The following is a 57,671-nucleotide window of genomic DNA, read 5'->3' as shown; positions in this document are numbered from 1 at the left end:
GGAAAGATTTTATAAATAAAAATCCGGGAAAAGTTAAATAAATAAGCAAACACAATGATATACAAAGATCTAGAAAATATAGAATACGGGCATGCATGGAAATACCAGCAAGAGTTATTCGCAGAAGCTCTATCCCTTAAGGAGAAAGGGGAACAGCCCGAAAACTACCTCTTGTTTTGCGAGCACCCACATGTTATAACAATTGGCAAACATGGTAAACATGAAAACCTTCTGTTTCAGGAAAATTTTCTAAAAGAAAAAGGAGTATCACTTTTCCAAATAGATCGTGGAGGAGATATTACATATCACGGTCCGGGACAACTTGTAGGTTATCCTATCTTCGATTTGGAATCATACGACATCGGACTGAGGCAATATATCTTTAACCTAGAAGAAATTATAATTCGTTTTTTGGCGTCTTACAATATCAAAGCCGAAAGACTCGAAGGTGCAGCAGGTGTATGGATAGATACAACAGTCCCTGCTCGCACACGAAAGATTGCGGCGATAGGTGTGCGTAGTAGCCGCTTTGTGACAATGCACGGATTTGCATTCAACATAAATACAGATTTATCTTATTTCTCACTTATCAATCCTTGTGGCTTTGTTGACAAAGGCGTAACATCGCTTGAAAAAGAGCTTGGGCATAAGGTAGATATGGAAGAAGTAAAAAGCAGAATGAAAATATTATTTGAAGAGGTATTCATCCCCAAATAAGCACAATAATTATGGAGAGTTTGCAAAACAAGATAGTATTTGTCACAGGCGGAGCCAATGGTATTGGCAGAAGCATAGTAAAAGCTTTTTGCGAAGAAGGAGCAGATGTTACTTTTTGCGATATGGATGAAGAGGCAGGAAAGCGACTAAGCGAAGAGATGAAAAGCTATAAATGCTCATTCGCCCAACTTGATGTTTCCGATGCAAGAGCTTTGAGTGACCTTATTCATACTATTATCTCCCAGAAAGGAAATATAGATATCATTATCAATAATGTAGGAGTTAGCAATTTCGGATCGATACTCGATGTGTCAGTAGAAGACTTCGACAAAGTTCTGAACATCAACCTACGTCCTATATTCATATTAGCCAAATCATTAGCAAAACACCGCTCACTAAATAAAGAATTAAACACCTACGGGCGAATAATCAACATGGCATCTACCCGCTACCTGATGAGCGAACCGAATTCCGAAGCCTATGCGGCATCTAAAGGAGCAATCGTATCGCTTACTCACGCTTTAGCTATTTCCCTTAGTGAATATAATATAACGGTGAACTGTATCAGTCCGGGCTGGATAGACACAGGGCATTATGGCGATTTACGTCCCGAAGACCATAAGCAGCACCCTTCGGGCAGAGTGGGCAAACCCGAAGATATAGCTCGCACTTGCCTGTTCCTTTGCGATCCGGCGAATGATTTTATTAATGGACAAAATATTGTAGTTGACGGAGGTATGACAAAAAAGATGATATATATAGAATAAAATATATTACTTTTATCTGTCTTAAAATCAGTTACTATGAAACGCCTATATTTTATTTATCTTTTGCTATTCGTCCTTTCTGGTCACGCCATAGCATGTACCACTGCTATTATATCAGGTAAAGGAACTATCGACGGACGCCCCTTGCTCTACAAACACAGGGATACAAGTGCCTTACAGAATAAACTAATGGCTTTTAGCGATGGTAAGTATAATTACATTGGTATTGTAAACAGTACAGATAAGACAGGCAAAGAAGTATGGGGAGGCTACAACTCTACAGGCTTTGCCATAATGAATTCAGCATCGTACAACCTGAATGAGAAGGAAGTAGGACCTGAGGAACGTGAAGGGATTATCATAAAAATGGCTCTGCAACAATGTGCAACGCTCGCCGATTTCGAAAAAATGCTGGAAACATTACCGAAGCCTCTTTATGTAAATGCAAACTTCGGGGTGATCGACGCACAAGGAGGAGCTGCCTATTACGAAACAGGCGATTATACCTTCAAGAAATACGATGCAAATGATCCTTCCATAGCTCCTATGGGATATATTATACGCACCAATTATTCTTTTTCGGGAGATAGAGCCAGAGATAAGGGTTTGAGCCGCTATCAGGCTGCCGAACCGTTATTTTACAATGCTGCTTTATCAGGCTCACTTTCTTACCGCTTCTTGTTACAGGATGTTTCACGTCATCTCACACACGGACTGACCGGGACAAACTTATATGACATAATGCCTCAAGACACTTCAAAGACTGTTTTTGCAGCATTCAGAGACTATATACCCCGCTACTCTACCTCTTCGGTTATCGTTGTGCAAGGCGTAAAAAAAGCTGAACCCGCTTCGCTTACCACTATGTGGACGATATTAGGTTCACCACTTACCACAGTGGTTGTACCCGTATGGCTCAACAAAGACAATTGGTACCCATCCACAATGCTTGCTGATGAAACAGGAAATGCAAAGCTATGCGATTGGTCTCTGAAACTAAAGAAACAACTCTTCCCCATAGACAGAGGAGAAGGCAATGACTATATCAATCTAGCAGCACTCATTACCGCTGATGGCAACGGCATTCTGCAAAAGATAAAACCTATAGAAAATCAGATATTAAACAAATCCGATTCTCTATTAAACCATTGGCGAAAGGATGGCTATAATCCGGCTGAACTAAAAGAGTTTTGCAAGTGGGTAGATAATCTTATTCAGCAATATTACTCTTTTTCTCCTTCGTTTTCTTCCTCTTTCTGATGTAAAGATATAATCCTGTCAACGGCAGGCTCATACCAAATAGAGTAGAAAGAAATACCAATAATCTACCCGCTGTACCGCCTATGGCTCCGATATGAATATCATAATTCATACGGCGTAGCTTGTCCGCAAAATCTTTGTTTTCATATTTACCCTGATACGGATGATCAACCTCAACCTGCTTAAAGCTATATTTATCAAACGAGTACCTATCTACATTGTAATACAGTTTCTTGTCGGGGAATACGGTTATCATAATGGCTGAAGCCTTATCTTCTACATTGGGTAAATATATCGAAAAAGCCTGAGCAGTGGGAGCTTTTTGCGACAGATCCGAAAACAATGAATCAATTCCCAGATAAATATCTTTAGCCGGAGTATCAACATGCAACGTATCGGATTGTGCCATTCTCCATTCAGGCATCACCCTGCCACCCGAAGTAACCTTATATACACCCTGCGACCACCATTCCAGTGCCCACACCATACCCGTAAGGCTTATGATAAGAAGTATAAAAGCGGCATAAAAACCAAGAATATTGTGCAAATCGTACACTTTCTTATACATTTTGGTTTTCTTCTTCCATCTGAACCAGAGACTGTATTTAAGGGCTTTTTTACTTTTCGGAATCCAAAGGATAAGTCCTGTGATTATTACAATCACAAAAACCAATGTAGAATACCCTACAATGGGTTGCCCTATACTATAAGGAAGCCAAAGTGAAAAGTGTCCCATCCCAATGAAATCCCAAAAGTCGTAACCCGAAGAACCTTCAGCTCCTTTTACCGATATCACTTTACCAGTATAAGGATCCATTTGCAGCGAATAATTATAACCTTGTCCACGAAAAGTTGCTTTAATTGGCGCATCTTCCGAATACTCTATATAATCAGGCGTTTTATCTTTAAACTCTTTCTTGGCAACTTCTATTACCGATGAGGGCGAAACAACTGTCGTATGTTTGCCTTGCGATACTTCGGGCAGTTTCTCCTGATCTACCCATCCATTCAGCTTTAATGCCCAAATAGCTCCCGTCAGGCATACAATAAAAAAAATAAGCCCGGAGATAAGCCCCAGGTAAAGATGCAGTTGATAAGCTATCTTTTTGAATGTCATGAGAGTTTTTTTTAATTAGAAAATTTAAAGAGGATATCCCAAAAGTAATTTTGATTATTAAAATATTACTTTTGGGACAACCTCATTATTTCTTAGAATCTATAATTCAATGCAAGAGATATGGTACGCAATTTCTGCGGTGTAACTGTACTCCATCCTCCGTAATATTTTTTATTGGCGAGGTTATCCCCTTTCAAACTGATGGTATAGTTATCTCCATTATAAGAGATCAATGCATTGAAAATAGTATAACTTGGCAAAGTGAAACTACCGGTTGAGTGTCTGTTGAGTGTTTTATATTCTGATGCGTAGTTAGCACCTGCGCCTACTCCCCACCCTTTCAATGAACCTGTAGTCAATTTGTAGCTTACCCATGCATTAAACAAGTTTGCCGGACCTGACTCTTCCGATCTTAAACCGATATAATCACCATCGGCAGCATCCTTTGTTATCTTATTGTAATTGTGGCTATAACCCGCAATCATATTCAATCCTACAACAGGATTGGCAATAAGGCTAACCTCTACCCCTCTGCTCTTTACCACTCCGCCTTGAATTACATTCAACACATTCGCCGGATCAGCCATCGTCTTGTTAGAAACTTTGATATCATAGTAGCTCACAGTCAACGAAACTCTATCGCCATACAAGTTGCTTTTCACACCCACTTCCCACTGATTCGCTTTCTCAGGTTTCAAGATCTTCATAGAAGTATTACCCGAACCATCGTGCTGCGTTACAGGTTCAAGATTTTGAAAGCCATTCATATAATTAGCAAACAAAGAAAGATGTTGCAAAATTGGCTGGTAAACAAGACCTAATTTTTGAGAGAAAGTCACCTGATTTTTCACCTCTTTAGCATTCCACGAAGTTGATGCTGAATAGTTATCCAAGCGAAGTCCTACTAATGCAGACAGTTGAGGAATAAAGTTGACAACATCAGACAAATAGGTACTCCAAATCTTAACGGTAGAATTGGATACACTTCCCGGATCAGCAGATAAGAGAGCATCCACTCCTGTAGCGGTAAGCACGCCTGTATCTGTCTGATTGGCAAGCGACACAACTCCGTTTGCAACCCAAGCATAACCATTATCCTGATATTCTTTCTGTAAATAATCTACACCGAAAACAACTCTGTTACGCATGTTACCAAATTTATGATCTCCTGTAAAGTTTTGCTGAACATTTATAGCATCGGTAGAAGAATTTAATCTGGAGATGTAGCGTGTAAAATCGCTACCATTTACATTGTCCCATAAATATTGATAATATCCGTCAGATTTTGTATTGCTGGCGGCCACAATAGTCTGCGAGTTCCAGTTCTCATTGATTTTATACAAAGCCTGAGCTTGCATACCGTAGGTCGGATTATTGACAGCAAGGCGATTACTTGTATATGACTTTTTATAGTTCTTTTCAAACAAATCAATATTTGAGAAGGTAACGGGAGCAGAGCGGTATAAGAAAATCATAGGAGCAGTTGTTCTCTCCAACGATTTATATTCCGTATTAATAAAGAAAGTTAAGCGATCTGAAGCCTTAAACTTAAAGCTAGGAGCTATAAAAAATGATTTTGAATAACCATTATCTTGAAATGTATTTTCATAATGGTAAGCTCCATTGATTCTCATACTGGCTTTGTCGCTCAACGGGGTATTTACATCCGCTGTTACTCTATTTAGCCCATAACTACCTGTAATGTAACCAAACTCTCCGCCAAAAGTATCGTACGGTTTCTTGGTAACAACATTGATCAGACCACCATAATAAATAAGGTTTCCACCGTAAAGTGTTCCCGAAGGACCTTTTACCACTTCTATATTTTCTACATTCGCAGGATCCAAAGCTCCGTTGCTGATGTTAGCCACACCATTCACAATGGTAGGTTGCAAAGAAAATCCACGCATGGTGTAATATTCCGCACCATCGCCTGCACGTCCGGTACTTTCCCACAGACGGGTTATACCTGTTGCATTTTTCAATGCTGTATTGAGGCTTGTAACGACTTGTTCTTTAATAACCGTCTTGTTGATTGTATTATATACCTGTGGATTTTCTAAGTCGGCAAGTGGTAGTTTAGCAACCGATGCACTTATTTTTTCAGCAAATGGGTTTTTCTTGGTTGCTATAATTTCTATCTCTTGCAGATTTTCGGTCGTTTCGTTCAAGAAAACATCCTGAACCTGTAGGTCTTTGCCTGACTCTAAAGCGACTTCTACTTTAGACAATTGCAGTCCCACAGATGAGAACAAGAGCGTGTAACGTCCGGCATGAACGCCTGATATCTTATAGAATCCTTGAGAATTCGACATATCGCTCCTATGTAATTCTTCTATCGTTATACTAACGTTAGAAGCTGGTTTTCCATCAGAAGTAAATACCCGACCACTTATAACAGCCGATTTTTGCTGTGCTGACAATGATATGACAATGCCCATAAGCAAAAACATTATACCGAACAGGCGTAAAGAAATACGTTGTTGTTGCATTTGTAAGTAATTTTATGATAATAATTTTGTATGTTAATCAGCTTAACACACGTATGTTTCAGATATACGTAAACAAAGTCTATTTCTACTATCAAAAGATTATAGATATTTTAGTTATCCTTTGGGATGAGCCCGGCATTTTTTGTCTCCTTAATTTGCTTACTCGTTTATATAAAAATAAACAGTGCTTTTTCGGCACAAAAATATAAATCAGTACAAAAAGCTACAATCACCATAAATAATGATTTTGAATAGAAAAAACACCTACATTCAGGTATATAAAGATTAATTATAATTACAGGGGAAAGGATAACATTGAAAGAGTAAACTTCTTTCACACAAATAAACTGAGACAATGTATTTAAGTAAAGTAAAGCAAAAAACAATAGAAGGTCGAATAATCTAACTTCTATTGGGAGGAACAAATCACTAAATTCCCTATCTTTACCATGTTGCTATATCTTATAATATGACAAACTCGTCTTGTATAAAAACAATAAGATTTTATCTTTATCAGAGTAGGCACAGAGGATAAAAAGGTAACAGATAAGACAGCGATAAAACTGTCACTTTTGTCACCTTTTGCTCATAAGATACTGAAAATGAATATCAATTATTTTTGTAACCTTGTTACTTTTTTTACTATATAATTAGAATATGACTTTATACGATGTTGCTATTATTGGAGGAGGGCCCGCAGGTTATACCGCAGCCGAGAGAGCTTCTGCCAACGGATTAAAAACTGTATTATTCGAAAGGAATGCATTGGGTGGCGTATGCCTCAATGAAGGTTGCATCCCAACCAAAACCCTTCTATACTCGGCAAAGACCCTAGACAATGTAAAAAACTCTGCAAAGTATGGAGTCGGCGTAGAAGGAAGCCCAACTTTCGATCTGCCTAAAATAATTGCCCGCAAACAAAAAACAGTGCGCAAGCTGGTAGCCGGCATCAAACAGAAAATGGCTGCTCATGATGTAACAGTAATTATAGGCGAAGCAACCATAGAAGGTGAAGACAGAGAGCGTAATATCGTCATATCATGCAACGGTGAAACGATTACCGCAGCAAAGGTATTATTATCAACAGGCTCTGAAACAATTATTCCTCCTATCAAGGGACTCAGCGAATCAGGGTACTGGACATCGAAAGAGGCGTTGGACAATAAGGAAGTACCGGAATCTTTAGCCGTTATCGGAGGGGGAGTTATCGGTGTCGAATTTGCTTCATTCTTTAATAGTCTGGGAGTAAAAGTGACAGTGATAGAAATGTTACCCGAAATACTCGGCACAATGGACAAAGAACTATCAGCCATGCTTCGTGCAGAATATACGAAGAAAGGTATCGACTTTCACCTGAACACCAAGGTCGTTGAAATAAAAGACGGTCAGATTATTATCGAAAAAGACAGGGAACAATCAACAATCGAAACCTCTCAGATATTACTGAGCACAGGACGACGCCCTGTTACAGCAAACCTGAATCTGGATAAGCTAAATATCGAGTTGTTCAGAAATGGCGTGAAGGTGAATGAGAATATGCAGACATCTCACCCCAATATATATGCATGCGGAGATATTACAGGATATTCACTACTCGCACATACTGCGGTACGTGAAGGAGAGGTAGCCATCAATCATATACTGGGTAAGACCGACAGCATGAGCTACAAGGCAATACCGGGAGTGGTATACACCAACCCTGAGATTGCAGGAGTAGGACAAACAGAAGAAGAGCTTACGGCTAAAGGTATAAAACACACTGCTCACAAACTCCCAATGGCATATTCGGGACGTTTTGTAGCTGAGAATGAACTGGGAAATGGTGTTTGCAAACTGATCATCGACGAAGATTCGAAAATCATAGGTTGCCACATGTTAGGTAATCCCGCCTCGGAACTGGTGGTTATAGCGGGCATTGCCATCGAAAAAGGATTTACTGTAGAAGAATTTCAGAAAATTGTATTCCCTCATCCTACAGTAGGAGAGATTATACATGAATCGCTGTTCTTATAGTCTTACGGGAAGGTCTTAGCTTTGGCGGGGATCAACGCCCCACATCAGTTTACTTCTCAATGTTTTGTAGAAGGTATTATCTTTCCGTTTTAATACCTGAAGAGTAAAGTCTGCCTTCTTTACAGTCAGCTTCGTCCCTGCCTGAAATACATTAGACCTTCCGTCCAATGAGATGAGAAAACTATTGTTACGGCTTTCTACATCAAAGGTGATGATACTATCATCTGTTATAACCAAAGGTCTATCGCCCAAGCTATGAGGGGCTATGGCAGCAATAACGAAGTTGTGAGCATCGGGCGCTATTATCGGCCCTCCCACACTGAGCGAGTATGCCGTAGAGCCTGTAGGTGTAGCCATAACGAGTCCGTCAGCCTCATACGAAGTCAGGTATTCGTCGTTGATATATGCATGCACGGTGATCATCGAAGCCGTATCTTGCTTCATAATAGCCACTTCGTTGAGAGCATAGTTGAAGCCATGATATATTTTATGTTCGGTAGTCAGATGCAGTTGGCTACGATGTTCGATACGGTAGTTACCCGAAAATACATCTTCGAAGGTAACTTCCAGATCTTCTTCACCTACATCTGCCAGAAAGCCTAATCGTCCGGCATTTATACCGAGTATCGGAATATTCTTTTTGCCTATTACCGATGCCGTACGCAAGAATGTTCCGTCTCCTCCGATTGTAACCACGAGGTCAACATCGAACTCATCGTTCTTTATAATACCTGCGACATTATATTGCAAGTGATGACAATCTCTTAGGTAGTAATAGAATTTCTCCTGAAGATAGATTTCTACGTTGTTATCGTTTAAGATTCCAAATAACTTTTCGACCTGTTCTTTCTTCTGATGTTTGCTACCGAATATGGCTATTTTCATCGCATTTACTTTTAACGGAACCTATTTATATACAAACAAATGATTTTCTAAGCTGTTAATAAAACGGAACTGATACGCGCATTCTCATCAAATCATATTACATTTGTAGTTTGATATCGTTCCACAAAGGTGCTAAAAAAGTTTTATCTATTAACATCTATCTCTGGCAATTTGTGAAGAACGGCGGTTTTTAATGGTTTGACATGACAAAGTTAAGTGTAAATATTAATAAGATTGCAACACTACGCAATGCTCGAGGAGGTAATGTTCCGGATGTTGTACAAGTTGCTCTCGATTGCGAAAAATTTGGTGCAGAAGGTATAACAGTTCATCCCCGTCCCGACGAAAGACATATTCGATTCAAAGACGTGTATGACTTAAAGGCGAAGATCAGAACTGAATTTAATATCGAAGGTTATCCTTCACAAAAGTTTATAGACCTTGTTACAACGATACGTCCCACACAAGTAACACTTGTTCCGGACAAGCCCGATGCGATTACATCCAATGCAGGTTGGAACACTGTTGAACATCAACAATTCCTATCCGATTTGGTTGATACATTCAGGGCTGTAGGTGTACGCACATCTATCTTTGTTGGCACAGAACTCGAAATAATAGAAGCAGCAGCAAAAACGGGAACAGACAGGATTGAGCTATATACAGAGCCTTATGCCTCCAATTATGTCAAAAACAAAGAGGCTGCCATAGAGCCTTTTGTAGCTGCGTCCAAATTAGCGAAGAAACTTGGACTAGGATTAAATGCAGGTCATGACCTCAGTCTCGAAAATTTGAATTATCTATATGAAAATATACCCACAATAGATGAAGTCTCTATTGGGCATGCCCTTATCAGCGACGCATTGTATTTGGGTCTTGAAAATACAATAAAGGCATACAAGGATTGCCTGAAACCAAAAACTGAAGTAGACTAAAAAATGGAAGCTCAGAAGGATAAAATAATAGGTCTAGGTGCAACAATCGGATTTCACTTGCTAATTATCTTAGCTCTTATTTTTTATACCCTCGATTTGACACCAATGGCAAGGACTGCCGAAGATTTGGGAGGAGTTCCTGTTATGTTTGGCAACGTACCCGATGCATTTGGAGACGATGAGCCCTTTGGTAGAGGCAATGGAGACGTTGGTGCTGAAGAAGCCACTTCACCCAATGTGGTTGAAGATCCTATCCCGATGGTAGAAAATACTGCAACCAAAACAAAACCGGCAGTATCGAACACAAAGGAAGCTCCCGTTACTCAAAATCTGGAAGAAACAGTAGCTATAAAAGAAGCTAAGAAAAAAGCGGAAGAAAAGAAACAGCAAGAAGCAGACGAAAGGCGGAAGAAAGCTGAAGCTGACCGTGTAGCACAACAAGAAGCGGCTAAGAAAGGACAGATCAACAACCAAATGGCGGGACTGTTTGGCAATGGAACAGGCAGCGGCAGCAGAGGTAATACTGAAGGAACAGGCACACAAGGTGTACCAACAGGAAATGCCAGTTATGGTAAAACGTCAGGAGTTGGCGGCTGGGGATCATTCGATCTTGGAGGGCGCAGCCTTGGTAGTGGCGGACTAATCAAACCGAACTATTCGGTAGATGATTACGGCACTGTTGTTGTCGATATATTGGTAAATGCTAAAGGTGATGTAGTAGAAGCCACAATCGGAAAAGGCACAAATACGCCAAACACAAATCTACGGAACGAAGCTCTAAGAGCGGCAAAAAGAACAAAGTTCAATACAGTGTCATCTGTCACCAATCAAAAAGGAACAATCACATATAAGTTTAATTTAAATTAAATGGATATGAAAACTATATTTTTATTTCTGACCACAGGATTTGAAGAGATTGAAGCTCTTGGAACAGTCGATGTTCTTCGCCGTGGAGGTTTGGATGTGAAAACAGTTTCGTTGACTGATAGCAAACAAGTGGTTGCCAGTCATCAAATACCTGTAATAGCCGACCTGATGTTCGACGAGGTTGACTTCTCTAAAGCAGAAATGCTTGTTTTGCCGGGAGGTACAACAAAATTCAACGAACACGAGGGCTTGAAAAAAGAACTACTCGCTTTTGCCAACAAAGGTGAAAAGGTTGCTGCAATATGCGCTTCACCGATGGTATTAGGAGGCTTAGGTCTTTTGGAAGGGAAGAGCGCAACAGCCTATCCCGGATATGAACAATACCTGAAAGGAGCTACATTGCAAACAGAAAAAGCTGTTGTAATAGATGGAAATATAACTACCGGAAGAGGTCCCGGACTGACTATCGATTTTGCACTAAGCCTTGTTGAACAATTGGCAGGGAAGACAAAGAGAGATGAAGTCGCAGCCGGCTTGTTGGTTCAGTGAAAAATTTAATGGGAAATGATGAGGTGCGAATCTCATCATTTCTCGTATTACCATAAAAATTAAGTAACACAACATTAAAATGGAATTCTTACACGAAGTTTGGAACTTCTTTCTTAACCTGTTAAGAGATACAGGCGGAACATTAGACATGCTGGTAACTGAATATGGCTTATGGGTATATGCCATTTTGTTTTTGATCATTTTCTGCGAAACAGGTTTGGTTGTAACACCATTTTTACCGGGTGACTCTTTATTATTTTTAGCGGGAGCTATCGCTGTACGCCCCGACAATCCACTACATATCTATTACCTTGTCGGTATACTGATTGTAGCAGCTGTTATAGGAGATGCAGTAAATTATTCGATAGGTCGTCTCTTCGGAGAAAAGCTCTTCAGCAATCCCAAGTCGAAGATATTCAAGCAAGAATATCTCGAAAAAACAAACAAGTTTTACGAAAAACATGGAGGCAAAACTATCATCCTTGCCCGCTTTGTGCCTATTGTTCGCACCTTCGCTCCTTTTGTTGCAGGTATGGGCAAAATGAGCTATAAACATTTCTTCTCCTACAATGTTATAGGAGGTATAGCATGGGTGGTTATCTTTTGTGCTTTAGGTGCTATTATAGGAAGTAACGAATGGGTAGAAAAAAATCTCGACAAGGTAGTCATTATTATTGTTGTCGTATCTATTCTTCCGGGTGTTTACGAAGTAGCTAAGGCTAAGTGGGAATCAAAAAAGGAAGCGAAAGCTAAAGCCAAAATAGGAAATTAAGAAAGATAATTAAATTTATCTTTATATATAAATAAAACCACCTTACTGATCAACTCTTATCAGTAAGATGGTTTTTTAATTTAAATATATCTATAATATGATTATAAAAGCAAACTTGCCCGACTCCGGAAAAAAGAAACGATTGGTTATTATCGGAGGAGGCTTTGCCGGACTCGAACTTGCGAAAAGAGCGGATAAGAATCAATATCAGGTAGTACTGATAGACAAGAACAATTACTATCAGTTTCAACCTCTATTCTATCAGGTAGCTATCGGTGGATTAGAGCCAAGTTCGATATCTTATCCATATAGAAAGAACTTTCAGAAAAATAAAGACTTTCATTTCAGAATGTGTGAGGCTTTAAGTGTGAATACATCTGATAAGAAAATTGAAACAAATATCGGCATCATTACATACGATCTTTTAGTTATCGCCACAGGATGTGATACAAATTATTTCGGGAATACAGATCTAATAGAAAATACATTCTCTCTAAAATCTGTATCCGAATCACTCTTGATGAGAAACAGGATACTACTAAGCTTCGAAGAATCTTTGATCACAACAGACGAAGAAAAACGAAAAGAACTGTTGACGTTTGTTATCGTCGGAGGAGGTGCGACAGGAGTAGAATTAGCCGGAGCATTGGCCGATATGAGAAGAACTGTTTTGCCGAGAGACTATCCGGAGATAGACTTTACTAAAATGGAAATCCACTTGGTAAATGCAGGCTCTCGCCTACTGGCAGGCATGTCGGAACAAGCATCCGAAACAGCATTAAAAACATTACTAGACAGAGGTGTTATCGTATATCAGGAGAAATCGGTAAAATCGGTAGAAAGCCCTTATGTGAATATTGCAGACGGCACTCAAATACGTTCACGTAATGTATTTTGGGTGGCAGGGGTTAAGCCAAATAGCTTAGCAGGTCTTGACGAAACGGCATACAACCGAGGACGTTTGGTTGTAAACGAATACAATCAGGTAAATGGCTATAAAGATATTTTCTCAATTGGCGATACCTCTTTACAAACAACCGAAAGTTATCCGGTCGGTCATCCTCAGGTAGCCCAAGTAGCCTTACAGATGGCAAAGCAACTAGCCAAAAATATCAATAAGGGAGAATCGGACAATTGGGATAAATTTGTATATGTAGACAAAGGCTCATTGGCTACCATTGGACGTAATGCTGCTGTTGCCGACCTAGGTAAACTCCGCTTTGGAGGCTGGGTTGCCTGGTGGTTGTGGTTGCTGGTACATATCCTTTCTATTGTGGGAATGAGAAATAAGGTTTCTGTATTCATCGACTGGGTATGGAGTTACCTGAATTATGATGTTTCGCTACGTCTGCTAATTCGTCCTAAGTTCAATGAAATGTATAAGGATAAGAGAACTAAACAAAGCAACGAATAAATCCAAACTTACAGCAGTAAGATATATTCCAAGAAAATGAACTATCTTTGCATCAAATTGCAGTAGGTCGGTTTGCCGCTGGCTGCCGCAAGGCAGAAAGAGGAAAGTCCGGGCAACACAGAGCATCGTATTTCTTAATGGGAAGCTGTTCGTGAGGGCAGAGTTAAGGTAACAGAGAACAACCGCCCCTATCAGGGGTAAGGGTGAAAAGGTGAGGTAAGAGCTCACCGGTCTGTATAGCAATATACAGAGCCGTACCACTTGCGAGTTGTAAGACCATGTATACCGGCGCATGTAGGGCTGCTCGTCCGATGCCGGGGGGTAGGTCGCTAGAGCCTGTTGGTGACATCAGGCGTAGATAAATGGCAAGCACTCTTCTTGAAGAGTACAGAACCCGGCTTATAGACTTACTGTATTTTTATTTTATTCTAAGTAACGGGTGATTCTTGTTGGACTTTTGCTTTGTTATATCTTGGGAAAACATTTTAAGGAAAGTATTAGCAATAATAAAAAACAATCCTGCCAAAATAGATATGACAGGATTGCTTCACTAAACTTATCTTAAATTACTTATATCTCAACCATTTAAACATTTCGGCGAAGGTCACTTTCTTACCATACATCAGAATACCGACACGATAGACCTTTGCAGCCAACTTAACCATTAATATGGCGGTTACATACAGCACAACAACCGACAAGACCAACTCCCATATAGATATTTCGAACGGAGCACGTACCATCATCACGACAGGCGCGGTAAATGGTATGATCGAACACCAAAAGGCCATCGCGCCTTCAGGATTCTGAGATGCTGCAATACCTGTATAAAAGGCTAATAATAATATAATAGTCAATGGCATCATCAACTGCTGAGCCTCTTGCGAATCGTTAGCAGCAGACCCAAACATGGCATACAAAGAGGAGAAAAGAAGATACCCTCCCACAAAATATAATATAAGGCAGATCCCGACCTGCAGCCAGTTGACGCCCAATATACCATTAACAGCAGAAGTAATCTCCGAGTTATTCTGTGTCATTGCACTTATTGCCTGTTGAGCCTCCATTGTAGCAGTGGTATCTACACTTGTCCCGAGGAATATTTGCATAGCAACAAGTGCGCCGCCTCCTATAACAAGCCAGATAACCAATTGTAGCAAACCAACTAATCCAACTCCGACTATTTTACCCATCATAAGATCTAAAGGTCTAACGGATGAAATAATCACCTCAATGATACGGTTTGTTTTCTCTTCCACAACACTTTGCACGACCATTTGCCCATACATCATGATAAAGAAGAACATACACAATGTAAGTCCCATCCCTACAAAAGATGCCGCCTGACCAAGTGTCTCGGTCTTCTGTCCGGCTTCGTCGAGACGGATAGTGGAAACATTAATATGATCTTTCGATTTCAATATTTGTTGCAGATCTGTAACAAGTTGTGGTTCGATATTACTCCTTTGGGTAAAATCATCTATCTTTTTATTTCTAACAGCATCCGTAAGTATGTTGTTGATATAAACAGTCAACTCACGAGGAGGCTGCTGCTTTTCGGAATAGAAAGTTGCTGCATTCGGATTTACACTCAGGTCTTCCGATATCTCTAATATGGCTGTCCGCTTATCGCTCGGCTTACTATCGCTATCCGATAATTTCACAAACTCATAGTTCTTAGATGACTGAAACAAACTAAAATAAGAACCTGTATGATCGATTACATACACTTTGTTTATATCATCATTGCTACTTAACATCATAAGCAATGCAGGGATAGTAGACACTCCCAAGAATAAGAATGGAGTTAGCAACGTTGTCAAGATAAACGCTTTGGTTTTTACCCTCGAGGTAAATTCCCTATGTATAATTAGCTTTAATCCTCTCATTGTTTTGTCTCTGATACGATTTGTATAAAAATATCATTCATCGAAGGCAATACTTCTTCAAAAGTCACCACTTCATAGCGTTTGGCTATCTCTTGTATCAACTCTGAGTTGGAAGCCTCATCATTACGCTGAATAAGTAGCTCCGTAATATTACTGTCCGTTGATTGCGATAATATCGAAAAGTGAGAAGATTCCAGATCAAAAGTTTCCCCTACGACCTGAAGTTTGAAAATATGCTTTCTGTATCTTGCGCGTATTTCTTTCACATTTCCATTCAATACAACCCTAGATTTATTTATCAGAGATATTTCGTCACACAATTCCTCTACCGATTCCATATTATGAGTCGAAAGAATTATTGTTTTGCCTTTTGCTTTCAGATCTAACAGCTCTTTCTTTAACAATTCTGTATTCACAGGATCAAATCCGCTGAAAGGCTCATCAAGGATATACAAATCGGGTTCATGTATGACGGTAGCAATAAATTGTATCTTTTGCTGCATACCTTTCGACAGCTCCTCCACTTTTTTTCCTTGCCAGGATAGTATATCAAACTTCTTTAGCCAATATTGAGTTTTTTGTACTGCGTCTTCTTTCGAGAGGCCTCTCAATTGTGCCAGAAAAATAATATGCTCTCCAACTTTCATTTTCTTGTACAAGCCTCTTTCTTCGGGCAAATAACCGATATTAAAAACATCATCGGCTACCGACACCCTTCCATTTATAAAGACTTGTCCTTCATCGGGAGCAGTTATTCTGTTTATTATGCGGATTAGCGAAGATTTGCCTGCACCATTAGGCCCCAGCAATCCATAGATGCAACCTTTTGGCACTTGTACGCTTACGCCATCGAGAGCTCTATGACTACCATATTGTTTCACCACATCGTGGGCTTCGAGATAATACATATTCTATAGTATGTTTTATATTCTTTTTATATTAGTCGCACCAAAAACATAAAAGTCACAGAGCTCCGAAAATATTATAGTCTTATTTCTTATCGCCCACTAATACTCCAGAGATACACCAATAACTCAGAGCACTACCTTCGGGATCTCCCACAGGTATAGCCACCTTCAGTTGGTGTTCACCTGCCTTCACATCCCCAATGTGTATAAACACAGGGTAACTCACTGTACCCGGACACCAACCCGAACGACTCAGGTCGGATGACGATAAGCCATTTGCGAAATTACCCGAAGCCGGATTCAACTCTCTATAGCTGCCGCAATCTTCGCGCCAAGGGGTATAAGCGATCAGGCGAGAGCCATCCATAAATATCTCGTTAAGCTTCGGATTAAATTCGTCTCCTCCACCCCAGCCGCCATGGCCTGTAGATATATAGCGGATATAAGCATCTTTGAGGTCTACATCTGTTTTGAAGTTCACAGTCAGAGAATCGTTGCGGAATAATCCGTCAGGATAAGCTTGTCCTGCCATCTCCATTATATTTGTAGTTGTAAACAGAGGATATACTTCTTTCTCTGCCCGCTTATCATTCGGATAATACTTAATCTTTAAAGAAACATTGTGTCCGTTTTTCGCATAGTTTCCGATCCATGCACCTACCCACACTTCATTTTTCAGATACTTGGCATAGTCTGTAATTTCTTGTTTAAACACCACAGAGTCTGGCCAGTTATATTCAGCTACCTCAATATGGTTATATCCTTTTACTCCGAATGAAGTATAAAAACGCATCAACTCGAGAGGTGGCAAATAATCTTCTGTAGCAACCATTCCCTCATACGATTTTCCATGTTTATCAGTATACTGAGGTAATGCCTCTCTTCCTTTTAGCAGTCCATCCATAAATGATTGCTTCTTATCGGTAGGAACGATAAAGACGCTACCCGTACGGTCATAAGCGTCCCCTTCAGAGTGTTGGGCTAGCTCTGCAAAAATAGAATAGCTACTATTATCGGCAGGAAGTTTTACTTTTTTCAGAACAATAGAACCATTGGCAAATTGCATTATTTCTGTATCGTTCAACTGCTCCGGCTTAGGAATATCCCTAAAGTATATACTCTGATTATTAAACACGTCGGCTACAATAACCTGGCTTTGCTGTATACGGTAATTATAGGCAGGAGCTGTTAGTTTATCCCCTTTAAGTACAGGTTTTACATTCACAATCTCTTTTAGCAAATCAATCTTTGTTGCTTTTTCTTCATACTGTCCGTTTCTTACCACCTTTAGCACAACTCCATCAGGCAAACCAACACCAGGTTGCATAGATCCTTTGACTCCTAATTGAGTTGTATACCATATTTCTATCGTATTAGAATTAATAACAGTTTTCGCCTTTTTGCAGAGGTAACCCGCAATAGTTTCTGTTTCGGGCAAAAATTCCAGTTTATCATTTAATGTAAATGATCGGGTTGTATAAAACTCATTCCCATTTGCCAACTTTGCGGTTTTCGTTTCTTCATTTGTTGCATAATCAAGATAGGTGTATTGTACCGGAGTACCCTCTTGCACCTCGGCATATTTACGACTTATTTGCACATCTGTTCCGCATATCTCTACGATGGTATTTGATCCTTCGTAGGCTTTACCATTCATACTTGTCTGGTAGGTGATACGTACTGTTTTAAAATCTTTCTTAGGTTGAGCATTCATTACAAATGCGAGAAGTAATAATTGGAATAAAAATAGGTTCCTTTTCATAAAATATATTTTAGATAAAAGAGTTTTTAGGTCAACGGACAAAGATAAAGATAATCATGGATTGATTAAAAAACATTCAAATATTTAACGACCATTCTTTAGACATTCCCTTAAAAAGCACAAAACAAATAAACAATTCCATTTTTCTTCGTATTTTTGCCAGCCAAAGATGCTTTGAGACTAAATCATCGAAGCTTAATTACATACTAAAATATATTTCTATGAACAACGAGAAAGGACTGGACTTTAAATCCACGATTTCAACCGAAGACAAAAAACTGTTCATCGAAACCTACGGCTGTCAAATGAATGTAGCAGACAGCGAGGTTGTTGCATCCGTAATGCAAATGGATGGTTATATCATGACAGATAAGCTGGAAGAAGCTGATGCTGTTTTTGTAAATACATGCTCGATACGTGACAACGCCGAGCAAAGAGTTATTCAACGTCTCGACTACTTCAACGCCCTCAAGAGAAAGAAGAAGCCAAATATGATTATTGGTGTTCTGGGTTGTATGGCCGAACGAGTAAAAGAAGAGCTACACGACAAGCATCATGTAGATGTTGTAGTAGGCCCCGATGCCTACCTCGACCTGCCTAATCTGGTAGGAGCTGCCGAAAATGGCAACAAAGCAATCAATGTTCAACTATCCAAAACCGAAACGTATAAAGATGTGATCCCTCTACGTATTGGAGGAAACCACATTTCGGGCTTTATATCCATCATGCGAGGATGCGATAAGGTATGTTCGTATTGTATAGTGCCTTATACAAGAGGTCGTGAACGAAGCCGTTCGCCACAGAGTATCCTTAACGAATTGGAAAATCTGCGAGACAAAGGATTTAAGGAAGCTACATTATTGGGACAGAATGTCAACTCATACCGCTTTACAAACGAAGACGGCAGCATTGTAGATTTCCCCGCACTATTGGAAATGACAGCGAAAGCTGCACCCAAAATGCGTATCCGATTTACGACTTCTTATCCAACAGATATGACCGATGAAACACTGGAGGTAATCGCAAAATACGATAACCTGTGTAAGTTTATCCATCTACCTGTGCAATCGGGCAGTAGCAAGATGCTAAACGTGATGAAAAGAAAATATGATAGAGAGTGGTATCTGAACCGTATCGAAGCGATTAAACGCATCATACCGGGATGCGGCATATCTACTGATATCATGTGCGGTTTTCACTCCGAAACGGAAGAAGATCAGCAAGAGACACTATCGCTGATGCGTGAAGTATGTTTCGACTCGGCATTTATGTTCAAGTATTCGGAACGTCCGGGAACATACGCTTCAAAAAAATTAGAAGACGATATACCTGAAGATGTTAAAATAAAACGTTTACAGGAAATTATAGATTTGCAAAACGAATGCTCTCTTGAAAGCAACAAGCGAGATGTAGGCAAAGTATTTGAAGTACTTGTTGAAGGATTCTCTAAACGGTCGAGGGAACAGCTTTTTGGACGAACATCCCAAAACAAAGTTGTTATTTTTGACAAAGGAAACCATCGTATAGGAGACTTTGTGACCGTAAAAGTAACAGGGAATACTTCGGCTACACTATTTGGCGAAGCGATATAAGAATCGGGCTAATAGTTATTTTTACTGAAAAATATTTTCGATATTTCAAAAAATAGCTATATTAGCTGTCCTTTTAGGGAAAGCAAGAAGATTATTAGCGGTTTAGCCCGTATATTTAGTGATCAATCCAATTTATAATAAAGTGTTGAATTGATGAAATTTATTGATACTCTCACACGTTATTATATTAATGTAGAATTAATTTATAAAATAAATAATTATGAATAAAACAGGTTCGAACTTATTGTTCTTGGCTATAGGTGCTGCGCTAGGTGCAGCTGTTGGCTATGTTGCTGCTTCTGACAAAAAGGAAGAATGGCTGAAAGATATAAACAGCCTGGTAGACAAAGTAAAAGGAAATGTAAGAAACGCAGCCGGCAGAGGCAAACATAAACTGGAAGAATTAAGAGACGATGTTGAATAACTCCGAAGAAGAAAAAAGCTTAGGAATCTTAATTGAAGAAATTAAATTAGATTTATTAAGCTATATCAACAGACGTATCCGTTTGTTTAAACTGGATAGTTTTGAGAAGATAGGTTTATCTGCCTCCGGTCTGGGATATGGCTTAATAATAATAGCTATTGTAGCTGTTATTTTATTCTTCGGGCTTATTGGTATGGCTTTTTTTCTTGGAGAATTATTCAACAGCTTGGCTGTAGGCTTTGGAATCATGACTCTGTTTTCATTGTTTGTTTTATTGCTTGTAGTTCTTTTTCGAAAAAAGATACAACAATCGATATTACAGAATACTATAAGATTTATGCGTAAAATAGATACAAATGATGAAGAGTAGATTGACACCATTAGAAGAACTGCGTCAAGAAAAAGAATTAGTAAGGCTTGAATGCAAGGAAGGTGAAGAACGTCTATCCGAACATTGGGCGTATCTTTCAGACAATGCAGGTTCATTGATTTTTCAAAGTACTATAAACTCTGTACTAAGCGTATTTGGATTCGGGGGATCATCCAAAAGTAAAAAGCGACAAGAAGAAACCTCAACATCAAGCAGTCTGCTTAGCGGATTAACCGCTTATTACCCCGTAATATGGGAAATTGTGCAGCCAATAATATGGCGGTTTGTAATAAAGAAACTAAAATCGATCTTCTCGGGAAAGAAAAAAAAGGAGAAGGATAAAGATAACGACTAAAATAAAACAGAAACAAGAAAGGAAATTCACCTTTCTTGTTTTTGTTTTTAGACTATTATTGGATATCAAATTATTTATTTACTTTTGATAATCAGTTAATTTAACCTTCGCACTATGGAAAGACGTAAATTCTTTAAGTCATTAGTTATTGGTGGTCTGGGTGCAACAGTTTCTCCTATCCTTAAAGCTGCTCCAACTCTCACCTCAACAGATATAAAGCCTGAGACAAATATAAAGGATGCGTTATCTATCTCTAGAACCGAATCTTCTATGCCGGGGAAATATCCGGGTAAAGTAGTCAGAGTCAATCATAGTTTGGCTGTTACTGATGGTAAACCTTCGGTGGAAACCGTTTTTGAGATGCTTAAAGAATCGATACTGAAACTTACAGGAGAAAGCGATCTCAACAAGGCTTGGCTACAATTTGTCGGCAAAGATGACGTAATAGGACTAAAGGTTAATCCTGTAGCCGGAAAACTATTGACGACTTCGCATGCCGTTACACAAGCCGTAATAAAACAATTGGAAGATGCAGGCATATCCCGTAGCAATATGGTAATATGGGACAGGCGCGAAATGCAACTGCATGAAACAGGCTATACAGAAGAAAATTATCCCGGCATAACCATCACCGGTACTGAGTGTGAAGATGCTTCGGGCAGCTACTATAATAGCGAAGGTAAACTATACAGCGAAGAGCGTATCGATAAAGATCATTATTTCTACGCTGATGTAGAAGGTGAGTATGACGCTTATACAATGCCTTTCATGGTAAATGGAGGAAAATATTCTTATTTTACGAAGATCTGTTCTCAAAAGGTAACAAAAATCATCAATCTGCCTGTATTGAAAAATGCAGGATCATCAGTTACACTTTGTCTGAAAAATCTTGCGTTCGGTTCTATTTCAAATACCGCAAGGCTCCACAAGGATTTGTGGCACGAAACTTCTGCGTATGTATGTGCCTTCCCGCCACTACGGGACAAAGTTGTTTTGAATATTGTGGACGGGTTGATAGGTTGTTTCGAAGGAGGACCTGCAGCGAATCCTCAATTTATATGCAATTATAATACTATTCTGGTGGGAACCGACCCTGTCGCCGTTGACCGTATAGGACATGACATTGTGATAGCAAAAAGGATAGAGGAAGGCATCCAATCGGAAGACAAACCGGCTGCTCTCAAATTCATGCATCTGGCAGAAGAACTAAAGCTCGGGGTGGCAAACAGAAATAAAATAGACCTAACAGAAGTAAATCTAGCTTAGATGAAATACTTTTTCTTAACGCTTTTATCATTACTCCCACTTTTTGCAGTAGGGCAGTCGTTGTCGGATATCACGATTGAAAAGGAACGTACTTTTGTAGGGACAGGTCTCTATGGTTTTATGAATGGAGGTTCAGACTTATACCTCGAATATGGATTCGAAAAACTAACAACAAGAGATATAAAATACAAGGATGAGAAATATACAATAGATATTTATGAAATGTCGTCTCTCGAAAATGCTTTTGGTATATATTCCTTACATACATTCAAATGTATGAGAGCTGACACCCTCCGTTTTTTTAATTGCCTATCCGCATACCAATATCAGGCAGCAATCGGGAATAAATATGTTTCAATCGTTTTTCAGTCGGGCTCGAACAAAGCTAAAAGGAATGCCGATGAACTCTTGTATTTGTACGTAGATACGCTGAATATGAAAAGAATAGCTTTACCGTTAGAAATGACTAAAGAGATTCCTTATTCATCGTCTATAAAATACTTAAAAGGAAATCTGTCTATATCAAATGCCCAACCATCACTTCTGAAATGGATAGAAGGCATATCTTTCTCCGATATATGGCTCGCCTCGAAAAGCAATACTGTACTCATTTATCCAACTGATAATAAAAATATGGCGAAGCTAATAGAAAGAATCCCAAAAGAAAATATACTCAAAATAGAAGATCAGTACGTTTACTTAAAATGTCCGAAGAAAGAGGATAGTAATGACACGGGGGTATTCGGTTTTTAAAATCACAAAAACCTCAAAACTTTATCTATATAGAAAGGGTTTATAATCTGGATACAGAGAAAGTGACAGATAAAAACAGGGTAAAAAGTGTTACTTTTGTTACTTTTTCATCAAAACCTGTTCTATGACAACGACAGTTATAAATGAGATAAGACATAAAATGAATATATATGGCAGAGAAGGGAAGCCATTCTTCTTTGCTATTAACTTTGAACAAACAGAAGGTTTATTTATCGATAATCCTTTGCAACAAACTGATGTTTTATTTCAGTTCTGCGGAAAAGGGAATGCTCCTGAACAAGAGGTTATAAAAAAAGTATCTTCATTCAATTACATCCCTATCCCCTATTCCGAGTACAAAAAGAAATTTGATATTGTACATAAAGGATTAAAAGAAGGATATTCTTATTTGACCAACCTGACAATAAAAACACCTGTTTCTTTTAATCTTACTCTTGAAGATATTTTCTTTCAGAGTAATGCTTGTTACAAAGTTTTATATCCAAATAAGTTTGTATGTTTTTCGCCCGAACGTTTCGTCAAAATAGAGGGAAAGACTATTTCAACCAATCCCATGAAAGGAACTATAGATGCAAACATCCCCGATGCCGAACAGATTATACTAAATGACTATAAAGAGACAGCAGAGCATAATACAATAGTAGACCTTCTGCGTAACGACCTCAGCATTATAGCTGATAATGTAAGGGTAAACAGATTCAGATATATCGATCGTATCAGAACAAATAAAAACGATATATTACAGGTCAGCTCAGAGATAACAGGCACGCTACGCGAAGAAAATTATCTTAATTATGGAGATATTATCTTTGGTATGCTTCCTGCCGGGTCTATTTCGGGTGCACCCAAAGATGCTACAAGAAAAATTATACAAGATGCAGAAAAAGAACCCCGAGGCTATTATACAGGAGTATGCGGATATTATGATGGAAACGAATTGGATTCGGCTGTTATAATACGTTATATAGAAAATGACGACAACCAATATTATTTTCGAAGCGGAGGAGGTATCACAGCCTATAGCGATTGTGAGGAGGAGTATAAAGAAGTTTTAGAAAAAATTTATCTACCAATAGTATGAAGCCATCATTCTCTGAAGTAATAAAAATTTGTAATGGTAGAATTTTCAATCTTCCTGCACATATAGAAAGAATGAACTTTACGTTACAATCTTTTTTCGGTTCTACTATTCCATTTAGTTTGAAGGATGAAGATATTCCTTTAGAATTCCGTGAAGGATTGGTAAAATGCCGTATTGTATACTCTCTTGAGAATCTGGAAATAGAATATTCTCATTATAAATTCAGAGAAATAAACAGTTTGAAAATCATTCATGATAACTCAATCTATTACTCTTTCAAGTATGCGGAAAGAACAGCATTTGAGAAATTGATGGCACAGAAAGAAAATTGTGATGATATACTCGTTGTCAAAAATGGATTTGTAACCGACACGTCATTCACGAATGTAGTATTCGAAAGTGATAAAGGCTTATTTACCCCTTCTACATACCTGCTACCGGGCACAAAAAGACAAACCCTTCTAAAAGAAAGAGTTATTAAAGAAAAGGTAATTCGGATCGAGGATATTGAAGACTATAGAAAACTGTACTTAATAAACGCAATGATGGGTATTGAAGATAATATCAGCATACCCATATCAAGTTTAAAGATAGATAGCCTGTAAATTACTTCAGAGTCAAATCTGCATCAATAACAGTTTGAACCGTATTCTTTGTTGAGTCGGTACTTATAGCCGTAATATTACCTTTACAGTTTGTAAAATAGACACAATTTCCTCTGTCATAGAAACGATAAACTTTACAACCATCATGTTCGAACAGATATGAGACCTCATACGTCTTATTATTCTGAGAAGGGGCTTCTATTAACGGACGACCAGAATAACAAGATTGAAAACTAAACGCAAGTATCAAACCAAATAGACCGAGTAATGCTTTCATAATATTTCTATATTAAGTTAATCTTCTTTCTTCGGATACTTCTTTCCTGCAAATATATCATATTTACGGAACTCACATTGTAAAGAGCCATTTACCAGTTGGATTTTCTTAGAAGGCTTCAATCCTATTTTGTCAAAACACTCTTTTTTATAGCTGAGTATCCATGCCGAATAGCCCATAAATACATGCTTCAACCGTTCGCCTATATTTTCATACAAGCCGAACAAATCTTCGGGCTTTATTCTTTCACCATAAGGAGGATTCGTAACCAAAATAGCATTCTCGGATGGAGCCTCTGTATAGTTCTCAAAAGGCATCACTTTCAGGTCAATACTTTTATCTAATCCGGCATTCTTTACATTCTTCGCAGCAATAGCAATAGCCTCGGATGAGATATCCGAACCATATATTTTATACTTAAATTCCCGCTCTCCGGAATCATCGTTATATATCGTTTCAAACAAGTCTGCATTAAAGTTTTTCCACTTCTCAAAAGCAAAATTCTGACGATATATTCCCGGTGGCACATTCATGGCTATCATCGCAGCCTCTATCAGCAAAGTACCCGAACCACACATCGGATCTATAAAGTCAGACCCTCCGCGCCAGCCTGTTTTAAGTATCATTCCCGCAGCCAGCACCTCGTTCAAAGGAGCTTCTGTTTGAGCAACACGGTAACCTCTTTTGTGTAAAGACTCTCCCGAACTATCGAACGAAAGGGTACACTTATCATGAGCTATATGAAAGTTAATTAACAAGTCCGGGTTTTCTACATTTACCGAAGGACGCTTTTCCGTCCTCTGCATAAAATAGTCGGCAATAGCATCCTTTACGCGATATGCGACAAACTTAGAGTGTGTAAAGTAGTCCGAAAAGGTTATGGCGTCTATAGCAAAAGTACTATCCTCTGTAAGATGTTCAAACCAGTTCATGGCTTTCACCTTCTTGTATATATCATCAGTCGTCTTTGCTTTAAACTCATAGACAGGACGAAGTATACGGAGAGCAGTACGGCACTGTATGTTAGCCTTATACATTAAAGCAAGGTCACCTTCGAAGGAAACCATACGCTTGCCTATCTCAAGATTGTTTGCACCTAAGCCTATTAATTCTTCGGCCAACACATCTTCTAGTCCCGCCATTGTTTTGGCGATCATTTTAAACTCTCTTTTTATCATCCTTTATAATTTCAACTTCTTAGATTTTCCTTTCGACTCGTTATGGAAAGCATCTACAGCCGTTACAACATATTTATATTCTTTAGCTCCTCCTTCATAGGGGAGTACTATACTTTTCTGCCTTGTGATAGAAACAATATTCTGAGCATTCTCCAGGTTTTCCTTTTCTCCTTTTGCAAAACGATAAACAACATAATATTGAGCTGTCTCCGGATCATATTTATCAGACTTTGCATCCCATTGCAATGTATGAGTAGTTGCAGTAAACGACTCTTTCAAGTTACTCACCTTTTTGGGCTGCTTCTTGTACATATGCGTATATGCAGGGATAAGAGCCGGATATTTGTGATAATTAGATTGCAAACGGCTAGCTATTCCCTTATAGTTGTCCAATAGTTCATAAGCAGGCCAGAAACAATTTCCATGCACTGTGGTAAAACTGCGAGACAAAAGCATTTTCTCTGCCAACTGATTGTCTCCCGAAGGCTGAGTTGTAGCATCCATTGTTCTCTTTATATCCTGACCAATATAGAGAGGTTGTCCGAGATTATTATTCGCCCACCATTCTATCAATGTTTTATAGTCTGCAGCAGTATGTCCTATCTCCCAATATATTTGAGGCATATTATAATCTATCCACCCATTTTTCACCCATAGCTTAACGTCAGCATACAAGTCGTCATAGTTTTGTAATCCACTCGTATTACTTCCCGAGCCATCAGGTGTACTTCTCTTATTCCTATATATTCCAAAAGGGCTGATACCAAATCTCACCCATGGCTTTGTAGTCTGTATGGTATGCCTCACATCTTGTATCAACAGATTGACATTGTTGCGACGCCAGTCTGCTCGCTGATTCTGAGAGAAGCCTTGCTGCCTACCGTATGTGTTGAAACTGTTATCATCAGGGAAAGATTGCCCTGCAACAGGATAAGGGTAGAAATAATCGTCCATGTGAATAGCATCTACCTCATAGCGCATGACTATATCCTTAACTACATCACAAATAAATTGTCGGTTGGCAGGAATACCCGGATCAAAATATATCTTATTGTCATATTTCACAAAACGTTCTGGATATTTATGATAAATATGATTTTTGGAAAACACATCGCTAGTTCCCGACGATACCCGGTAAGGATTCAACCAAGCGTGCAATTCCATATTTCGCTTATGACACTCATCTACAAGAAAGGCCAAAGGATCGAAGCCTCCATCGGGAGCTTTCCCTTGTATCCCTGTAAGGAAAGCACTCCAAGGTTCAAGATCTGATTTGTAAAAAGCATCGGCATAAGGACGAGCCTGAAATATAACAGCGTTGATGCCATCCGCCTGCATTTGGTCTAATATATTTGTAAAGTATGCCTTCATCTGAGATGAATTCATAGTCTTATATCTCGATTGCCAAGCAGTACTCAACCATGCGCCCCTAAACTCCCTTTTGGGATGGGATATATCGGAGAATTTCACACGTTGTTTCTGAGAACCGCAAGATGATAATAAAATTATAGTAATTGTTAGTATAGAAAAAAGAAGGGCTTTGTTCTTGTACATTGTAACATTATTTAATTATGCATCTACAAAAATAGGAATAATAACTAGAATAAATACTTTACTTTTGTCTATATCAAACGAAATTACAGTGAAATATCTATTATTTTATGTGCTTCTTTTTATTTCATCCTGTTCTATTGCCAAAGAGCCGTTGAGAATCGGAGTAATTACAGATACCCACTATCTGTCGGAACAATTGATGGAAAAAGGACAAGCCTTAAATGATTATATAGCTTCCAGTGGCAAGAATATCAAGGATGTGCCACAAGTTCTGGATCAAGTGCTAAATGAGTATCTTAACAGTGATATACAAGTACTACTTATTTGCGGCGACATCACCAAAGACGGAGAAAAATTAAGCCATCTTGACTTCCTGAAAAAGCTAAAACCGCTACAAGAAGAGGGAATCAAAATATATGTTATTCCCGGCAACCATGATATTAACATGCCAAATGCTTCGGAATATAAGGGAGACAAAAAGTTACCTGTAGCAAATATTTCTCCCGATGACTTTGCGTCGATCTACAAAGATTGTGGCTATAGCAATGCGCTGAAAAGAGATGATAATTCATTAAGTTATGTCGCTTCTCTCGATGATCAAACATGGCTTCTCGCCATAGACGCAGCCAGATATAAAGAGTATACAACTAACAGCATAACAGCCGGAAAAACCTCTCCCGATACAGAAAGATGGATACTCGAGATTTTAAGAGAAGCCAAACAAAAGAATAAACAAGTAATAGGCATGATGCACTGGGGCTTTGCGGAGCATATCATGTATCAGTCTTCATTCTTTAAAGACTACCTTGTAGACGATTATCAAAGATTAGCAAACCTGTTTGCAGACAATGGTGTAAAAGCTATCTTTACCGGGCACTTTCATTCGAATGACATCACAGCCTTTACCTCCGACAAAGGCAATGTGATATATGATATAGAAACCGGTACTTTATCAGCCTATCCATTCTCTTATCGTTTTGTGGAACTGGATGCTAACGGTATGAAAATAAGAACTGAAAATGTGACATCAATACCCGGCAACCCCAATCTGGCGGAAGAGGATAAACAGCGAATGCTTAAACTATCCACCACCCTTGCTAAAAGTAAGATCAACAAACTAGGATATAATCTTTCGGAAGAAACATCGAGTCTCTTTGCCGATATAATAGGACAGATATTTATCAAACATGCTTATGGAGACGAAAAGGTTGACAAATCCTTAAAAGAGTATCTTGAAAAACTATCTGAAGCAACGGATATCCCAATCAATATGAATGAAATAGAGTTGGATTTCCCACCAGAAGATAATAACCTATATATTAAGTTTTAGAAATGTTAGAACTATCATTATATCCCGACCTAGTAGAAGCAGGATGTGACGAAGCCGGAAGAGGCTGTCTGGCGGGAGCTGTATTTGCAGCGGCTGTTATATTACCCAAAGGTTTTATCTGCGAAAAGCTGAACGACTCAAAACAACTGACCGAAAAAGAAAGGTATGCATTACGTCCACTTATCGAAGAGCAGGCTCTGGCTTGGGCTATAGGCATTGTGGATCAAAAGGAGATAGATGAGATCAACATACTGAATGCTTCGTTTCTTGCTATGCAACGAGCTGTAGCAAACCTAAAGACTCGTCCACAACATTTATTAATTGACGGTAATCGCTTCCGCAAATACGAAGACATACCACACACGTGTGTTGTAAAAGGAGATGGCAAACTATTGCCTATTGCTGCGGCATCGGTATTAGCTAAAACATACAGGGACGACTACATGCTCAATTTACACAGAGAGTATCCGCTATATGATTGGGATCACAACAAAGGATATCCGACAAAAAAGCATCGTGAGGCAATAGACAAACATGGTGTCACACCTTATCACAGGCTAACATTCAATTTAATAGACAAGCAGTTGAAGTTAGACTTCTGATTATTAAGGCTTAGATATCTTAATGCCTACTTTCTCTATACCGCTCAAGGTCTGATCTCGCATACCGTGCTCTATCTTGATACGGTAGTTTCGCTTTTCCTTAAAGGTAATTTCTCCGAAAGGGAGAGAAGATTGATACAATGTACCAAATCCTGATCCCTGCCATTTACCAAGTTTATCAGCCAGCAGAAATTCTTTAGATGTATCAACGAATAGAGAGTCTGTATCGATATTTGACTGAACAAAAAACCAGATATTCTGATAAGGATAACTCACGCTATTGGTAACCTCTATTGTAAGATCATAAGGTCTATTCAGTTCGAAAAGCGTAGAATCTATATCAAACACAAGCGTATCGTTTTGTGCCCATGCCTCATCCTTCAGTTCATGAAAATGATAGTATATCTCCTGCTTGTCACAGGAGATATTTATAAGGGTTAGCAACATAACACATAACGCAAAAAAAACTTTATGCTTCAGGCTTCTTCTGTTCCGAATTTCCATTGCGGTTTGATCTGTTTCTGTTATGTCTGTTTTTATTTTTATTCCGATTCGGGTTCGGATTCGAATTTTGATTCGGATTGGGATTACCCTGAGAATTGGCTTCAGCTTGTTGTTGCGGCCTGTTATTATTTCCTCCCTGAACTTTATTTATTTGAGGCTTACTATTCGGCTGATTATTGGCCGGCTGCACATTTCCCGGTTTAGGATTTTCCCCTTTATTGTTTTTTACAAACTTCTTTTTCTTATTATTACGGTTATTGCCATTTCCATTATCATCAAAACGATTGATATTTTCTTGCAATATATCATGTGAGGTCGGTTTCTCGGTTTGCTCTTGAGATTCCATAGCTAAATGCAGAGGTCTGTCTCCTCTCTTATTCATCCTTATCACATCAAAAACCCTGTCTTTAGGTAAAGAGATAAGGTTCGCCGCAAAATTCTTATCTGTGGAATAGGTCATTGTCCCCGAAAGTATGTCGGTCTTGAAATGATAATAAGACGAATCTTTTGTCTCAAGGATTACTTCGCGTGATGGCAATTTTCGTTGAGCCTCCACGTAAGTGTCTACCTCAAAATTGAGACAACATTTGAGTTTACCACATTGCCCCGCCAATTTCTGAGGATTTAGCGGAATATCTTGTAATCGAGCGGCAGATGTAGACACCGAGATAAAGTTAGACATCGAACTAGAACAACAAAGTTCTCGCCCACAAGGGCCAATGCCACCCACTCTACCGGCTTCCTGACGTGCTCCGATCTGCTTCATTTCTATTTTCACGCGAAACTCGGAAGCATATACTTTTATCAACTGACGAAAGTCCACACGCTCGTCTGCTATATAATAAAAAATAGCCTTGTTCCCATCTCCTTGATATTCGACATCACTGATCTTCATCGCAAGATTAAGTTCTTCGGCTATCTCTCTCGAACGAAGCATCGTTTTATGTTCTTTCGATTTAGCGTCTTCCCATTTCTCAATATCGTTTTGTTTAGCTATACGATAAATGCGCTTAGTCTCTCCACGATAGTTATTCTTTAGCATTTGAAGTTTCACCAGTTTGCCTGTAAGCGTTACTTCTCCAATATCGTGTCCCGGTGTGGCTTCTACAGCAACGATATCTCCTCTGAATAGTTCTATATTATTACTGTTGAGATAATAGCCTTTACGTGTATTTTTAAATTGAACCTCAACCATCTGCGATTCGCCCGGTATCTCCGGAAGATCTTCAAGCCAATTGTAAACTTCCAATTTATTAGTACCGCTGCAACATCCGCCTTTTTTAGACTGACAACCGCCTCCCGATTGGCAACCACAGCCGCCTCCCGACTGACAGCCGCAACCTCCACCGGATTGACAACCACACGTTTTAGTTACCGCCTGCTTCTGCGATTCGCTAGTAGCGACTGTAACAAGTGCCTTTCGGTTTGCCCTGGCACAAGTACACCCTATCGGTGTTTTGCAAGTGCCCTGACAGTCCATGGCAGGATTAAATGTATTTTGATTTGAATCCATTGTTATTCATTTTAATTAATTAAGACAAAGCCCCTTTTCTAGCTTTGTGGGTTTATATTTATTGTTTAATCAGCATTGTTATTTTCAGACAAAGATCGAAAAACACCATCTTGGCGTTTACATTTTGTTCTATATGTCTTTCAGCCAGAGCCAGTTCATCCATAAAACCTACAATATTACGTTCATTGATAAACGGCGCAAAGCGTATTCCGAAATTAGCCTCATCCTGAGCTAAATAGGTAATTTCGGGCTGATGCAAGTTACTTACAAAATATTCGCGAACCATGCGCTGACTATATATCAGGAAGCTTTTTTGATTCTCGCGTCCTATTGCTGCCAATTCATTACCGATAGTCTTTATTTCCTTTATGTTACGAGCATAAGAAGCTCTCATCATCTGCACAAACAGATTGAAAAAAAACTTATGTTCTTCGTTCAGGCTGATCGTTTCCACAGCCTTCAGGTAACTACCTTTCGATAAATGTGCAACAGTAGTTGCATCATCAGGCAAAATATTATATTCAGATTCGAGAGCCTGCACAATATCACTTTCGGCTACGCCATGCACATTGATACGCTGACAACGAGACTGAATAGTTGTTATAATATTATCCGGCGTATCGGATACAAGCAGAAATATAGTATTATCTGTCGGTTCTTCTATAATCTTCAGCAACTTATTTGCACAAGACTCATGCATTTTTTCGGGAAGCCAGATAATCATTATCTTATATTTAGCTTCATATATACGAAGGCTCAGCTTACGCAGAATCTCCTCGCTTTCCTTCGCATAAATAAGCCCTTGAGAGTTTTCGGCATCGATATGATCTAACCACTGGGTAAGGTTAAAATAATAGTTGTGTTGCTTTACAAATTCTCTCCAATCGGCTATATAATCATCACAAACCTCTTTTTTCTTCGCTGCTTTCTTTACGATAGGGAAAACAAAGTGAAGATCGGGATGAGTCAAATGAGCATATTTGACACAAGATGCACATTTTCCGCACGAATCGTTATCCCTCGGATTTTCACAGTTAAGATATTGGGCGTAAGCCAATGCTAAAGGGAATTTACCGACTCCCTCTGGCCCGCAAAAAAGCTGAGCATGGGGTATAAGCCCCTTCCTTGCCGATGTAACAAGCCTCTCTTTTACTTCACTCTGCCCTACAATATCTTTAAAAAACATTCTTTTTCAGTTATCTGTCACACATCAAAAGTAACAAACCTTTAGAAACATAAAAAATTAATATTCAAATATTTATTTTCAAAAGGTGACAAAAGTGACAGAATAAACGCCTATTTTGTTGTTACTTTATTGTTACCTTTTTTATAAGAACTCTCTTATATAGAGATAAATTCTAGTAAATCTCTTTAGCAATACGTCTTACACTCTCCGTTGCAAGCAAAGAATAAAAGTGTATACTAGGAACCCCATATTCAATAAGCTCCTTAGACTGCTTAATACCCCATTCTATTCCAACTTCTTTTGCGTCGTCATCGGTCTTACACTTTCTTAGTTCAACTGCTAACTCCTCGGGTATGCTCGAACGGAATATTCTTGGTAATACTTCCAACTGGCTCATCAAAACAATAGGTTTTACACCCGGTATGATAGGCTGCGTAATTCCTGCTTCTCTACACTTTTCTACGAATGAGAAATATTTCTGATTGTCAAAAAACATTTGAGTTACAAAATATTCTGCACCATTGTCTGCTTTTTGCTTCATATAGAAAATATCGGACTCCGCACTAACAGCATCTTCATGAACCTCCGGGTAGCATGCCATCCCGTAAGAAAAAGGAGTTGCATTTTTTTCGAATAAACTTCCATCTGCCGCAATACCTTCATTGAAGTTATTCACCTGTAGCTGAAGGTCTGTTGCATATTCATTCCGGTTTGGATATATCTGCTCAGGTGCAAGTCGTTTTGTATCACCTCTAAGCAACAGCAAATTTTGAACATGCAAAAAGTTGAGATCGATAAGCGCATATTCGGTTTCCTCCTGAGAGAACCCTTTGCATATCATGTGCGGAACAGCCGTCACATTGTATTTGTGCTGAATAGAAGCTGCAATAGCCACAGAACCGGGACGCTTGCGTATATTCACCCTTTTTACTGTTCCATCGGGCATTTGCTGATCGAGGTACTCGCTATGGTGAGTTGTTATATTTATATACTGAGGATCAAACTCAATTAGCTTATCTATTATATTATATACTTTCTCTACATTGTTCCCCTTCAATGGAGGAAGAATTTCGAAAGAGAAAGCAGTTTTATCACTTTTATTGATTAATTCTGTAATAGTCATATTTTTTACTTGAAAAAGATTCTGATTATATCATTTCCATTTGCCACCACAAGCAAGAGCAATAAGAAAATCATACCTACCATTTGGGCTCTTTCCATAAACTTTTCGTTCGGTTGCCGTCTTGTAATGACTTCGTACAACAAGAACATGATATGGCCGCCATCCAGAGCAGGAATAGGCAATATATTCATAAATGCAAGAACGATAGATAGAAACGCAGTCATCGACCAGAAAGCATGCCAGTCCCAAGCAGGTGGGAAAAGGTTACCAATTCCGGCAAAGCCACTCAGATTTTGTACCCCTTTAGAAGAAAACACAAAACGCATCTGAGCAACGTAGCCTTTCAGCGTTTCCACACCAAGAACCGCACCTGATGGTATGGCTTTCAAGAAACTAAACTTATCTGTTTTAACTTCGTATATAGGACTTACACCACCTATCCCTATTTTATTTTCATCGTTTACCAAGACTTTCACTGTTGCGGTTAGTGAGTCTCGCATATAAGTGATTGCTATATGTTTTCCTTTATTTTCTTTTTTAGAGATTTCTCCAGAAAGCTGCATCCAAGATGTCACATTATTTCCGTTTACAGAAAGAATACTATCTCCTTTTTGTAAACCGGCCGCTTTAGCAGCATCAGACACTGTATCCAGACGTGTTGATGTCCAATAATAATATGGCGGTTGCAGGTCTTCAGCACCAATAACATTTTCTGCAAATTTTTCGGGCATGGTCAAAGTCACCTGTTTGCCTTCGCGTTCTACAACAACCTGCTTCGCATCAAGGAACTGCATAAAGGTATTCATGTTCAACACGCCACTGCGGTTGTTCATATCCTTACCATCTATGCTAAGAATGATATCACGTTCTTGATATCCACCCAATTCTTTTGCCGTCTGAGAAAATGTCATACCATTTTTCACCGACTTTACAGGGATGTAAGAGTCTCCCCACGAAAATAGGATTATTCCATATATGATTATTGCTAATATAAAGTTAAACAGCACTCCGCCAACCATCACCAATAGTCTCTGCCATGCCGGTTTGGAACGAAATTCCCAAGGCTGTGCAGGCTGCGCCATCTGTTCCTTGTCCATAGACTCATCTATCATTCCCGATATCTTCACATAGCCACCTAGGGGCAACCAACCGATACCATACTCTGTATCACTGTTTTTGGGTTTAAATTTAAACAGCGAGAACCATGGATTGAAGAAAAGATAGAACTTTTCGACTCTTATTTTGAAAAGGCGGGCAAAAAGAAAGTGCCCGAACTCGTGTATAACAACAAGTATAGATAAACTTAATATTAGTTGTAACGCCTTAATTAAAATAGTTTCCATTAAAAATTATTATAGTGTTATTTGATAAACTCTTTTGCTATATAGCGAGCCTCTGTGTCTGTTTGCACATAGTCGTCATACGTTGGTGTATCTACAAAGCATACCTTCTGCATTGTTTTTTCTATCACGTCGCTCATTTCCAAAAAGCCGACTTTGTCGTGTAAAAACGCCTCAACAGCGATCTCATTCGCAGCATTCATTATACATGCCATATTTCCTTTGAGCCTTGCCGCCTCAAAAGCAAAAGCCAGATTACGGAATCTGTCTGTGTCGGGTTTTTCGAAAGTCATTGTTTGCAGCTTAAAGAAATCAAGTCTTTCAAAATTCGATTTTAACCGTTTGGGATAAGCAAGTGCATATTGTATCGGAAGATGCATATCCGGCAAGCCCAGCTGAGCGATAATAGAAGCATCTTCGAATTGCACCATAGAATGGATGATTGATTGGGGATGTACCACCACTTCAATCTGGTCGGGTTCGACACCGAATAACCATTTGGCTTCTATCATCTCCAAGCCTTTGTTCATCAACGAGGCTGAATCGATAGTTACCTTTGCACCCATATCCCAGTTGGGATGCTTTAGGGCTTCTTTTTTAGTAACGCTTTGCAGCTGCTCTTTCGAATGTTTACGAAATGGCCCACCCGAAGCAGTTAATAATATTTTTTCTATTTGAGAATTCTCCCCATTCAGGCACTGAAATATCGCAGAATGCTCCGAATCGACAGGGAGAATAGGCACTTTATTTTCGATAGCCAGATTTGTTATTAATTCTCCGGCTACAACAAGAGTCTCTTTATTGGCAAGCGCAATCGCCTTTTTTGCTTTGATTGCATTTATCGTAGGTTTCAAGCCCGAATAGCCCACCATAGCAGTCAAAACCATATTGATAGGTTCGCTCTCTACCACTTGTGCAATAGCATCACATCCACACCAAACCTTTAGAGGAAGATCAGATAAAGCATCTTTTACATACGCATACTTTTCCTCATTGGCAATCACTACTACCTCGGGCATAAACTCCCGAGCCTGCGCAATTAGTAAATCTGCATTATTATTGGCTGTAAGTGCATATATCTCAAACTCGTCTTTGTGTTCCCTGATCACATCAAGAGCCTGTGTTCCTATAGAGCCGGTAGAGCCAAGTATTGCAATATTTCGTTTCATGTATATTCTATTTCTTTCTGGGCTTTTATTAAAAAGCTATATAATCTTCAGGGTTTACAGGGTTTCCTTTATACCAAAGCTCAAAGCCGAGAACTAAATCAGCATTGTCTTTAGCCTTGCCATCACCGATAACGGCAATCGCTTCTCCGGTACGAACTTTATCCCCTACTTTTTTTAGAAGTAACGTATTGTTCTTATAAATTGAAACAAACCCATTTTTATGTTGAATTTGCATAGTATATCCTGTTGTAAAATCATAACCCGAGAAAACGACTGTACCTTCAAGTACTGCCAAAACAGTTTCCTGAGATGCTACTTTCAGATTAATACCATATCGGTCGTTTGACGGATTGAATTTACTAATTACCAATCCTTTCAATGGCTTAAAGAAAACAACTCCTTCCATAGGACCCGAAGCAGTAGGAGAGATAACGGATAAATTATACCGTTCCTTATCCTCATAGCGATCTACAAAGACTTTCTCTTTCTCTGTCCTTTTCAACAACGGATCATTTTCCGAAACGGATATCGTATCGGTTATTTTCACAGAATCAACATCCAGAACGCCGGTAAAAACATTCTTCAGATTATTGATATATGCCTCCTGATAGTTGAGTTGTTGCTGTAGCGAATCAACCCTGATAGCAGCTCTCAGAGCCTTTTCTCTGACTTCAGCATCGAGATATCCGGGCAGATAATATCGTATAGGTGTAGCGATAATGAGAAACGAGGTAATAGTAACGAGAGATATAGCAAATAACAAAAACAACACACCTCCTGAAAACATGGATGCCTTTATGCTCCATACTTCCTCAAGTGTATTTTCGTTCATTACAGAAAGACGGTACTTGAAATGTAACCGCTTCCATATATCATGTTTGTTCTTTTTCTTCTTAACCATTCATTTTTTTGATCACGCTACTACTGATGGTGTACCTATACACTTTGTACACAAGACACACTATAGACCAAGCTACAAATTTAAGAAAAAAAGCGATATACCTTTACCTGAAGCCACACAAGATTAGGTCAAATTGTCCTTTTTTTAAATATTTAATTCAAAATGATTACAATCTTATTTTTTTTAGCTATTTTTGCAGCCTGCATTTTAGTGAAATAACGTGATTTTATTACATGCAGCTATAATAATTACATTTGTTATAAGTTTAATATGAGTCTATTAACTGATAAGTTGTATCGGTATGACGCAGCACGAAATACACGAGCTGCAGGTATTTACCCTTATTTTAGAGAAATCCAAAGCGACCAGGATACAGAAGTTGTTATCAACGGAAAAAAAGTATTGATGTTCGGGTCAAATGCCTATCTGGGGCTTACTAATCATCCAAAAGTAAAAGAAGCAGCAATCAATGCTACTAAAAAATATGGAACGGGCATGGCCGGTTCCCGTTTTTTGAATGGAACATTAGATATCCACGTAGAACTAGAAAAAAAGCTGGCTAAATTTGTTGGAAAAGAAGATGCTATCGTTTACTCCACAGGATTTAACGTAAACCAAGGTGTTATTTCATGTATCACCGGACGTGAAGATTATATCTTATGGGATGAATTGGATCACGCTTCTATCATAGAAGGAGCACGAGTATCTTATTCTACCAAACTCAAGTTCCGTCACAACGATATGGATTCTTTGGAAAAGCAACTTCAAAGATGTGAACCGGATAAGGTTAAACTAATCGTTATTGATGGTGTGTTCAGTATGGAAGGGGATGTGGCACATCTTCCTGAAATAATTGAATTAGCAAAAAAATACAATGCAAGTGTAATGGTTGACGAAGCACACAGTCTAGGTGTGTTAGGAAGCGATTATAGTGGAAAAGGACTTGTCGATCAATGTGGACTTGTCGATGATGTCGAGCTCATTATGGGAACTTTCAGTAAATCACTAGCTTCCATTGGCGGCTTCATTGCAGGTAACGAAATAATACTTGATTATCTACGTCACAATTCCCGTCCATATATCTTTACCGCGAGTGCTACTCCTGCTGCAACAGCTGCAGCCAGCGCAGCATTGGATATCATAATATCTGAACCGGAAAGAATAAAAGCATTGTGGGATATTACGCATTATGCATTAGATGGCTTCCGTGAGCGCGGATTTGAAATAGGGCACACATCTACACCTATTATACCTCTATTTATCAGAGATAATGAGAAAACATTCCTGATTACAAAACTTCTTTTCGAAGAAGGAATATTTGTAAATCCTGTAGTATCTCCGGCTGTTGCGCCAAGCGATACTTTGATTCGTTTCTCTCTTATGGCTACACACACAAAAGAACAAGTAGACATTGCTTTTGAGAAAATAGAATCAATATTCAAAAAAATGGGAGTATTATTACATGCAAAAGCCTAAAAAAGGGTAGAGCAAAAGAATATACTTCAAATATAAAATAAGAGAACCCTCTGTCCGTTAAAAGATAGAGGGTTTTTCATTTCTTCGAATATACTTATGAGAAAGTCTATCTTTTTAATAACCTTATTGGTTTTTACGACCTCAATATTTGCACAAACCTATACAGTTTCGGGAGGGTTAGAAACACCTTACGCTTATAAAAAAGAATCAGGTCAAAGCCTTACCGGCACAGGAATAGAAGAAGTGTATCTATTCAACACTTTTGCAGGCGCTGCAATAAAGTATAACTCATCGGCTATTTCGGTCAGATTTTACAAATACAAACAATCGATTGGCGATAAAAAACAGATAGAGGAGCCTGATCTCCACATAAAATCGATCAACGGAAACTCTACATACACTGTATCGAATCTAGAAGATGGCTACGGCTACTTTGTAGAAGAAAACAATGTTGCCAAAAGTGCTGTGTGGATTATTGATTATAACCAACATAAATCAATATTAAGATCCATCGAAGCCCGAGAAAATGATGACAAATGCCAATTTCTTAAATTACTAGTTGGAAAAACAGAAGATAAACTATTCTTCTATACAACAAATGGAAGTAGAAGAGAAATCCCCCGAAGATATACTGTCAGCTACGACATTCAAGAATGGGACGAAAACAACAAGGCTTTTGTAGAAAACATAAGAACCTTAAATATAGATACTGAAGAAACGATAGATGCTCCTTTAATGAATACCGTTTTCAAACTGAAGGGGGATCAATTTGCAGAATACTTCAAGATGCCACATGAGAAGAGTTCGGAAGAGTACAATGCTATTGCTGTAGAAGGACATATTGTAGCAGAGCAAGAAGGGAAAAATAATGGGGAAATAGGAAGTTCTGCACCTGTCACAGTCAACTTATATGGACGGGGAAGTGATGCAGCTTATTTCTATACATGGAGTATATATAACAAGGAAGATACCGCAAACTATATTGTACGCTATACAGGTAGTGATGTAAAAAAGTACACCTTCGAAAAAGATGGTAATTACATCGTTAAACTCGAAGTGGCTAATAATGCCGATCAGTCCGCAACCTGTGTTAATATAAGCACTTTAGAACTTAACATAGAAGAATCTGACATTCAAGCCCCTAACTTTTTTTCTCCCGGAGGAACTACAAATGCAGAGTTTAAGGTTTATTACAAATCCATCGTGAAGTTTAAGTGTACCATTTTCAACCGTTGGGGTGTAAAAATATATCAATGGAACGACCCATCGAAAGGTTGGGACGGAAGACACAACGGCAAATATGTATCTACCGGCGTCTATTATTACGTGATAGAGTATACCAACTCGAAAGGAAGACGTAAAAGTATGGGTGGAGATATAAATGTTTTACGGAGAAATTAGAATAGATCGTTCTCCATCCAAAGCCATAGATACCAAGAATCTTTTTAGAATATACATACTACTTACTATCAGCTTTCACAAGAAATATCTCATCCTTTTGTCGAGAGTTCGGCCCTTTCTATCGATTATTATTTTCCGCGAAATAATTTGTATATAATTTTGTTTCGAAAGATAAAAAACTATATATACAAAAGCCAGAAAACCTGAAAATAAGAATAATACTAACAAAAGATAGGAATAAGTTAATAAGTTAAGTTCAGTAAGATTGAGGAATCAATCTAAAGATAAAAGTGGTCAGGGATGCCCGCTTTTATTTTTTATACTCTTATTAACTCTGTGTTTAGTCTCATTTATTTTATCAAAAAACTAAAAATCTATACCTTTATCACAAATTCTTCTACTTAATATAATTCATGTCATGAAAAAAGGTATTTTTTTGATCTTTTGGTTATGTGCAATATCAACCTTTGCACAAAATTCTGTTAGTAACGAGTATAAAACGGATAAAGATATATCCTATATCAGTCTGAACGAAAAAGATAATTATCGCAAGGAGCGTTGCAAGCTTGACGTATATTATCCCGTAAATAAGAAAGATTTCCCTGTTATTGTATGGTTTCACGGCGGAGGACTCGAAGGTGGAGAAAAAGGAATACCTAACGAACTAAAGAATAAAGGTATTGCTGTAGTAGCTGTTAACTACCGTCTGAGCCCGAAAGCAACAAATCCGGCTTATATCGAAGATGCTGCGGCATCCATTGCCTGGGTATTCAACAATATAGCATCTTACGGAGGCAGCACCAAAGATATTTATGTATCGGGACATTCGGCAGGAGGATATCTGACCCTGATGGTCGGTTTAGATAAAAGTTATCTTGAAAAATATGGAGTAGATGCCGATAAGATAAAAGGACTTATACCTATTAGTGGACAAACAAATACACATTTCACCATCCGAAAAGAAAGAGGCATACCATATAATATCCCAATTATTGACGAATACGCTCCTCTGAATAAGGCAAGAACCGGTATCCCTCCCACTTTACTAATTACAGGTGATCGTAAACTCGAGTTAACAGCCAGATACGAAGAAAATGCGCATTTAGAAGCTATTCTAAAATCGCTGAACAACAAAGAAGTTGTATTGTATGAGCTACAAGGATTTGATCATGGCAACGTATATGCTCCGGGATGTTATTTGATACTGGACTGGATAAAGAAACACAGTAAATTATAATATAGTAAGTAAGCGATTAAAAGTGTTTTTCATTATTTCCTTGTCAGTTTTTAATATACTCAGAAAGAGGAGATTCTTCATTGTATTCAGAATGACAGAGAGAATAATATTGATAACGAAAAACACTTTTAATCCACTACAGGAAAACTTACTTACCTCTCTTTAAGGTATATGACTGCCCTTGTTGAGTCATTATATCATATTCGTAAACTTTATACAACAGAGGATATTGAGGATTTATTTCTTTCGATACCAACGGCTCTTTTATATCTGCCGTTTTATATAGCGGATTAGTATTCATGCCCCTTGCCTCCTGCAATCCATCACCACTTAATGGCACATAAGAGCGAAGGCGCATATTTCCGCCTAGTTTAGAGGTAATTGTTACAGAAGAGATCTCGCCATCACTCCAATCCATCGACGAAATTTCGAAACCACCACGAGCCACTAGCCCTTTAACACTTCCGTTCTTCCACTTATCAGGCAAAGCCGGTAGTAAATGTATTGCTCCATCATGACTTTGCAGAAGCATCTCTGCTACCCCTGCAGTAAAACCAAAATTCCCATCTATCTGAAATGGCGGATGGGCATCAAACAGGTTCGGATAAGTACGCCCATCGTTATTACCCGGCTCTACCAAAGATAGCATATTCGAAATAATTTTATAGGCATGATTACCATCGAGCAGACGTGCCCAAAAATTAATTTTCCAACCTATCGACCAGCCTGTAGCCATATCTCCACGATAGAGAAGTGAGTTTTTTGCCGCCTGAAAAAGCGTTGGATGTGAATATGGCGAAATCTGATTGCTTGGATATAACCCATACAAGTGAGAGACATGACGATGATCATTCTTCGGATCGTCCCAATCTCCCAACCATTCCTGCAATTGATTGTACTTTCCTATCTGCATAGGTGCAAGGCGAGAAATCATATTCTCGAGTTTTTGATTATATGCTTCATCACTTACGCCTAAGGTCTTGGATGCCTCCAGAGCATTGTTAAGCACATCAAATACAATTTGATTATCCATTGTAGATCCTGCCGTTATACTCGTATTTTTTCCAGGAGGGCCTTGTTCGGGAGAGGTCGACGGTGATGTTACCATCCATTTATATGTAGGATGTTCCACCAAAAAATCGAGAAAGAAATCTGCTGCGCCTTTCAGCACAGGGTATGCTTCTTTTAAGAAATTCTTGTCTCCTGTATATAAGTAATGTTGCCACATGTGTTGACTCAGCCATGCCCCTCCATTAGGCCACATGCCATGAAATGCTCCGTCTACAGGACCTGTAGTACGCCAAAGATCCGTATTATGATGCGCAACCCAGCCATTGGCATTGTACATTACCTTTGCTGTCTCCTGCCCTGTCACCGCCAATTCTTTTAACATCTGGAAAAGAGGTTGATGCGTTTCGCTTAGATTGGTAACCTCTGCAGGCCAATAGTTCATCTCCGTATTGATATTAATAGTGTATTTACTATCCCAAGGCGGCACTAATTGGTCGTTCCATATTCCTTGCAGATTAGCTGGTTGCCCTCCCGGTTGGGATGAACTAATAAGCAGATAACGCCCAAACTGGAAAAGTAGGGTAACCAGACTTTGATCTTTTCCTTCTTTGAAGTTTCTAACTCTTACATCTGTTTCTTCAAGAATACTGTCCGATTTTCCCAAATCTAATGATACCCGATCGAATTGTTTTTTATAGTATTTTATATGATCTGCTAATGCTTTATCATAGGACTTCGATATTGCGGTTTTCAAAAAATGAGTAGCCCTTGTTGATTCATTAGCACTCACATCCTGGTAATTCACAAAATTAGTGGCTATAGAAATATAGATAACAACCGAGTTGGCAGCTTTTACTGAGAGTTTGTTACCCTCAACTTTTACACTCCCTCCTACAGTTTTTATTTGAGTTTGGTTTTCGAACCGAATCACGCCTTTTATTCCTTCGTGTTCTGCTCCCATACCTTTGAGAATAAGCTTATCACCCTTAGCTTGAACTTTATAATCTTTTACAGGAGAGTCATATCCTGCTGTGAAGCTAATACTATTCGCCTTATCAGCTGTGATTTTCATAACAATGACATTATCTGTAAAAGAAGAGAATATCTCACGAGTATAATTAATGTCATCTACGGTATATTTTGTCGTAGCTACTGCTGTAGCCAAGTCAAGTTGTCTTGAATAATTAGAATATTTATTATGTCCTGCAAAATCTAAATATAAGCTTCCTATTGTTTGATAGGGCATACCATTATGCGGAGTTCTCATATTTTTTTCCAACAAAGCCTCTGCTTCTTTTTCTTTTCCGGCAAAGATAAGAGAGCGCACCTCATCCAGCACTTTTAACATATTAGGGCTATCATTTCTGTGAGGCCCTCCTCCCCACATCGTTTCCTCATTGAGCTGGAGCTGTTCTCTTGCAGGATTTCCAAAAACCATTGCACCCAACCGAGAATTTCCCAAAGGCAATGCTTCTACCCACTCCTTAGCCGGACACTTATAGAAAAGCTTAGTGTCTTCAGCTTTACAAAAAATAGTACTTAAAGTAAAAATTGATAAAAACAAAAGGTATTTCTTCATGATATTTACAAGTATTCATTCGAGAACAAAGAAAAAGCTTATATATTAAAAATCAAATTAATGCAGACTTAATATCTTATTAAAAAAAGGAGATTACCCAAATTTTACTGCTTTTGCATCAAAAAAGACCCATTTTTCATGTAATCATCGGTTAATATCGCATTTTAATTACATTTTAATACTCCTATTAACACCTAGCGACGTATTTTTTTAATTGCCCTCACATTACTTTGTGATATAAAAATATCATAATCATTAATACCAATGAAAAATATCATAAATCCGGAGATAAAATTATTTCGACATATATGTTAATAAACATTCTTTGAATAGAAAATACAAATCTTAATTCTTTATACGAATGGTATATGTTTACTTTGTACTCGAAATTAAATAAATGCCAACTTAAATTAAAACTTATCATGAAGCTTAGAAATGCATTCACCATTGTTTTTATTTCTATTTTATCAGCTTGCACAGCAAGTAACAACAGCGGTGTCAACAAGCAGCCGGTAGATTATGTAAACCCTTATATGGGAAACATCAGTCACCTATTGGTACCCACGTATCCGACCATCCATCTGCCTAACAGTATGCTTCGGGTTTACCCCGAACGTGCCGATTTCACGAGCGATATGATCAAGGGGCTACCTCTGATCATCACGAGTCACAGAGGTAGTTCGGCCTTCAACCTGAGTCCTTATCAGGGTGATAAAGCCAAAATAAAACCTGTTATATCCTACAGCTACGATCGTGAAAAGATCACGCCGTACAGCTATGAGGTTGACTTGGACGATCAACAAACGCATATCCAATATGCACTTGCTCACCAATCCGCTATTTATCAGATAGACTATACTTTGCCCAACACTCCTGCTTACCTGATACTCAATTCGCGTAACGGAGCGATAAGGACAGACGGAAATATAGTAAGCGGATACCAAAAACTGGCGAATAATACGAATGTATATATATATCTGGAAACAGAACAAAACCCTGTACTTACAGGAGTATTGAAAGACAATACAATAAACGACAAAGAAAAAAGTGCCGAAGGCAACAATGCCTGTGTCGTATTATATTATGGAGATAATGCACAAACTTTGCGCTTACGCTACGGAGTATCATTTATCAGCGAAGAACAAGCAAAAGAGAATCTACGCAGAGAGCAAAAAGACTATGAAGTGAAACAACTGGCTGATAAAGGCCGCAAAATATGGAATGACGCTTTAGGCAAAATCAAGGTTAATGGAGACAGCGATACTGACAAAACGGTATTCTATACTTCTCTCTATCGTTGTTATGAACGTCCGGTATGCATCAGCGAAGGCGGTCGTTACTTCAGTGCTTTTGACGGAAAAGTACATGAAGACGCAGGCAAACCGTTCTTTACAGACGACTGGATCTGGGACACCTATCGTGCTACTCATCCTTTGCGTGTAATGATCGATGCTGAGGAAGAAGTGAATATCATTAATTCATACTTGCTGATGGCGGAACAAATGGGCAACAACTGGATGCCTACCTTCCCTGAGATTACAGGCGATTCTCGCCGGATGAACTCCAACCATGCCGTAGCTACAGTTATTGATGGCTATGCAAAAGGGTTAAAAGGTTTCGACTTGGAAAAGGCATATATCGCATGTAAAAAAGGAATAGAAGAAAAAACGCTTATTCCATGGTCGGGAGCTCCTGCCGGATGGCTAGATGAGTTTTATAAAGAAAAAGGATATATTCCGGCGTTATATCCGGGCGAAAAAGAAACGGTAGCAAATGTTAGCCCTTTCGAAAAAAGACAACCGATAGCCGTAACCCTTGGCACTGCATACGATCAATGGTGCTTGTCGCAAATAGCCAAAGCCTTGGGCAAAGAAGATGAAGCAAAGTATTATCTGAAGAGTTCTTACAACTATAGAAATGTCTACAATGCAGAAACAGGCTTTTTCCACCCGAAAGATAAAGAAGGGAAATTTATAGAACCGTTCGATTACCGCTTCTCGGGAGGCATGGGTGCACGGGACTATTACGGAGAAAATAACGGCTGGATTTATCGTTGGGATGTACCTCATAATGTGGATGACCTTGTAAATCTGATGGGAGGAAATGAACAATTCATAAAGAATCTGGATCAAACTTTTAACGAACCTCTTGGACGTGGCAAATACGAATTTTATGCACAATTGCCCGATCATACAGGCAATGTAGGACAATTCTCTATGGCAAACGAACCAAGCCTTCATATTCCTTATCTCTACAACTACGCCGGACAGCCGTGGAAAACGCAGAAACGTATTCATACTTTATTGAAGCAGTGGTTTAGAAACGACCTGATGGGCGTTCCCGGCGATGAAGACGGAGGAGGAACATCTGCTTTTGTGGTATTCTCTATGATGGGATTCTATCCTGTTACTCCGGGTATGCCTGTTTATAATATTGGAAGCCCCATGTTTTCTCAAGCTAGTATGATATTGAGCAATGGTAAAGTATTTGAAGTAGTAGCTCAAAACTATTCTGAAGACAACAAGTATATCCAATCGGCTACATTGAATGGAAAAGAGTGGAACAAACCTTGGTTCAATCATTCGAATATAGAAAATGGCGGCAAACTTGTGTTAATAATGGGTAATAAGGCGAATAAAGCATGGGGAGCAAACCAAGCTCCACCTTCAGCCGAAAAACTATAAAAAGTCATTTCTCTCTGTGATGCTAAATAATATAAAACATCACAGGGAGAATATAAAAATCGATACAATCATGAAAAAAGCACTCATTACACTTTTCATTCTCACCCTTTGCAGTCAGCTTACTGCACAAAATTATCAGCGTACATCTCAAGGCATAAAGGCTAATATAAATTCAACAAGCATTGAAATTCAATTTTTTAATTCTAAAATTATAAGGATTTTAAAATATCCACAGGGAGAAATCCCAAACAAAAAAAGCCTCTCGGTGATTAAAGAACCTGAAAGCACAAATTTTCAAATACAAGAATATAACAATGTGATAACATTAACTTCATCAGAGGTTATTGTTACCCTAAACCTCAAGACCGGAGATGTATTATTTAACGGTACTGACACGAGACCTTTTATAGCAGAGAAGAATAGTTCTTCCATCTTTACGCCAAAAAACTACGAGAGCGGTAAGTCTTACGAAGTACAACAAACATTTCTATTGGATAAGCAAGAGGCCATTTACGGGCTGGGACAGCATCAACAAGGACATATGAATCAACGCGGACAAGAGGTAGAGCTTCGCCAGAGAAATACGGAAATAGCAATACCAATTATTCATTCGGTAAAAGGATATGCCATCTTCTGGGATAATTACTCGCCTACAGTTTATAAAGATTCGGCAGAAGGATTGTCTTTTACTTCTGCTTCGGGTAAATGTATTGATTATTATTTTATGTATGGACAAAATGCTGATGGTGTCATTGCACAGATACGAGAACTGACAGGGCAGGCTCCAATGTTTCCGTTATGGACATACGGATTTTGGCAAAGCCGCGAACGATATACATCGCAAGATGAACTACTGGATGTGGTAAAAAAATACCGCAGTCTAAACATACCTCTTGACGGCATTGTGCAGGACTGGCAATACTGGAGCACTGACAACAAGCAGTGGAACGCTGTAGAATTTGGAAATCCGACTTTCCCTAATCCTCAGAAAATGATAGACGATGTGCACAAAATGAATGCACATATAGCCATCTCCGTTTGGCCATCCTTTGGCCCGAATACAAATATCCATAAAGAACTAAAAAATAAAAAACTCTTATTCAACTTCGATACATTTCCTCAAGATAATGGAGTAAAAGTATATGATGCATTCAATCCCGAAGGTCGCCGAGTGTATTGGGATTTCATGAATAAAAATATATTCTCTATCGGTATGGACGGTTGGTGGCTGGATGCCACAGAGCCAGAATACAATGTAAGTGAAAAGTCTTTCAATGAGACTACATATCTTGGGTCATACAGAGACATAGCAAATGCGTATCCACTGGCATCTATTGGTGGTGTGTACGACAACCAACGCAAGACGACGTCTGAAAAGCGCGTATATATACTTACCCGCTCAGCCTTTGCAGGACAGCAACGCTATGGAGCAAACTCTTGGTCGGGAGATATCGATTCACGTTGGCATGTGCTTCGCAATCAAATTTCGGCAGGCCTAAACTTCTCTCTTTGCGGAATTCCTTACTGGAACACAGACATAGGAGGTTTTTGGGCAGGGCGTGTCTATCCTAAAGGGGTTGAAGATAGAGCATTCCATGAATTATATGTGCGTTGGATGCAGTTCGCTACATTTACACCAATGATGCGTTCGCATGGAACAAATACTCCCCGAGAGATATATCTGTTCGGAAAAAAAGGAGATTGGGCTTATGATGCTCAGGAGAAATATATCAATCTTCGATATAGTCTATTACCATATATGTATTCTATAGGACATGACATTACAGCAAATGCAGGCTCTATGATGAGGGCTTTAAGCATGGATTTTGCCAAAGACAAAAAAGTACATAATATAGACAATCAGTTTATGTTTGGTAAGTCAATACTAGTTGCCCCTGTAACAGATTCTATGTATGTGGATCGTATAAATGGCAATGTTATAGAAAATTTCAATGTGGTAAAATCTCGAAAAGTATATTTGCCGGAAGGAGCCGACTGGTATGATTTCTGGACAGGAGAAAAGCTTAACGGAGGACAGGAAGTCAGCAAAGCAGCACCAATAGATATTATTCCACTATATATAAAAGCGGGCACTATACTCCCATGGGGTCCCAAAGTGCAATATGCAGAGGAAAGAAAATGGGATAATCTTAAGCTATTTGTTTATCCCGGAAAAGATGCTGAATCTGTATTGTATGAAGATGAGAACAACAACTATAATTACGAAAAAGGGATCTATTCAACAATTACAATGAAATGGAATGACAAAAGTAAAACATTGACTATAGGAAAGAGGCGAGGCGAATTTCCGGGCATGTTGAAAACCAGATCTTTTAATATTACAGTAATAGAGGAAGGGAAAAGCATAAATATTACTTCACAACCCGATAAAGAAATTCTATATCAAGGTGAAGAAATGAACATTAAGCTCTAGTATTAAGAAAGTGTGACTTACTCTTTTGATTTTCATCCCACCATGCTAATATAAAAGGAAATAAACGCACAGCATGAAATATATACTTATTCTCTGTCTTTTCATCTCTCAGATGATAGCTAGTGCTCAGACAAAAGTAGTCTGTGTAGGAGCGAGTATTACGGAAGGGGCGTTAACAACTGATCCGAAAAGAGATTCGTATCCAGCACAGCTCGCACACCTTTTAGGGAGTGATTACGAAGTGGTCAATTGTGGAGTAAGTAGTTGTACCATGCTTCGCAAAGGAGATCATCCCTATTGGAATACCCAAGCCTATAAGAAAGCTTTAAATAGCAATCCCGATATCGTGTTTATTGATCTAGGAGGAAATGATGCAAAGGCTATTAATCAGGTTTACATGAATGAGTTTGCAAAGGATTGTAGCGACATGGTAAAGTCCTTTAAAAGCCTGCCATCAAAACCACGAATTATCCTGATGCTTCCCTTTGTTTCCTTCGAAACAGACTCGAACCAAATATGGGATCCCGTTATTGTAAACGATATTATTCCAATTATTCAGCAGGTAGCATACAATGAAGATATAGAAGTATTGGATATGCACTCCCTGCTGATAAATAGACCCGATTTATTTCCGGACAAGATACATCCCGGAGACAAAGGTTCGGAAATTATAGCGAGCAGATTATATGAGCAAATTACATTAAAAACAGAAAAATCTTTTGATGTTCTGGCGAAACTAAAAACAGCACATACTATAAATAATTTCAAAGGATACGTATCGATAGATTTTAAGTTAAGAGGTCGTGACTGTAAAGTTGTTAAACCTAAATTTACAGCTTTGGGAAAACCGTGGATATGGCGTGCCCGATTTTGGGCGCATGAACCACAAACCGATATAGCTCTACTCGAAAGAGGCTATCATCTGGTATATTGCGATGTTGCCGAACTGATGGGAAATAAGGAGGCACTTTCTATATGGGATGAGTTCTACAATCTATTAACAAATGCAGATTTATCGAAAAAGAGTACAATGGAAGGTATGAGCCGCGGTGCAATGTATTCATTTTGCTGGGCAGCAGCCAATCCAGATAAAGTTAGTTGCATATACGTAGATAATCCTTTGCTCGACTGCCGCTATTTAGCAGATAGAAATGGAGATTTAGATGAAATGACGGAAAACTTCATACAAGCATACAATATGAAAACGAAAGCGGATATACGTACATTTAAAGGAAGCCCAACAGATAAGATAAAAGAAATAGTAAATGGAAGATACCCTATTCTTATACTTTGTGCCAATCAGGATGAAGCTGTACCTCCAAGTCAAACGATCGAGTTTGAAAGAAAAATAAAAGAAGCGGGTGGAGATATCACCGTAATGATGAAGGATGGCTTCAAACATCACCCGCATAGTCTTTCTAATCCTGCACCCATTGTTGACTTCATACTAAAAGCAAATAGAAAATAAATAAGTCGTAAATAATTCATAACACTAACCTAAATGAAAAAAGGTCTCTTCACCCTATACATCGCTGTATTTTCTCTGTTATCCTGCAATAGCTATGCTCAGAAAAATCCGTTTATAAAACATATGTATACAGCCGATCCTTCGGCTCGGGTATGGAATGATGGACGTCTGTATGTATATGCATCGCATGATATCGCCCCGCCTCAAGGGTGCGACCTGATGGATCAATATCATGTATTCTCTACAGAAGATATGGTAAACTGGGTAGATCATGGCGAAATACTTCGCTCGACTCAAGTATCCTGGGGTAGACCTGAAGGGGGGTTTATGTGGGCTCCCGATTGTGTTTATAAAAACGCCACGTATTATTTTTATTTTCCGCATCCAAGCGAATCGGATTGGGACAAAAGTTGGAAAATTGGAGTGGCAACAAGTAAATTTCCTGCAAAAGACTTTGTGGTAGAAGGATACGTAAAAGGAATGGAGGCTCATATCGACCCGAATGTATTTATCGATGATGATGGGCAAGCATACATATATCAAGGAGGTGGAGGTATATGCCTCGGAGGTAAGCTCAAAGACAATATGATGGAACTAGATGGTAGCCTTCAGAAGATGGAAGGTCTTTATGATTTCCATGAAGCGGCATGGGTACACAAGCGTAATGGTATTTATTATCTATCTTATTCAGACAATCATGATAACAATTGGAATGATGGAGTAAAAGGAGACAATCGCATGCGATATGCAACGAGCAATAGTCCACTAGGACCTTGGAAGTCTCAGGGCATTTATATGGAACCAACAAATAGCTATACGAACCATGGATCGATAGTAGAATACAAAGGTCAGTGGTACTCTTTCTACCATGATAGTTCCTTATCTGAAAAAAATGGAGAATTTAATGATTGGCTACGATCAGTATGTGTAGATAAGCTTTATTATAATGCTGATGGTACAATACAAATGGTAAATCAAACAAAGTAATTGATACGAAGTACAACAAACATTTCTATTGGATATATAAAACAAGAATATATTCTTTATCAGTATTAGCCGTGGACGGCTGAATGCTATAAAATCTGATTACAAGGCAATTAAAATTTCACATTAAACAGTTTTTGTCTTTCAATTGTTTTATTATTGAAACACTAAAATTGTTAACTATGAACTCAAAACAATCATTAATTTTACTGGCTATACTTGTTTTGCAATTACAAGCGTCAATAAATGCTTGTACAGGTATCACATTAAAAAGTAGTGATGGAAGTGTCGTTGCCGCACGTACTATTGAATGGGCTGAAAGTGTTATGAATACGATGTATGTGGTTGTTCCTCGCCATCAGCAGCTTCAGTCGCTCACACCTTCCGGAATGGATGGAATGAAATTTACTAGCAAATACGGATTTATAGGTTTGTCGGTAGAGCAAAAGGAATTTATGGTGGAAGGTGTCAATGAAAAAGGTCTGTCTGCCGGACTCTTTTATTTCCCTAATTATGGAAAATACCCCTCTTATGATCCATCCCAAAAAGAAAGAAACTTAGCGGATTTCCAATTAGTATCTTATGTACTAGGTGAGTGTGAAACTGTAGATGAAGTTAAAGAAAAACTAAAAAATATACGTGTTACGAATATTGATCCTCGGTCTTCCACTGTACATTGGCGATTCACTGAACCATCGGGGCGTCAGATCGTACTTGAGATAGTAGATGAAATCATGCATTTTTATGATAATCCTTTGGGAGTATTGACCAATTCACCGGGCTTAGAATGGCACTGGACAAACTTGAATAATTATATAAATTTACAACCCGGCACACCTCCAGGACATAATTTTGGCCCTTTGCAAACGAAGTCGCTCGGACATGGAACCGGTTTGTTAGGACTTCCGGGAGATTTTACTCCTCCATCTCGATTTGTTCGTGCTACGTTTTTCCAATTGACTGCTCCACAACAACAGTCTGCACAGGAAAGTGTTTTCCAGGCATTTCATATTTTGAATAATTTCGATATTCCAACAGGTACAGAACAACTATGGGGAAAAGCATCAGCTGATGTACCAAGTGCTACTCAGTTTACAGTGGCTACAGATACACAAAATTGTATCATCTATTATCGAACTATGTATAATAGTAATATCCGTTGCATCAACCTAAACACTATTGATTTTGAAAATGTAAAATATCACAGTATGCCTTTGGATAGCATAAAGAAGCAACCTGTGGAATCGGTCAATATAAAATCATAAATATTCATTAAGTATAATTATGGTTGCGCTTATTCAAATAAGCAAGAATGGTTGTAAAATAGGGACATTAAATTCTATGTTCTTATAAAGAAACAGTTTAGAAATTACTTATTTTCCTCTCCACAAAATTGTTTTGTGGTTTTACTATTGGTTTACAAAACCCATCGAAACACTACTAAAACAAGGGCATTAAAACAAAAAAAGAGTTACAGTTTCTACTGTAACTCTTTCATTTTAAGTGGTCCCACCTGGGCTTGAACCAGGGACCCCCTGATTATGAGTCAGATGCTCTAACCAACTGAGCTATAGGACCTGATTTTCGGAGGTTATCCCGAAATCGGATGCAATATTACTGCTTTTTAGCGAGACTAGCAAGTTTTTGAGTAAAAAAACTACCAGAAGATTTATCACTCAAACCACGATAGAAACTAAGAAACTTTGTATCAACGTGATAAAATTGAACTACAAAAACATTTGTTGGTATTTTTTTTACTATCGGAGAAAAGATAAGCCGCTAAACAACAAACAAGCCACTATAAAGATATAAAATAGTACTACTGTCCCCTTTGTTTCTCCTAGTGCAAAGAAATGAGATAATAGGAATGATCCCACACCCATAAAAATATACAGACTCACTTGCGGTGTTATATTTATAAAGATAGAGAACAATAAAGATAAGACTGTGAAAAATATCAATAACGATAAATATGCCCTTATCTTTATTTTATCCTTATGCCTGTTAAGGAAATTATCTCCAATGATAATACTCAAAAAAAGAATTATAAAAATAAGAGAAGCCCATATAGCAATATCAAAACGGAGAAAAGGAAACATAACTAACTGTTGAGAACTGCTATAATGTAGAAAAGGAGAAAGAAATTCGTTTAGATTATCCGTAAGAAGATAAAAAGAGAATGTAGGAAAATATACTATAAAGGCTCCCAAAAAGGATGCTAACAAGGATCTAAAACTAAAACATCTCATTATTACAAGAGCAATCCATGTTAATGGGACAAAGAGTAATAAAAGAGGCGTAAACAGGCTTCCTAAAGAAAGCATAAACGCTATTTTAAATGCAGCGACAGATCTTTCAGAGTGATTATAAGAGGCGAATAATATAGATACTGTAAAAAGCATGAATAATACCCCAATATACGCCGGAGATATCCACACCAACGAAGGGTGACAGCTAAACAATAAAATTATAATAGCGGGAGGCAACAGAGTCCTCCGCCTTATCAGTACAAAATCAGTATTGATATGAGCAGTCAATACAGCCATTGCAGATACAATAATACTACTACCTGCCAATGAATATAATGGATTACCCGAAAAGAAATCGAGCAGTTGCCAAAGATACCCTCCTTCCATATTTGAAGGCATAGCATTTGATGATACTACAAATGCTATCCTCATACATACTGCGAAAATAATAGAGATTATAAGAAACCCCTTTCCTTCCGCAATATGACTTTTATAAAATCTAGGAATAGCTGCCATTTTATTTGAGATCGAAACCTATATCTTTCCTATAGTATTTTTTATCATAAGATATTACATCTGCATTCTTGAAGGATAGAGATAGGGCTTCATTCTTGGTTTCTCCATATGAACTTATTGCAATAACACGTCCTCCGTTTGTCAGCACCTTATTATTTTCAAGCTTTGTTCCGGCATGAAATAAGATACTATCTTTTACCTTATCCAAACCCGACATTTCTTTATTTTTCTCATAGTCTCCCGGATAACCACCCGCAACAAGCATCACGGTAACAGCATAGCGACTATCTATTTCCAACAATTTACTTTCCAATGTACCTGTTGCAACCCCTTCTAACAAAGAAACAAAATCAGACTTTATCCGCAACATGACAACTTCAGTTTCAGGATCACCCATACGTACGTTATATTCAATTACCATAGGTTCTCCTTTGACCTCTATTAAGCCTAAGAAAATAAATCCTTTATATATAATTTTATCCTTTTTCAGTCCCTCTATTGTTGGAATAACAATACGGTCTTCTACTTTTTTCATGAATACATCGTCAGCAAACGATACCGGCGACACAGCACCCATTCCTCCGGTATTCAGCCCTGTATCTCCTTCGCCAATTCGTTTATAATCTTTGGCTACAGGTAGTATTTTATATGAATCTCCATCCGTTAACACAAATACAGAACATTCTATTCCCGACAAAAACTCTTCTATAACAACAGTTTTACTAGCATCGCCAAACATCCCCGAAAGCATTTCTTTTAGCTCTTGTTTCGCTTCCTCTATATCACTTATTATAAGTACACCTTTTCCTGCGGCTAATCCATCAGCCTTCAACACATACGGAGCCTCTAACTCTTCTAAAAATGAATAAGCTTCGTCCAACTCATCTAATGTAAAGCTTTTATATCTGGCTGTAGGAATATTATGACGCATCATAAATTGCTTAGCAAAATCCTTGCTACCTTCAAGCTGTGCTCCTATCTTAGAGGGGCCTATAACCGGAATATCTTTAATATCATCATCATTGACGAAGAAATCGTATATTCCTCTTACAAGTGGCTCTTCGGGACCTACAACAACCATATCTATCTTATTCTCTAATACGAATTGTTTTATCTCAGGAAAATCAGTGGGCAATAAGTTTACGTTTACAGCTATTTCATGAGTTCCTGCATTGCCGGGAGCCACATAAAGTTTCTGAACCTTATCGCTTTGCTTAATCTTCCATGCCAATGCATTTTCACGACCTCCGTTTCCTAATAATAATATATTCATAATTAAAAAGATAATATTTTGTTGTATTCTTAGCTAGATTCACTTAATAATAGGTGTCTCAATACAAGAAGAGTACCATGACACGTTAATTATTTGAGCAGCAAAGATACATGATTATTTTCTTAACATGAAATCAGAAATATTTATTGTAAGTTTGTACCCCTAAAAAAATGAAAATAGAAAGAATGCAAGAGGAAAAAGGAATCTTTAAGAGAGCAGAACTATTACTGGGTGACAAATTGATGAACAAGATCTCTTCGGTAAGAGTTATTTTATTCGGTGTAGGAGGAGTTGGTAGTTGGTGTGCCGAAAGCCTGATTCGATCAGGAATAAGACATCTTACTATCGTTGACTCCGATAAAGTTTGTGAGACAAATATAAACAGACAACTTATGGCTACAACAAAAACTATTGGACAGCGTAAAGTAGAAGTATTAAAGTCTCGATTGCTCGACATCAACCCCGATGCAGAAATAGAAATTATTGCTCAGGTATATAGCGAAGAAACTTCTGATTCTTTCAATCTTCAATCTTACGACTATATAATTGATGCAATAGATAGCCTGAAACATAAGGTACATTTAATTCGCACAGCAACACGGACTAAAGCTAAATTATTTTCTTCGATGGGTGCTGCCTTAAAAATGGATCCAACGCGAATTAAAGTTGCCGAGTTTTGGAATGTAAAAGGCTGTCCGCTCGCTGCAGCCCTTCGTCGAAAAATGAAACAAGGAGAAAAACCGTGGAAAAAATTTAAATGTGTATATAGTGACGAAGTTTTAGAAAACAAAGGTCTGAAGTATGAACATGATGAGTCAAAGAGCTCAGAATTACTAAAACAAGACAATCCGAGTGTGAAAGCTCAGACCAATGGTACGCTGGTTCATATCACAGCTACATTTGGCTTCACCCTAGCAGGGCTTATTATTCAAGATATCTGCAAAGAATAATTTCAGAGAACACTATAAAATCAGTATTATTTCTCATATTTGTAGTAATAAATTTAAATAAAACTACAATGAATGAATTAATTATTGATTACAATACGCTTTCTTCCACTAAGAAAACTATAAATATCATAACAGGTATTTATTTAACAGGATTTGCTCTTTATTTCTGTATTACAGAGGGAATTTCTGGTGGTTATGGTATATTATTTTTCAGTGCGCTTATAGCCTTTATTCTTGCTGCCATACTATTACTAAGCAACACCCTATGGGTTTCGGGAGCTATACTTTCAATCGATAACAATACAGTTAAACCGAATATCTCGGGACAGAGTAAATCTGCAATAGATTGGACAAATGTAAGTAGTTTAAATATTGGTATCAGCTACATTACTTTCTCTCTGAATGGAGGACAGAAACAAAGAAAAATAGATCTCGTTACTTTAAAATATGATGATGTAAAAACTGTAAAGAGCAAACTAGTAGAAATTTGCGAATACAAAAATATCCCTTATCAAAATGATTAAAATCTCCTTCTTATAATAAGATAAGACATACTATATAAATGAAATACCCTTTAGATACTCAAAGCCTAAAGGGTATTTTATGTATATTCTAATATTAAGAGCGGTGATTAAATATGCCTATTTATCTTTTGTAAACAAAAAAGGAGAGTCTATCATAGCTCTCCTTTCTTATGCTGTCTGATATGTATTTGTATCTTTCTATTATCCTTTGTATGCTTGTATCAATAGCAAAAGTCCGCATACAATTAGATGTATACGGACTTTGCATTTAAAACGGCGGTAACCTACTCTCCCACTTTTACGCAGTACCATCGGCACGACCGGGCTTAACTTCTCTGTTCGGAATGGGAAGAGGTGGAGCCCCGGTGTTATAACCACCTGAATATCGTTACGG

General features: G+C 38.4%; 48 protein-coding genes, 1 tRNA gene, 1 rRNA gene, 1 other RNA gene and 1 pseudogene (1 of these 52 running past the window's edge). 31 read left to right on the top strand and 21 right to left on the bottom strand.

The annotated features are described in order from the left end of the window. The 4 genes in view from ruvC to E4T88_RS00245 are tightly spaced (at most 36 nt apart) and all read left to right on the top strand, a layout consistent with a single transcriptional unit that may run on beyond the window. Positions 1 to 41: the end of a crossover junction endodeoxyribonuclease RuvC gene (gene ruvC / locus E4T88_RS00260; protein WP_185146723.1), read on the top strand. It extends 517 nt beyond the left edge of the window; 41 of the gene's 558 nt are visible here — the last part of the coding sequence; its start codon lies beyond the left edge, outside the window; its stop codon occupies positions 39 to 41. A gap of 13 nt (positions 42 to 54) precedes the next feature. Further along, the gene (gene lipB, locus E4T88_RS00255) at positions 55 to 717 is read left to right on the top strand and encodes a lipoyl(octanoyl) transferase LipB (RefSeq protein WP_135103457.1); all 663 of its coding nucleotides are present in this window, start codon (positions 55 to 57) and stop codon (positions 715 to 717) included. A gap of 11 nt (positions 718 to 728) precedes the next feature. Beyond that, positions 729 to 1,484 carry an SDR family NAD(P)-dependent oxidoreductase gene (locus tag E4T88_RS00250; RefSeq protein WP_135103456.1) on the top strand — a complete coding sequence of 252 codons (756 nt, stop codon included), beginning with the start codon at positions 729 to 731 and terminating at the stop codon, positions 1,482 to 1,484. Positions 1,485 to 1,520: 36 nt separating this feature from the next. Next, the gene (locus tag E4T88_RS00245) at positions 1,521 to 2,744 is read left to right on the top strand and encodes a C45 family peptidase (protein ID WP_135103455.1); all 1,224 of its coding nucleotides are present in this window, start codon (positions 1,521 to 1,523) and stop codon (positions 2,742 to 2,744) included. Here E4T88_RS00245 and E4T88_RS00240 read toward each other — a convergent pair. Together E4T88_RS00240 and E4T88_RS00235 are read right to left on the bottom strand one after the other, a co-directional pair. Beyond that, the gene (locus tag E4T88_RS00240; protein WP_135103454.1) at positions 2,695 to 3,861 is read right to left on the bottom strand and encodes a PepSY-associated TM helix domain-containing protein; all 1,167 of its coding nucleotides are present in this window, start codon (positions 3,859 to 3,861) and stop codon (positions 2,695 to 2,697) included. The genes E4T88_RS00245 and E4T88_RS00240 overlap by 50 nt on opposite strands. 92 nt (positions 3,862 to 3,953) lie before the next feature. After that, positions 3,954 to 6,353 carry a TonB-dependent receptor gene (locus E4T88_RS00235; protein WP_135103452.1) on the bottom strand — a complete coding sequence of 800 codons (2,400 nt, stop codon included), beginning with the start codon at positions 6,351 to 6,353 and terminating at the stop codon, positions 3,954 to 3,956. 657 nt (positions 6,354 to 7,010) lie between these two features. Between E4T88_RS00235 and lpdA the strand changes: the two genes are divergently transcribed. Beyond that, complete coding sequence (gene lpdA / locus E4T88_RS00230) at positions 7,011 to 8,366, top strand: dihydrolipoyl dehydrogenase (protein ID WP_135103451.1); 1,356 nt, start codon at positions 7,011 to 7,013, stop codon at positions 8,364 to 8,366. A gap of 15 nt (positions 8,367 to 8,381) precedes the next feature. Here the strand turns inward: lpdA and E4T88_RS00225 are convergent, their stop codons facing one another. Continuing rightward, positions 8,382 to 9,251: an NAD kinase gene (locus E4T88_RS00225; RefSeq protein ID WP_135103449.1), complete on the bottom strand. Its 870-nt coding sequence runs from the start codon at positions 9,249 to 9,251 to the stop codon at positions 8,382 to 8,384. Between the two features lie 203 nt (positions 9,252 to 9,454). On the opposite strand from E4T88_RS00225, the gene E4T88_RS00220 reads away from it, so the two are divergent. The 6 genes from E4T88_RS00220 (at position 9,455) to rnpB (ending at position 14,206) form a co-directional block, all read left to right on the top strand. Next, on the top strand, positions 9,455 to 10,186 hold the full coding sequence (locus tag E4T88_RS00220; protein ID WP_135103447.1) for a pyridoxine 5'-phosphate synthase: 732 nt from the start codon (positions 9,455 to 9,457) through the stop codon (positions 10,184 to 10,186). 3 nt (positions 10,187 to 10,189) lie between these two features. Then, a complete protein-coding gene (locus E4T88_RS00215) occupies positions 10,190 to 11,053 on the top strand; it encodes an energy transducer TonB family protein (RefSeq protein WP_135103446.1) in 864 nt (287 codons plus the stop codon). A 6-nt stretch (positions 11,054 to 11,059) separates the two neighbouring features. Beyond that, entirely contained in the window at positions 11,060 to 11,602 is a 543-nt protein-coding gene (locus E4T88_RS00210; RefSeq protein ID WP_135103444.1) for a DJ-1 family glyoxalase III, read from the top strand. Positions 11,603 to 11,681: 79 nt separating this feature from the next. Then, on the top strand, positions 11,682 to 12,374 hold the full coding sequence (locus E4T88_RS00205; protein WP_135103443.1) for a DedA family protein: 693 nt from the start codon (positions 11,682 to 11,684) through the stop codon (positions 12,372 to 12,374). 97 nt (positions 12,375 to 12,471) lie between these two features. Next, positions 12,472 to 13,788, top strand: coding sequence for an NAD(P)/FAD-dependent oxidoreductase (locus tag E4T88_RS00200; RefSeq protein WP_135103441.1), 1,317 nt, complete (start codon positions 12,472 to 12,474; stop codon positions 13,786 to 13,788). A gap of 59 nt (positions 13,789 to 13,847) precedes the next feature. Beyond that, an RNA gene (rnpB, locus tag E4T88_RS00195) (RNase P RNA component class A) lies at positions 13,848 to 14,206 on the top strand. Positions 14,207 to 14,354: 148 nt separating this feature from the next. Here rnpB and E4T88_RS00190 read toward each other — a convergent pair. The 3 genes from E4T88_RS00190 to E4T88_RS00180 all read right to left on the bottom strand — a co-directional run bounded on the left by E4T88_RS00190 (position 14,355) and on the right by E4T88_RS00180 (position 18,347). After that, entirely contained in the window at positions 14,355 to 15,677 is a 1,323-nt protein-coding gene (locus E4T88_RS00190) for an ABC transporter permease (RefSeq protein ID WP_135103440.1), read from the bottom strand. Continuing rightward, entirely contained in the window at positions 15,674 to 16,585 is a 912-nt protein-coding gene (locus tag E4T88_RS00185) for an ABC transporter ATP-binding protein (RefSeq protein ID WP_135103438.1), read from the bottom strand. The genes E4T88_RS00190 and E4T88_RS00185 overlap by 4 nt, the downstream gene beginning before the upstream one ends. Positions 16,586 to 16,667: 82 nt before the next feature. Beyond that, positions 16,668 to 18,347, bottom strand: a complete 1,680-nt coding sequence (locus E4T88_RS00180; protein ID WP_135103436.1) for a PNGase F N-terminal domain-containing protein — start codon at positions 18,345 to 18,347, stop codon at positions 16,668 to 16,670. A gap of 221 nt (positions 18,348 to 18,568) precedes the next feature. On the opposite strand from E4T88_RS00180, the gene miaB reads away from it, so the two are divergent. From miaB to E4T88_RS00140, 8 genes are all read left to right on the top strand, one after another. After that, the gene (gene miaB / locus E4T88_RS00175; RefSeq protein WP_135103435.1) at positions 18,569 to 19,939 is read left to right on the top strand and encodes a tRNA (N6-isopentenyl adenosine(37)-C2)-methylthiotransferase MiaB; all 1,371 of its coding nucleotides are present in this window, start codon (positions 18,569 to 18,571) and stop codon (positions 19,937 to 19,939) included. A 220-nt stretch (positions 19,940 to 20,159) separates the two neighbouring features. Next, the gene (locus E4T88_RS00170; protein WP_006844524.1) at positions 20,160 to 20,363 is read left to right on the top strand and encodes a hypothetical protein; all 204 of its coding nucleotides are present in this window, start codon (positions 20,160 to 20,162) and stop codon (positions 20,361 to 20,363) included. Further along, complete coding sequence (locus E4T88_RS00165; protein WP_135103434.1) at positions 20,353 to 20,733, top strand: phage holin family protein; 381 nt, start codon at positions 20,353 to 20,355, stop codon at positions 20,731 to 20,733. The genes E4T88_RS00170 and E4T88_RS00165 overlap by 11 nt, the downstream gene beginning before the upstream one ends. Then, positions 20,720 to 21,088: a hypothetical protein gene (locus E4T88_RS00160; protein WP_135103432.1), complete on the top strand. Its 369-nt coding sequence runs from the start codon at positions 20,720 to 20,722 to the stop codon at positions 21,086 to 21,088. Before E4T88_RS00165 ends, E4T88_RS00160 begins: the two co-directional genes overlap by 14 nt. Before the next feature lie 114 nt (positions 21,089 to 21,202). Beyond that, a complete protein-coding gene (locus E4T88_RS00155) occupies positions 21,203 to 22,354 on the top strand; it encodes a DUF362 domain-containing protein (RefSeq protein WP_135103431.1) in 1,152 nt (383 codons plus the stop codon). Then, positions 22,355 to 23,107, top strand: coding sequence for a DUF6599 family protein (locus E4T88_RS00150; RefSeq protein WP_228093634.1), 753 nt, complete (start codon positions 22,355 to 22,357; stop codon positions 23,105 to 23,107). 124 nt (positions 23,108 to 23,231) lie between these two features. Beyond that, positions 23,232 to 24,209, top strand: coding sequence for an aminodeoxychorismate synthase component I (locus tag E4T88_RS00145; protein ID WP_135103430.1), 978 nt, complete (start codon positions 23,232 to 23,234; stop codon positions 24,207 to 24,209). Further along, positions 24,206 to 24,814 carry an aminotransferase class IV gene (locus E4T88_RS00140; protein WP_135103429.1) on the top strand — a complete coding sequence of 203 codons (609 nt, stop codon included), beginning with the start codon at positions 24,206 to 24,208 and terminating at the stop codon, positions 24,812 to 24,814. The genes E4T88_RS00145 and E4T88_RS00140 overlap by 4 nt, the downstream gene beginning before the upstream one ends. 1 nt (position 24,815) lies before the next feature. Here the strand turns inward: E4T88_RS00140 and E4T88_RS00135 are convergent, their stop codons facing one another. From E4T88_RS00135 to E4T88_RS00125, 3 genes and pseudogenes are all read right to left on the bottom strand, one after another. After that, positions 24,816 to 25,091, bottom strand: coding sequence for a DUF4884 domain-containing protein (locus E4T88_RS00135; RefSeq protein WP_135103428.1), 276 nt, complete (start codon positions 25,089 to 25,091; stop codon positions 24,816 to 24,818). Positions 25,092 to 25,135: 44 nt separating this feature from the next. Continuing rightward, a pseudogene (locus tag E4T88_RS00130) lies at positions 25,136 to 26,248 on the bottom strand (THUMP domain-containing class I SAM-dependent RNA methyltransferase); the annotation flags it as partial. A 24-nt stretch (positions 26,249 to 26,272) separates the two neighbouring features. Then, positions 26,273 to 27,823, bottom strand: coding sequence for a glycoside hydrolase family 10-like protein (locus E4T88_RS00125; RefSeq protein WP_135103424.1), 1,551 nt, complete (start codon positions 27,821 to 27,823; stop codon positions 26,273 to 26,275). A gap of 88 nt (positions 27,824 to 27,911) precedes the next feature. On the opposite strand from E4T88_RS00125, the gene E4T88_RS00120 reads away from it, so the two are divergent. Both E4T88_RS00120 and rnhB read left to right on the top strand, forming a co-directional pair. Next, positions 27,912 to 29,153: a metallophosphoesterase family protein gene (locus E4T88_RS00120; protein ID WP_260393612.1), complete on the top strand. Its 1,242-nt coding sequence runs from the start codon at positions 27,912 to 27,914 to the stop codon at positions 29,151 to 29,153. A gap of 2 nt (positions 29,154 to 29,155) precedes the next feature. After that, a complete protein-coding gene (gene rnhB, locus E4T88_RS00115; RefSeq protein ID WP_135103421.1) occupies positions 29,156 to 29,755 on the top strand; it encodes a ribonuclease HII in 600 nt (199 codons plus the stop codon). 3 nt (positions 29,756 to 29,758) lie between these two features. Here the strand turns inward: rnhB and E4T88_RS00110 are convergent, their stop codons facing one another. From E4T88_RS00110 to E4T88_RS00080, 7 genes are all read right to left on the bottom strand, one after another. Further along, entirely contained in the window at positions 29,759 to 30,259 is a 501-nt protein-coding gene (locus E4T88_RS00110; protein WP_135103419.1) for a gliding motility lipoprotein GldH, read from the bottom strand. After that, a complete protein-coding gene (locus E4T88_RS00105; RefSeq protein WP_135103418.1) occupies positions 30,225 to 31,772 on the bottom strand; it encodes a PSP1 domain-containing protein in 1,548 nt (515 codons plus the stop codon). The genes E4T88_RS00110 and E4T88_RS00105 overlap by 35 nt, the downstream gene beginning before the upstream one ends. A gap of 58 nt (positions 31,773 to 31,830) precedes the next feature. Then, complete coding sequence (gene holB / locus E4T88_RS00100; protein ID WP_135103416.1) at positions 31,831 to 32,958, bottom strand: DNA polymerase III subunit delta'; 1,128 nt, start codon at positions 32,956 to 32,958, stop codon at positions 31,831 to 31,833. 172 nt (positions 32,959 to 33,130) lie between these two features. Continuing rightward, the gene (locus E4T88_RS00095; RefSeq protein WP_135103415.1) at positions 33,131 to 34,081 is read right to left on the bottom strand and encodes a methylenetetrahydrofolate reductase; all 951 of its coding nucleotides are present in this window, start codon (positions 34,079 to 34,081) and stop codon (positions 33,131 to 33,133) included. Positions 34,082 to 34,086: 5 nt separating this feature from the next. After that, a complete protein-coding gene (gene rseP / locus E4T88_RS00090; protein WP_135103413.1) occupies positions 34,087 to 35,424 on the bottom strand; it encodes an RIP metalloprotease RseP in 1,338 nt (445 codons plus the stop codon). A 17-nt stretch (positions 35,425 to 35,441) separates the two neighbouring features. Next, positions 35,442 to 36,590, bottom strand: a complete 1,149-nt coding sequence (locus tag E4T88_RS00085; protein WP_135103412.1) for a 1-deoxy-D-xylulose-5-phosphate reductoisomerase — start codon at positions 36,588 to 36,590, stop codon at positions 35,442 to 35,444. A gap of 28 nt (positions 36,591 to 36,618) precedes the next feature. Next, complete coding sequence (locus E4T88_RS00080) at positions 36,619 to 37,491, bottom strand: murein hydrolase activator EnvC family protein (RefSeq protein ID WP_135103411.1); 873 nt, start codon at positions 37,489 to 37,491, stop codon at positions 36,619 to 36,621. Between the two features lie 270 nt (positions 37,492 to 37,761). On the opposite strand from E4T88_RS00080, the gene spt reads away from it, so the two are divergent. The 3 genes from spt to E4T88_RS00065 all read left to right on the top strand — a co-directional run bounded on the left by spt (position 37,762) and on the right by E4T88_RS00065 (position 41,605). Continuing rightward, the gene (spt, locus tag E4T88_RS00075) at positions 37,762 to 38,967 is read left to right on the top strand and encodes a serine palmitoyltransferase (protein WP_135103410.1); all 1,206 of its coding nucleotides are present in this window, start codon (positions 37,762 to 37,764) and stop codon (positions 38,965 to 38,967) included. Between the two features lie 96 nt (positions 38,968 to 39,063). Next, positions 39,064 to 40,368: a T9SS type B sorting domain-containing protein gene (locus E4T88_RS00070; RefSeq protein WP_135103409.1), complete on the top strand. Its 1,305-nt coding sequence runs from the start codon at positions 39,064 to 39,066 to the stop codon at positions 40,366 to 40,368. 418 nt (positions 40,369 to 40,786) lie between these two features. Further along, a complete protein-coding gene (locus tag E4T88_RS00065) occupies positions 40,787 to 41,605 on the top strand; it encodes an alpha/beta hydrolase (protein ID WP_135103408.1) in 819 nt (272 codons plus the stop codon). 148 nt (positions 41,606 to 41,753) lie between these two features. Here the strand turns inward: E4T88_RS00065 and E4T88_RS00060 are convergent, their stop codons facing one another. Beyond that, positions 41,754 to 44,195 (bottom strand): glycoside hydrolase family 95 protein, encoded by a 2,442-nt coding sequence (locus tag E4T88_RS00060; protein WP_135103407.1) that lies wholly within the window; start codon positions 44,193 to 44,195, stop codon positions 41,754 to 41,756. 422 nt (positions 44,196 to 44,617) lie between these two features. On the opposite strand from E4T88_RS00060, the gene E4T88_RS00055 reads away from it, so the two are divergent. The 5 genes from E4T88_RS00055 (at position 44,618) to E4T88_RS00035 (ending at position 53,030) form a co-directional block, all read left to right on the top strand. After that, positions 44,618 to 46,879, top strand: coding sequence for a GH92 family glycosyl hydrolase (locus E4T88_RS00055; protein WP_135103406.1), 2,262 nt, complete (start codon positions 44,618 to 44,620; stop codon positions 46,877 to 46,879). Positions 46,880 to 46,949: 70 nt separating this feature from the next. Next, entirely contained in the window at positions 46,950 to 49,313 is a 2,364-nt protein-coding gene (locus E4T88_RS00050) for a glycoside hydrolase family 31 protein (RefSeq protein WP_135103405.1), read from the top strand. A 73-nt stretch (positions 49,314 to 49,386) separates the two neighbouring features. After that, a complete protein-coding gene (locus tag E4T88_RS00045; RefSeq protein WP_135103404.1) occupies positions 49,387 to 50,781 on the top strand; it encodes a GDSL-type esterase/lipase family protein in 1,395 nt (464 codons plus the stop codon). Positions 50,782 to 50,814: 33 nt separating this feature from the next. Then, on the top strand, positions 50,815 to 51,768 hold the full coding sequence (locus E4T88_RS00040; RefSeq protein WP_135103403.1) for a family 43 glycosylhydrolase: 954 nt from the start codon (positions 50,815 to 50,817) through the stop codon (positions 51,766 to 51,768). Positions 51,769 to 51,947: 179 nt separating this feature from the next. Further along, positions 51,948 to 53,030 (top strand): linear amide C-N hydrolase, encoded by a 1,083-nt coding sequence (locus E4T88_RS00035; RefSeq protein ID WP_135103402.1) that lies wholly within the window; start codon positions 51,948 to 51,950, stop codon positions 53,028 to 53,030. A 239-nt stretch (positions 53,031 to 53,269) separates the two neighbouring features. Here the strand turns inward: E4T88_RS00035 and E4T88_RS00030 are convergent. The 3 genes from E4T88_RS00030 to purD all read right to left on the bottom strand — a co-directional run bounded on the left by E4T88_RS00030 (position 53,270) and on the right by purD (position 55,803). Continuing rightward, positions 53,270 to 53,343, bottom strand: a tRNA-Ile gene (locus E4T88_RS00030). Positions 53,344 to 53,522: 179 nt separating this feature from the next. Then, on the bottom strand, positions 53,523 to 54,446 hold the full coding sequence (locus E4T88_RS00025; protein WP_228093628.1) for a hypothetical protein: 924 nt from the start codon (positions 54,444 to 54,446) through the stop codon (positions 53,523 to 53,525). An 85-nt stretch (positions 54,447 to 54,531) separates the two neighbouring features. Continuing rightward, positions 54,532 to 55,803, bottom strand: a complete 1,272-nt coding sequence (purD, locus tag E4T88_RS00020) for a phosphoribosylamine--glycine ligase (protein WP_135103400.1) — start codon at positions 55,801 to 55,803, stop codon at positions 54,532 to 54,534. A 170-nt stretch (positions 55,804 to 55,973) separates the two neighbouring features. Between purD and E4T88_RS00015 the strand changes: the two genes are divergently transcribed. Both E4T88_RS00015 and E4T88_RS00010 read left to right on the top strand, forming a co-directional pair. Beyond that, positions 55,974 to 56,753: a tRNA threonylcarbamoyladenosine dehydratase gene (locus E4T88_RS00015; protein ID WP_135103399.1), complete on the top strand. Its 780-nt coding sequence runs from the start codon at positions 55,974 to 55,976 to the stop codon at positions 56,751 to 56,753. A 68-nt stretch (positions 56,754 to 56,821) separates the two neighbouring features. Then, a complete protein-coding gene (locus E4T88_RS00010; protein ID WP_135103398.1) occupies positions 56,822 to 57,277 on the top strand; it encodes a hypothetical protein in 456 nt (151 codons plus the stop codon). A 271-nt stretch (positions 57,278 to 57,548) separates the two neighbouring features. Here E4T88_RS00010 and rrf read toward each other — a convergent pair. Further along, a 5S ribosomal RNA gene (gene rrf / locus E4T88_RS00005) occupies positions 57,549 to 57,659 on the bottom strand. Between the last annotated feature and the right edge of the window lie 12 nt (positions 57,660 to 57,671).

Source organism: Dysgonomonas mossii (assembly GCF_004569505.1).
In the GTDB taxonomy this organism is placed as follows: domain Bacteria; phylum Bacteroidota; class Bacteroidia; order Bacteroidales; family Dysgonomonadaceae; genus Dysgonomonas.
Note: the sequence above shows the minus strand (reverse complement) of the source record. Positions and strands in the feature narration are given on the sequence as shown.

Excerpts from the sequence above, each read along its gene's own strand:
- lipB (WP_135103457.1), top strand. The coding sequence starts at position 55 with ATGATATACAAAGATCTAGAAAATATAGAATACGGGCATGCATGGAAA.
- E4T88_RS00250 (WP_135103456.1), top strand. The coding sequence starts at position 729 with ATGGAGAGTTTGCAAAACAAGATAGTATTTGTCACAGGCGGAGCCAAT.
- E4T88_RS00245 (WP_135103455.1), top strand. The coding sequence starts at position 1,521 with ATGAAACGCCTATATTTTATTTATCTTTTGCTATTCGTCCTTTCTGGT.
- E4T88_RS00240 (WP_135103454.1), bottom strand. The coding sequence starts at position 3,861 with ATGACATTCAAAAAGATAGCTTATCAACTGCATCTTTACCTGGGGCTT.
- E4T88_RS00235 (WP_135103452.1), bottom strand. The coding sequence starts at position 6,353 with ATGCAACAACAACGTATTTCTTTACGCCTGTTCGGTATAATGTTTTTG.
- lpdA (WP_135103451.1), top strand. The coding sequence starts at position 7,011 with ATGACTTTATACGATGTTGCTATTATTGGAGGAGGGCCCGCAGGTTAT.
- E4T88_RS00225 (WP_135103449.1), bottom strand. The coding sequence starts at position 9,251 with ATGAAAATAGCCATATTCGGTAGCAAACATCAGAAGAAAGAACAGGTC.
- E4T88_RS00220 (WP_135103447.1), top strand. The coding sequence starts at position 9,455 with ATGACAAAGTTAAGTGTAAATATTAATAAGATTGCAACACTACGCAAT.
- E4T88_RS00215 (WP_135103446.1), top strand. The coding sequence starts at position 10,190 with ATGGAAGCTCAGAAGGATAAAATAATAGGTCTAGGTGCAACAATCGGA.
- E4T88_RS00210 (WP_135103444.1), top strand. The coding sequence starts at position 11,060 with ATGAAAACTATATTTTTATTTCTGACCACAGGATTTGAAGAGATTGAA.
- E4T88_RS00205 (WP_135103443.1), top strand. The coding sequence starts at position 11,682 with ATGGAATTCTTACACGAAGTTTGGAACTTCTTTCTTAACCTGTTAAGA.
- E4T88_RS00200 (WP_135103441.1), top strand. The coding sequence starts at position 12,472 with ATGATTATAAAAGCAAACTTGCCCGACTCCGGAAAAAAGAAACGATTG.
- E4T88_RS00190 (WP_135103440.1), bottom strand. The coding sequence starts at position 15,677 with ATGAGAGGATTAAAGCTAATTATACATAGGGAATTTACCTCGAGGGTA.
- E4T88_RS00185 (WP_135103438.1), bottom strand. The coding sequence starts at position 16,585 with ATGTATTATCTCGAAGCCCACGATGTGGTGAAACAATATGGTAGTCAT.
- E4T88_RS00180 (WP_135103436.1), bottom strand. The coding sequence starts at position 18,347 with ATGAAAAGGAACCTATTTTTATTCCAATTATTACTTCTCGCATTTGTA.
- miaB (WP_135103435.1), top strand. The coding sequence starts at position 18,569 with ATGAACAACGAGAAAGGACTGGACTTTAAATCCACGATTTCAACCGAA.
- E4T88_RS00170 (WP_006844524.1), top strand. The coding sequence starts at position 20,160 with ATGAATAAAACAGGTTCGAACTTATTGTTCTTGGCTATAGGTGCTGCG.
- E4T88_RS00165 (WP_135103434.1), top strand. The coding sequence starts at position 20,353 with ATGTTGAATAACTCCGAAGAAGAAAAAAGCTTAGGAATCTTAATTGAA.
- E4T88_RS00160 (WP_135103432.1), top strand. The coding sequence starts at position 20,720 with ATGATGAAGAGTAGATTGACACCATTAGAAGAACTGCGTCAAGAAAAA.
- E4T88_RS00155 (WP_135103431.1), top strand. The coding sequence starts at position 21,203 with ATGGAAAGACGTAAATTCTTTAAGTCATTAGTTATTGGTGGTCTGGGT.
- E4T88_RS00150 (WP_228093634.1), top strand. The coding sequence starts at position 22,355 with ATGAAATACTTTTTCTTAACGCTTTTATCATTACTCCCACTTTTTGCA.
- E4T88_RS00145 (WP_135103430.1), top strand. The coding sequence starts at position 23,232 with ATGACAACGACAGTTATAAATGAGATAAGACATAAAATGAATATATAT.
- E4T88_RS00140 (WP_135103429.1), top strand. The coding sequence starts at position 24,206 with ATGAAGCCATCATTCTCTGAAGTAATAAAAATTTGTAATGGTAGAATT.
- E4T88_RS00135 (WP_135103428.1), bottom strand. The coding sequence starts at position 25,091 with ATGAAAGCATTACTCGGTCTATTTGGTTTGATACTTGCGTTTAGTTTT.
- E4T88_RS00125 (WP_135103424.1), bottom strand. The coding sequence starts at position 27,823 with ATGTACAAGAACAAAGCCCTTCTTTTTTCTATACTAACAATTACTATA.
- rnhB (WP_135103421.1), top strand. The coding sequence starts at position 29,156 with ATGTTAGAACTATCATTATATCCCGACCTAGTAGAAGCAGGATGTGAC.
- E4T88_RS00110 (WP_135103419.1), bottom strand. The coding sequence starts at position 30,259 with ATGGAAATTCGGAACAGAAGAAGCCTGAAGCATAAAGTTTTTTTTGCG.
- E4T88_RS00105 (WP_135103418.1), bottom strand. The coding sequence starts at position 31,772 with ATGGATTCAAATCAAAATACATTTAATCCTGCCATGGACTGTCAGGGC.
- holB (WP_135103416.1), bottom strand. The coding sequence starts at position 32,958 with ATGTTTTTTAAAGATATTGTAGGGCAGAGTGAAGTAAAAGAGAGGCTT.
- E4T88_RS00095 (WP_135103415.1), bottom strand. The coding sequence starts at position 34,081 with ATGACTATTACAGAATTAATCAATAAAAGTGATAAAACTGCTTTCTCT.
- rseP (WP_135103413.1), bottom strand. The coding sequence starts at position 35,424 with ATGGAAACTATTTTAATTAAGGCGTTACAACTAATATTAAGTTTATCT.
- E4T88_RS00085 (WP_135103412.1), bottom strand. The coding sequence starts at position 36,590 with ATGAAACGAAATATTGCAATACTTGGCTCTACCGGCTCTATAGGAACA.
- E4T88_RS00080 (WP_135103411.1), bottom strand. The coding sequence starts at position 37,491 with ATGGTTAAGAAGAAAAAGAACAAACATGATATATGGAAGCGGTTACAT.
- spt (WP_135103410.1), top strand. The coding sequence starts at position 37,762 with ATGAGTCTATTAACTGATAAGTTGTATCGGTATGACGCAGCACGAAAT.
- E4T88_RS00070 (WP_135103409.1), top strand. The coding sequence starts at position 39,064 with ATGAGAAAGTCTATCTTTTTAATAACCTTATTGGTTTTTACGACCTCA.
- E4T88_RS00065 (WP_135103408.1), top strand. The coding sequence starts at position 40,787 with ATGAAAAAAGGTATTTTTTTGATCTTTTGGTTATGTGCAATATCAACC.
- E4T88_RS00060 (WP_135103407.1), bottom strand. The coding sequence starts at position 44,195 with ATGAAGAAATACCTTTTGTTTTTATCAATTTTTACTTTAAGTACTATT.
- E4T88_RS00055 (WP_135103406.1), top strand. The coding sequence starts at position 44,618 with ATGAAGCTTAGAAATGCATTCACCATTGTTTTTATTTCTATTTTATCA.
- E4T88_RS00050 (WP_135103405.1), top strand. The coding sequence starts at position 46,950 with ATGAAAAAAGCACTCATTACACTTTTCATTCTCACCCTTTGCAGTCAG.
- E4T88_RS00045 (WP_135103404.1), top strand. The coding sequence starts at position 49,387 with ATGAAATATATACTTATTCTCTGTCTTTTCATCTCTCAGATGATAGCT.
- E4T88_RS00040 (WP_135103403.1), top strand. The coding sequence starts at position 50,815 with ATGAAAAAAGGTCTCTTCACCCTATACATCGCTGTATTTTCTCTGTTA.
- E4T88_RS00035 (WP_135103402.1), top strand. The coding sequence starts at position 51,948 with ATGAACTCAAAACAATCATTAATTTTACTGGCTATACTTGTTTTGCAA.
- E4T88_RS00025 (WP_228093628.1), bottom strand. The coding sequence starts at position 54,446 with ATGAGGATAGCATTTGTAGTATCATCAAATGCTATGCCTTCAAATATG.
- purD (WP_135103400.1), bottom strand. The coding sequence starts at position 55,803 with ATGAATATATTATTATTAGGAAACGGAGGTCGTGAAAATGCATTGGCA.
- E4T88_RS00015 (WP_135103399.1), top strand. The coding sequence starts at position 55,974 with ATGAAAATAGAAAGAATGCAAGAGGAAAAAGGAATCTTTAAGAGAGCA.
- E4T88_RS00010 (WP_135103398.1), top strand. The coding sequence starts at position 56,822 with ATGAATGAATTAATTATTGATTACAATACGCTTTCTTCCACTAAGAAA.